Below are 56,659 nucleotides of genomic sequence, written 5' to 3' on the forward strand. Positions count from 1 at the left end.
ATTGACACTTTTGGTCAACTGATACGGCCAATTGAATGTCTTTTGGGAGTATTTTGCGAGGCTCTGCCTCGCGCTCCGGGATATTTAGAGCCAGATGAATAAAGGATCCCTGCTTCATCTGGCCGGAAATATCCCGGGGGAGGCGCCCGGAACGGGCGGCGGGGGCAGAGCCCCCGGGGTAACCCTGGTTGTCAGCTTTTCATGCCGTCCCAGAAGGATTTGACGGATGAGAAAAAGCTTTTTGATTCCGGGTGGTTGTCTTCGCCCAGATCATCAAACTCGCGCAGCAGTTCTTTTTGGCGGCTGGTCAGGTTGACCGGGGTTTCGACGGCCAGTTCGATGAACATGTCGCCAACACCGCCGCCGCGCAGCGCGGGCATACCTTTGCCGCGCAGGCGCATTTGCCGGCCCGACTGGCTGCCTGCCGGGATCTGCACCCGCCCACGGCCGCCATCGATTGTCGGAACCTCGATCGATCCGCCCAGCGCGGCCTTGGCCATGCTGACCGGTACACGGCAATAGAGGTTCACGCTGTCGCGTTCGAACAGTTTGTGATCAGACACTTCCACAAAGATGTAGAGGTCGCCCGGAGGGCCACCGCGCATTCCGGCCTCGCCTTCACCTGCCAGACGAATACGGGTACCGGTTTCGACACCAGCGGGGATGTTGACCGACAAGGCGCGATCTTTTTCGACGCGGCCTGCACCTTTACAGGATTTGCAGGGGTTCTTGATGATCTGACCCAGACCCGAGCAGGTGGGGCAGGTTCGTTCGACCGTAAAGAAACCCTGTTGCGCCCGTACCTTGCCCATGCCGGAACAGGTGGGGCAGGTTGTCGGCTCGACCCCGCCTTCTGCACCGGTTCCTTCGCAGGAGGAACAGGCCACGGCTGTCGGTACATTGATGGTTTTCTGCTGACCCGAATACGCCTCTTCCAGCGATACGCGCAGGTTATAGCGCAGGTCCGAGCCGCGCGCGGCGCGTCGACCGCCACCGCCACGTTGCCCACCCATGAAATCGCCGAACAGGTCGTCGAACACATCCGAGAACGCGCTGGAGAAATCGCCCTGCCCAAAGCCGCCGCCAGGTCGGCCACCACCGCCCATGCCGTTTTCGAACGCCGCATGGCCAAAGCGGTCATAGGCCGCCTTTTTGTCGGCATCGCGCAGCACGTCATAAGCCTCGTTGGCTTCCTTGAACTGCGCCTCGGCATCCGGGTTGTCCTTGTTGCGGTCCGGATGCAGCTCTTTGGCTTTCGTGCGAAAGCCTTTCTTGATCTCATCCGCCGAAGCGCCCTTGGACACGCCGAGCACTTCGTAATAGTCGCGTTTTGACATCAGTATTTCCTTCTGCCTCAACGTAAATAGGCCGGCCCGGCATCCGGACCGGCCTACATTGGCCCGGTTACCCGTTAGTTACGCTTGTCGTCGTCCAGATCTTCGAACTCGGCATCGACGATATCGTCATCACCATGTGCGGCATCTGCCGCGGCAGGCTCGTCCTCGGCCTCTTCGGACTGCGCCTTGTAGATGGCCTCACCCAGCTTCATCGCTGCTTCGGTGACGTTCTGGATGCCAGACTTGATCTTGTCGGCATTGTCGGTTTCCAGCTCGTCCTTGAGTGCGGCGATCGCCAGTTCGATAGCTTCGATCGTGGTCGGGTCGACCTTGTCGGCATGCTCTTCCATCGACTTTTCGGTCGAGTGGATGAGGCTTTCCGCCTGGTTCTTGGCGTCGACCAGCTCGCGGCGTTCCTTGTCGGCTTCCGCGTTCTCTTCGGCGTCCTTGACCATCTTTTCGATGTCTTCGTCGGACAGACCGCCCGATGCCTGGATGGTGATCTTCTGTTCCTTGCCGGTGCCTTTGTCTTTGGCCGAAACCGAGACAATGCCGTTGGCGTCGATGTCGAAGGTCACCTCGATCTGGGGCATGCCACGCGGTGCGGGCGGGATGTCTTCGAGGTTGAACTGACCGAGGATTTTGTTGTCCGCAGCCATTTCACGCTCGCCCTGGAACACGCGGATGGTCACGGCGTTCTGGTTGTCCTCGGCGGTCGAGAAGACCTGAGACTTTTTCGTCGGGATCGTGGTGTTGCGGTCGATCAGGCGGGTGAACACGCCACCCAGCGTCTCGATGCCCAGCGACAGCGGGGTTACGTCCAGCAGAACCACGTCCTTGACGTCGCCCTGAAGAACACCGGCCTGAATGGCGGCACCCATGGCAACCACTTCGTCCGGGTTCACGCCTTTGTGCGGCTCTTTGCCGAAGAACTTCGTGACCTCTTCGATCACTTTCGGCATCCGGGTCATACCACCGACCAGAACAACTTCGTCCACGTCAGCGGCCGACAGACCGGCATCTTTCAGAGCAGCCTGGCACGGCTTCATCGACTTCTTGATCAGGTCACCGACCAGGGATTCCAGCTTGGCACGGGTCAGTTTCATGACCATGTGCAGCGGCTGACCGTTCGAACCCATCGAGATGAACGGCTGGTTGATCTCGGTCTGCGAGGTCGAGCTGAGTTCGATCTTGGCTTTTTCCGCGGCTTCTTTCAGACGCTGCAGGGCCATCTTGTCAGCAGACAGATCGACACCGTGTTCCTTTTTGAACTCATCCGCCAGGTAGTTGACGATGCGCATGTCAAAGTCTTCACCACCCAGGAAGGTGTCGCCGTTGGTCGATTTGACCTCGAACAGGCCGTCGTCAATTTCCAGAATGGTCACGTCGAAGGTACCGCCACCAAGGTCATAGACTGCGATGGTTTGGGTTTCCTGCTTGTCCAGACCATAGGCCAGAGCGGCAGCTGTCGGTTCGTTAATGATCCGCAGCACTTCCAGACCGGCGATTTTACCGGCGTCTTTGGTGGCCTGACGCTGTGCGTCGTTGAAGTATGCGGGAACGGTGATGACCGCCTGCGTGACTTCCTCACCCAGATAGCTTTCCGCTGTTTCCTTCATCTTACCCAGAGTGAAGGCCGAGATCTGGCTTGGGGAGTATTTTTCACCGCGGGCCTGAACCCACGCGTCGCCATTGCCACCATCAACGATGGTATAAGGCACCATTTTCTTGTCTTTTTCGACTTCGGCATCATCCACACGACGGCCGATCAGGCGCTTGACGCCAAAGATCGTGTTGTCGGGGTTGGTGACCGCCTGACGCTTTGCAGGCTGACCGACCAGTCGCTCATCTTCAGTGAAGGCGACGATCGAGGGCGTGGTCCGCGCCCCTTCGGCGTTTTCGATAACCTTCGGCTGCGAACCGTCCATGATGGCCACGCACGAGTTTGTGGTCCCGAGGTCAATCCCGATTACTTTTCCCATTTTTGCAATCCCTTTCTCTTCAAGGCGATGTCTCGACGACAGGACCCGTTACGGCATCCCGCCCCCGATCTGATGTGCGCGACAGCACTACCATCGCGCGTCCCGGCGTATATAAGGGCGAGACCTGAGGCCTGCAAGCACCGTAGAACGCAGGTTTTAGGGATTCTGATGCCTTTTTTGGCAAGGAATTGGAAAGGATTGGGGTTTCCGGAATGGCGCGATTGGTTTTGCGGGGGTTCGATATCAGGAAAGGTTATCTTGATCCTGCGGCCCAGTCGCGGGTGATCGCGGATTTGCGCCCGATTCTGAAAGCTGCGCCCCTGTTCCGGCCTGTTACCCCCTCGGGCAAGGAGATGTCGGTTCGGATGACCTCGGCCGGTGATCTGGGTTGGGTGACCGACAAGGCAGGATACCGATATCAGGATCAGCACCCCAAAGGTGGAATATGGCCGGAAATCCCCGCCACCATTCTGGATATCTGGCGTGATCTGGTCAGCACCGAGCGGGCCCCCGATTGCTGTTTGGTCAACTATTACGGGGAAGGCGCAAAAATGGGCCTGCACCAGGACAAGGACGAGGCAGATTTTTCATGGCCCGTCCTGTCGGTTTCGCTGGGCGACGATGCCTTGTTTCGGATTGGCAGCACGACGCGCGGCGGCAAGACCGAGTCGATCTGGCTGAGCTCGGGGGATGTTGTTGTCATGGGCGGTCCGGCGCGGCTTGCCTATCATGGTGTGGATCGGATCAGGTTCGGATCCTCGCGCCTGCTGCCCAAAGGCGGGCGCATAAATCTTACGCTGCGGGTGGCGCGTTAGCGGCGCGCATTCCAGCTTTTCGACACGTGCTGACGGGTAAAGAACTCACCCATAAGACCGATCATCAACAGGGCGATTCCAACCCAGGCCGCGTATTCCCAGCTGGTGTTTCTTGGATAATAGTTGCGGAACACGAACCCGCGGGTCTGGTCGATGATGTGAAACAGCGGGTTCCAGGCAAACATCATCAACAGCCCGCCACCCAATGCGTTCGCAATGAACATCTTGCCGGAAAACACCATGTTCAGACGGCGATATATATTGGTTAGCATCGAAACGGTCGTCGGGGCCCACGGTTTCAACGCCATGAACACAAGCCCCACCGCGCAGCCGGTAAACCAAGCCAGCACCAGCATTGCGAAGGCGCCGCCGGGGTTCTGCACCTCAAGCGGAGCAACCGCGACACTGTAGACGAACAGGATGATGAACATGGCCAGCAGAAACTTATAGAATGTGCTGAAGGCCGCCGCGAGAATCGTGACCATTACGTTCATCGGCGAATGCAGCATCATCGGGTTATTGGATGACCCAACCCCGGAAATCGCGCCAATCGATTGTATGTGCAACATGAACGGGAACACGCCCGACAGGACATACAGCAGAAATTCGCCCCTGATCCTGGCGACCCCGCCCCGGCCCATCAGCGACATGAGCAGATAGAACGTGACCATCATCACCAGCAATTGCACAACGTTGAGCAGGATCGCGATCACCGCATTCGGATGCTGCGCGCGCACGTTCCGCACCACCGCGTGGAACACCAGTTCCGCAGTCGTCAGTGCACCGCCCAGCAGCGTTTGATTGCGCTTGTAATAGAACACTTAAAGGGTCTTTCCTGCCTCGTCGTCCCTAACCTGGCATGAATATCTTGCCGTTCGGTAACCGTCGCATCATAAGTCGGTCACGAGTTTGGATCAACAAACCACAGGAACGGAGCATTTTTGTGACCTACGACGCGCTTATTCCCGTCATCCGGCGTCTGGCCCTTGAGGCAGGCGACAGGATCATGGAAATCTACGAGGCAGACGATTTCGACGTCAAAGTCAAATCAGACTCCAGCCCTGTGACCGAGGCGGATGAGGCAGCCGATGCGCTGATTTCAGCCGGGTTGCGTCAGGCGTTCCCCGATATCCTGCTAATCACCGAAGAACAGGCCGCCTCGCATTCCGAAAAGGGGGATACCTTTTTGATTGTCGATCCGCTGGATGGCACCAAGGAATTCATCAACCGCCGTGGCGATTTCACCGTCAACATCGCACTGGTCGAGAACGGAACGCCGACACGGGGCGTGGTCTATGCCCCAGCGCGGGGTCGCATGTTCTATACGCAGCCCGATGGTCAGGCGGTCGAGGAAACGGGCGCGTTTGACAAGGGTGCACCCGGCACCCTGACCCCAATATCAGTCTCTAACCCTGACAATTCCGCGCTTTTGGTCGTGGCGTCAAAGTCGCACCGGGATCAGGCCACCGAGGATTACATCAACAAGTATCAGGTCAGGGACAGCAAAAGCGCGGGATCGTCTCTCAAGTTCTGTTTGGTTGCGACGGGCGAGGCGGATCTTTATCCGCGGGTCGGGCGCACGATGGAGTGGGACACGGCGGCAGGGCACGCGGTACTGGCCGGGGCCGGAGGCCGGATTGTTCGGTTTGACGATCACGCGCCGCTTGTCTATGGCAAAGAGGGCTATGCGAACCCGTTTTTTGTCGCGTACGCTCCGGGTGTTAAGCTGAAGGAGGCCTGATGTCAGTTCTGATCGCCATCCCCGCGCGCTATGCCTCGACCCGGTATCCGGGCAAGCCTTTGGTGCCGCTGACCGGCGCGACCGGCGTTTCGATGACACTGATCGAACGGTCCTGGCGGGCAGCCACTTCTGTTGCGGGCGTGGACCGGGTTGTGGTCGCAACCGATGACGACCGCATCCGCGAACTGTCCGAAGGCTTTGGCGCCGAGGTGGTGATGACCTCGGAAAATTGCCAGAACGGCACCGAACGCTGCGCCGAGACGCACAAGGTTCTGGGCAGCGGATATGACATCGTGGTCAACCTTCAGGGCGATGCACCCCTGACACCGCATTGGTTTGTCGAAGACCTGATCACAGGGCTGCGCGCGGCACCCGACGCTGGCGTAGCCACACCCGTCCTGCGTTGCGACGGGGACGCTTTGAACAGCCTGCTGAACGACCGAAAACATGGCCGTGTTGGCGGAACAACCGCCGTGTTCGGGCGCGACAACAGCGCGATGTATTTCTCGAAAGAGGTCGTGCCCTTCACGTCAGAAACCTTTGGCGGGGATGAACCCACGCCGGTGTTTCACCATGTCGGCGTCTATGCCTATAGGCCTGATGCGTTGGCGGCCTATCCGGGCTGGCCAACAGGCCCTCTGGAAAAGCTGGAAGGTCTTGAACAGCTCAGATTCATGGAAAATGGCCGCAAGGTTCTGTGCGTCGAGGTTGACGCCAAGGGCCGTCAATTCTGGGAGCTGAACAACCCGCAGGACGTGCCCAAGATCGAAGAGATGATGGCCGCGATGGGGCTGGAATAGCCGGTTTTTGCCCATGACGCCCCGCGGTTTCCATATCTCGATGACAGGCAATCTGGTTCCAAAGGACGTTTCATGAAACCAATCCTCGTGACCGGTGGTGCCGGATATATCGGGTCGCATGCCTGCAAGGCGCTTGCGCAGGCGGGTTATGTTCCGGTGACCTACGACAATCTGGTCACCGGGTGGCAGGAGGCGGTGAAATACGGGCCGTTTGAACAGGGCGACCTGTTGGACCGGGCACGCCTGGACGAGGTATTTGCCAAGCATAAGCCGGTTGCGGTGATGCATTTTGCGGCGCTCAGCCAGGTGGGCGACGCGATGCGGCAGCCCGGGTTGTACTGGTCGAACAATGTCACCGGATCGTTGACGCTGATCGAGGCTGCGGTTGCGGCGGGCTGTCTGGATTTCGTGTTCTCGTCCACATGCGCCACCTATGGCGAGCATGACAATGTGGTGCTGGACGAGGCCACCGCCCAACACCCGCTGAATGCCTATGGTGCATCAAAGCGCGCGATCGAGGACATCCTGAGGGATTTCGAAGCGGCCCATGGGCTGCGCCATGTCATTTTCCGGTATTTCAACGTTGCTGGTGCCGATCCCGAAGGCGAAGTGGGCGAGTTTCACCGGCCTGAAACCCATCTGATCCCCCTGATGCTGGATGCGATTGATGGCAAGCGCGAGGGTTTGACCGTTTTTGGCACCGATTACGAAACGCCCGACGGCACATGTATTCGCGATTATGTCCATGTCTGTGATCTGGTCGACGCACATGTTCTGGGGCTGGGCTGGTTGGAACAGGGTAAAGAAAGCCGTGTTTTCAATCTGGGCACCGGCTCGGGGTTTTCCGTGCTTGAGGTGATCGAGCATTCCAAATCCGTCACCAACCGCCCTGTGCCATATTCGGTCGGCGCCCGACGGGCGGGCGATTGCACCAAGCTGGTGTCCGGTTCCGTCCGCGCCCAAACCGAACTGGGATGGAAGCCGAAAAGGTCAACGTTAGAGACGATGATTGCGGATGCCTGGCGCTGGCATCAGAACGGCCACTACGAGAAATGAGGCCCCTGTGACGTCCAATACGGTTCAGACACTTCCTGATATCGGTTGGCGACAGGAATACCGGTTGCGCTGGAAACGGCGACGCCTTCTTTGGCGCTCGATGCGCAGCCGCCATCAACTGACCTGCCTGAAAGATCAGACAAGCAGAATACGGGGCGGCGACGTGCTGGCCTTTACCACCTTGCGCAATGAAATCGCCCGCCTGCCCTGGTTCTTCCACCACTATCGCCAGCTGGGCGTGAGCCATTTTCTGATCGTCGACAACGGCAGCGATGACGGCTCGGCTGAATTTCTGCAGGATCAACCGGATGTGTCCCTTTGGCAGACCCGGTCCAGCTATAGCGGATCACGCTTTGGGCTGGACTGGCTCAGCTGGCTACAGATGCGTTACGGCCATGGCCACTGGTGCCTGATGGTCGACGCGGATGAGTTGCTGGTTTATGCCCGGCACGACCGCCATTCCCTGCATGAGCTCACAGAATGGCTGGACCGGCAGGGGCGGGCCGGGTTTGGCGCATTGATGCTGGATCTGTATCCAAAAGGGCCGTTGGGCAGACAAACCTATGACCCGGAAACGGACCCGACCAAGGTGCTGAACTGGTTTGACGCAGGACCGTATCGCGCGCAGCGGCAAAGCCCGATGGGAAACCTGTGGGTTCAGGGCGGCGCACGCGAGCGGGTGTTTTTTGCCCAGACACAGCAGCGATCCCCGACGCTGAACAAGATCCCGCTGATGCGCTGGTCGCGGCGATATGCCTATGTAAACTCGTGCCATTCCGCCCTGCCCCGCCGCCTGAACGCATTGTATGACGGGCCAGCCGGCGACACCCCGTCCGGCGTTCTGCTGCACACGAAATTTCTGCCGGACATTATTGAAAAATCCAAAACTGAAAAGCTGCGCCGCCAGCATTTTCATGACCCGAACCAGTTCGGCGCGTATTACGATCAGATACTCAATCAACCAGACATGTGGACCCCGCAATCGGTGCGCTATGCCGGCTGGTCGCAGTTGCTGGAGCTGGGGCTGATGCGTGACGGCGGCTGGTGTTGAAAACAAATCCAAAGGGATCAACGGCACCTTTACCACTTCCGGGGTTTAAAAAAGTTGCCTCAGAAGAGGTAGAAGTGGCATAAACCGACAATGCCCTGTCGCAACCAACGGTCGCGGCGGGTTCGGGGAAAGCTCGCGTTATAATAAAGGTTGGGCAGTCGCGTGAGCCTGTTTGATTCATACAAGATGAGATTGCGGCGCAAGCGCCGTATTCTGCGCTGCCTCAGACGTCGGCGCGAACTTAAGCCCGCCAGCAACAACACGTCTGCCATCCGCCGCGACGATATCCTGTTGATGAGCGTTGTGCGAAACGAGAAAATTCGGCTGCCCTATTTTATGGAATATTACCGCAAACTGGGCATCGACCATTTTCTGTTCATCGACAATGACAGCGATGACGGCAGTTTCGAATTCCTGAAACAGCAGTCCGATGTATCGGTCTGGCGGACGACTACCAGCTACAAACGTGCCAGCTATGGTCTGGACTGGTCAAATTACATTCTGCGCAAATACGCGCATGGACATTGGGTTCTGAGCGTCGACCCGGATGAGTTTTTCATCTACCCCTTCTGCGACACCCGCCCGATCCGCGCCCTGACAGACTGGCTGGACGGAAGTGCCGTACGCAGCTTCGGCACCATGCTGATCGACATGTACCCCGAAGGACCCGTGGATGCCGAAACCTATCGCGAGGGGCAGGATCCCTTTGAGATTGCGCGGTGGTTCGATCCGGGGAATTACACGATCACCAAGAACCCGGATTACAAGAACCTGTGGATTCAGGGGGGTGCGCGGGCGCGTGTGTTCTTTCGCGACAAGCCATCCAAAGCCCCGGCACTGAACAAGATCCCGCTGGTCAAATGGGATCGCCGGTATGTCTATGTCAGCTCGACCCACTCGCTTTTGCCGCGCGGGCTGAATCAGGTGTACGACGAATGGGGTGGGGAAAAGGCCAGCGGCTCGTTGCTTCATGCCAAGCTGATTGACACCCTTGGCGACAAGGCGCGTGAAGAATTGCAACGCCGCCAGCATTATAGCGGTTCGGGCGAATACGAGGCCTATGCCGCACAGCTTGAAGACAAGCCCGTATTCTGGTGCGAGTGGTCCGAGGCCTATATCAACTGGCGGCAGCTTGAGATTCTGGGCCTGATGTCAAAGGGAAACTGGGCATGAGCGGTCTGGGCGTCGTCATGCTGGTTCATACCTCGCTGGACCGGGCCGAACAGGTCGCGCGCCATTGGACCGCTGCGGGATGCCCTGTTGTGATCCATGTGGATCGCAAAGTACCGGGTGAAGAATACGCGCGATGTGTTGCGTCCTGTTCAGACAATCCCCGGATCGCATTTTCCGACCGGCATCAATGCGACTGGGGCGGGTGGGGCATCGTTGCCGCCTCACAAAGCGCGTCCGAACTGATGCTGGAGCAATTTCCCGAAACGCGCCACGTCTTCCTGTCGTCCGGGGCCTGCCTGCCGCTGCGCCCGGTTCAGGAGCTGATTGATTACCTGGACGACCGGCCTCGTGTCGATTTCATCGAAAGCGCGACAACGTCTGATGTCAGTTGGACAATCGGCGGATTGGATCATGAACGGTTCACGCTGCGGTTCCCTTTTTCCTGGCGAAAACAGCGCGGATTGTTCGACGCATATGTAAAGCTTCAGCGCGCGGTCGGGTTTCGCCGGAAAATTCCCGACGGTTTGGTCCCGCATATGGGCAGCCAGTGGTGGTGCCTGACCCGTCAAACACTGTCTGCCATTTTGCAGGACCCCAAGCGCAAACAATATGACAGTTACTTCCGCCATGTGTGGATCCCGGATGAAAGCTATTTCCAGACATTGGCGCGGCTGTATTCCACACATATCGAGAGCCGATCCCTGACCTTGTCCAAGTTCGACTATCAGGGCCGCCCGCACATATTCTACGACGATCACCTGCAATTGCTGCGGCGGTCAGACTGTTTTGTTGCCCGCAAAATCTGGCCTCGTGCGGAACGGCTGTATCAGGCGTTTCTGACCGATCAGGCCAGTGCGATGAAACCGGCCGAACCCAATCCCGGCAAGATTGACCGCGTGTTTTCCAAGGCGGTCGAGCGGCGGACAAGGGGGCGTGACGGGCTGTACATGCAAAGCCGGTTTCCCCGGCACGGCAGTGAAAACGGCCTTACCTCGTCACCCTATTCCGTATTTCAGGGCTTTTCCGAACTGTTTGAAGATTTCGAAGAATGGCTGGCCGCGGCCACTGGCACACGCGTGCACGGGCACCTGTTCGGACCAGAGCGTGCAGAATTTGCAAAGGGTGAAACCATCACAAACGGTGCGCTCAGCGATTGTGCTTTGCTGCGGGATTACAATCCGACGGCCTTTCTGTCGAACCTGATCTGGAACACACGCGGCGAACGCCAGTGTTTCCAGTTCAGCCCCCGCGACACACAGGACATCAACTGGTTTCTGGCGCGGGACAAGAATGCGCAAATCTCGGTCATCACCGGGGCCTGGGCAATTCCGCTGTTCCGGTCGAACCTGAACTTCTCGGACATCCGGAGCGAGGCCGCGCGTCTGCAACAGATCGAAACCAAACAGCTTGAGGTTTTGACCTCGGTCTGGACCAAGGCGCGGATGCGCAGCTGGTCGCTGGCCGATTTCCTTGAAGCACCGATGGAGCCCCTGCAGACAATCCTGGACGAGATTGGCGCGCATCAGTCCAGCCACCTGACAGAAGCGCCCACAATGGTCGATCTGTCCGGCTTCGGGAAGTTCCTGCAAAACCTCAAGAACCAGGGTATGCACCCTTACCTGATGGGCGATTTTCCTTCGGACGATGTGTTCGGCCGTCAGACGAAACCCTATCGCAAACCCTATCTGGTGCAGTAATCACCCATGCCAGCCAATTTTGACTACTTCGTTGTTCTGGCTGCCATGCGCACAGGGTCGAACCTGCTTGAGGCCAATCTGAACGCGCTGGAAGGGGTTTCCTGCCATGGCGAAGCCTTCAACCCGCATTTTGCCGGCAACCTGAAGTCCGATACCCTTCTGGGTCTGTCGCTGGAAGACCGCGACGCAGATCCGATGCGGCTGTTGAAGGCAATCAGGTCGGCACCGGGCGACTTGAACGGTTTTCGGTATTTCCAGGACCATGACCCACGCATTCTGAAGCCAGTGCTGAACGATCCACGCTGTGCCAAGATCATTCTCACACGCAATCCGCTGGACAGTTTTCTGTCCCTGAAAATCGCACGCGCCACGCAGCAATGGCTGCTGAAGAACGTGAAGCGCCGCGTCGATGCCCAGGTTGCATTCGACGGGCTTGAGTTTTCTGAGTATCTCGATCAGGTCCACGGCCACCAACACATGTTGCAGCGGCATTTACAGAAAACCGGTCAGACTGCCTTTTTCATCACCTATGACGACCTGGCCGAGTTGGACGTTCTGAACGGTCTGGCCGCATGGCTGGGGGTTGAGGCGCGGCTGAGCAAGCTGGACGATACTCTGAAACCGCAAAACCCGGCACCTGCCGTATCGAAGGTCACCAACCCCGATGAGATGCAAGACGCTCTGTCCAGGCTGGACAGGTTCGGATTGCACCAGCCCACCCGTTTCGAGCCAAACCGAGGGGCGGCGGTACCGCAATATATTGCCGCAGCCACATCAAATTTGATGTATTTGCCCATTCGCGGCGGAATAGAGCCTGTTATCTCGCAATGGATGGCCGAGCTGGATGGCTGTTCTGCGGACGATCTGGTCACAAACCGGAACCGCAAGGAAATCCGCGCCTGGATGCAAGACCACCCCGGACACCGGAAGTTCACCGTGTTGCGCCACCCGCTGGCACGGGCGCATTCGGCGTTTTGCCAGTACATTCTGGATACCGGGCCTGGCAGTTACAAGATGGTTCGCAATTACCTGCGCAACCGCCTTGACCTGCCGATCCCCGGGCAGGTGCGCGACACCAATTACTCGGTCGAACAGCATCGGGATGCGTTTCTGGCGTTCCTCGGGTTCCTGCGCATGAACCTCAACGGTCAGACGCCGATCCGCGTTGACGGGACGTGGTGCAGCCAGTCCCGCACGCTGGATGGTATTGCCAGCTTTTTGATGCCGGACCTGATTCTGCGGGAAGAAGAGCTGACCACGGCTCTGCCGGATCTGGCCCGCTCAACAGGCCACCCCAATCCGCCGGTTCCCGGCCCGTGCGCGCAAGATGTTCCGTTTACGCTGGATCAGATCTATGACGAACAGCTTGAAGCGCTGGCATCCGAGGTCTACCAGCACGACTATGAAACATTCGGGATTGCAGCGTGGGCGCCTGTGCCCCCTAAGGGCGCAGGGTGATCAGCGTCCCTCGGTTGACCATCGCATAGATTTCTTCGATCTCGTCATTCTTGACCGCGATGCATCCCGCGGTCCAATCCGGAGTTTTCTTGGCGCGTTTGAACTCGGATCGTAGATTTGGCTGCCCGTGAATGAAGATGTCCCCACCGGGATCAACTCCCGCAGCCTTAGCCTTGGCGATGTCCTGAGAGTTGGGATACGATATCCCGATAGACAGGTGATACCGGCTGTTGGGGTTGTGCCGATCGATCAGGTAACTTCCTTCGGGCGTGCGGCCGTCTCCGCGTTTGGTTTTTGTGCCCTGCGGCGCAAATCCCAGATCCACATCATATTCCTTGAGGACTTTTTCGTGGTGCAACAAATAAAGTTTGCGCGCGCCCTTGTTGACCACCAGCGAGGTGACCTCGGGCCCATCATAAGTCAGAAAATTTGGTCGGGCTGATGCACAAGCCGATAGGCCCAGCGTTGCTACCGCCCCCAATCCGAATGCTCGACGATCCATGTTTCACTGCCTGCTTTGTTTTTTTGGGGCTTATTATGCCAAAAAACGCGAAAACTGAAATCACTTTTTGATGTTCAAGTTTTCGGTCAGATGCCGCTCGATGCTCTCCAAGCGTTCCAGAACCTCATCACGATACGCATCAGTTTTGACCTCATCCTCTGCATGGTGCGCGTCCTGCATGGAATTTACGATCAGACCCACCAATAGGTTCACCACCGCAAAGGTTGTGACCATAATGAAGGGGACGAAGAACAGCCAGGCATAGGGATAAACCTCCATCACCGGGCGGACGATCCCCATCGACCAGCTTTCAAGCGTCATGATCTGAAACAGTGTATAGGCCGACAGGCCAAGATCGCCGAACCAATCCGGGAAGGTTGCCGAGAACAGCTTGGTCGAGATCACGGCACCGATATAAAACAGAATTGCCATCAGCAGGAAAACACTGGCCATTCCCGGTAGGGCCGAGATGAACCCTTCAACCACCCGGCGCAGTCTTGGCGCAACGGAAATCACGCGCAATACCCGCAGGATTCGCAGGGCTCGCAGAACGGAAAGACCTCCGGCGCTGGGAACAAGCGCAATGCCGACGATCAGGAAATCGAAATTGTTCCAGCCGTTTGTGAAAAACCTGCGTCCGGTCGCGGTCAGCTTCATGGCGATTTCCGCCACAAAGATCGCAAGGCACAGCTTGTCCAGCATCACGATCAGCGGCCCGGCGGCTTCCATCAGGGTCGGCGACGTCTCCATCCCCAAAAGCACTGCGTTAAAGATGATGACAGCCGTTATGAATTGCCCGAATGCAGGCGCTTCGATGATGTTCAGCAGACGCTGTCTGAAACCCATGGGTCGCTTTCTCCTGTCTGATCAAGATGCGGCGTTCAGGGTAAACCGCGCAGCAAGTTCCGTATGTGACGACCATCGAAACTGGTCAACGACCTGCACCCATTCAAGGGTATAGCCAGCGTTAACCAATATTTTTGCATCGCGCGCGAAGGTGACGGGGTTGCACGAGACATAGGCAATCACCGGGCGTCTGGCCTGTTCCAGCTCGGCCACCTGTGCCTCGGCACCAGCGCGGGGCGGGTCCAGAACGACTGCGTCAAACGATTTCAGTTCATCCGGCATCAATGGACGACGGAACAGGTCGCGGGCCTCGGTCGTCACGCGTTTCAGACCTTGCGCCCTGCGCCAGCCCTGATCCAGCGCCTGCACCATGTCCGCGGCACCTTCGACCGCGTGAACCTCGGCTTTTTCTGCCAGAGGCAATGAGAATGTGCCGCTGCCCGCAAACAGGTCAACAATTCGTTTCGCACCCCGTGTTGCCTCGGAAACGGCCTGTAATAGAGCCTGTTCTCCGTCCTTGGTCGCCTGAAGGAAGGCACCGGGTGGTGGCGTGACGGCGGCGGCCCCAAAGCGCTGAACCGGAGCGTGGCGCATGGCGATCACTTCACCATCCCAGCTGAGCCGCGCCAGACCATGTTTTTCGGTTTCCTGCGCGAGTGCCAGTTCCAGCGGCCCATCCAGGGGCTTGCCGCCCTTGACGGCCACATCCAGCCCGCCTTCGGACAGGGTGAGCGTGACGGCCAAGACGCCCTTGCGGCTGCCGCCCAGAACCGCCAGCGCCTCGGCCACGGGAATTGCGGCGATCAGGGCCGGGTCAAGCAATAGGCAATCCGGGATTTCGGTGATCGTATCCGATGCACGTCCATGGAACCCGGCCAATGTACCTTTCTTGGTCCGCCTGACGGCAATCGTGGCGCGTCGGCGTGAGTGTTCGGGAGATGTGTGTGTCGGACGCATCGGCGCCTCAAGCCCCTGCGCGAACAGGGCGTTGCGGACAATGCTCAGCTTCCAGTCGGCGACAAACGCGTCGGAGGCGTGTTGCAGCTGACAGCCGCCGCAGGCTTTGTAATGGCGGCACGGGGCTTTCACCCGGACATCAGACGGTACTTCGACGCGGATATCGGTCAGCACCTGATCAACAAGGGTGCCGCTGACAACCTCACCCGGAAGGGTGCGCGGAGCGTAAATGGGCCCATCAGCGATGCCGTCGCCCTGATGGCCGAGCCGGGTGATTGTGTATTTCTGCGTCATGAGGGGCCTGATAGCCGGGCTTTGGGTTCAACAAAACCCTTATTCGGCAGCTTCCGCCTGAATGAAACCACCAGATTGCCGATGCCAGAACCGGGCATAAAGCCCGCCCTGATCCAAAAGATCCTCGTGCGTTCCGGTTTCCACGATTTGCCCCTGATCCAGAACGATGATCCGGTCCATCTCGCTGAGCGTCGACAATCTGTGGGCGATGGCCAGAACGGTTTTGCCCTGCATCACCCGATGAAGCGCCGATTGAATCGACGCCTCGACCTCGGAATCAAGGGCTGAGGTTGCTTCGTCCAGAACCAGAATTGGCGCATCCTTGAGAATGGCGCGTGCAAGGGCGATCCGTTGCCTTTGGCCACCGCTGAGCTTTACGCCACGCTCGCCCAGATGAGCGTCATAGCCGGTGCGGCCATGGCCATCCTTGAGGCTCAGGATGAAGTCATGCGCTTCGGCCTTGATTGCTGCTTCGATCAACTCGGCCTCGGACGCGTCCGGGCGACCATAGAGGATGTTTTCGCGGGCGGACCGGTTGAACATCGCCGTTTCCTGCGTGACCATGCCGATCTGGCGGCGCAAACTGTCCTGCGTGACCTGCGACACGTCCTGCCCATCGATGCAAATAGCGCCATTTTCCCTGTCATAGAGCCGAAGAAGCAGCGAAACGAGCGTTGATTTACCCGCCCCTGAGGCGCCGACAATCCCCAGCTTCTCGCCCGGTTTCACAGTCAGCGTCAGGTCCGTAACACCGCCCACATCCCGGCCGTATGCAAAACTGACATCTTCAAACGAGATGGATCCTTCGGTCACATCAAGATCCTTCGCGCTGCGCGCATCTTCGACCCTGTCCCGTCTGGCCAGCGTCTTCATCCCATTTTCAATCTCACCCACATTGGCATAGAGGCCCATCAACGTGAAGCTGACCCATCCGGTCATCTGCGAAATCCGGACCGACACCGCGCCAGCGGCAACGATGTCACCTGCGGTTGCCATTCCGAACTGCCATAACCACAGCGTCGCCCCCAGCAGGAGAACAGGCAGAATGCCGGCAAGCGCCATCAGGACGAACCGGAAACTGGCCGACAGCTTGCCGAACGCCAGTGATTTTTTCCGCAGCTCGACCATTGAATGCCGCGCGGCCTGATCTTCGAAATCCGAGTGTGCAAAAAGCTTGACGGTTTTGATGTTGGTGATCGTGTCAACCACCTGCCCCGAAACCATCGCCCGCGCCCCGGCGCGTGCGGCCGAGCGCATGCGAATACGCGGCAGGTACCAGCGCACAAGCAGGAAATAGACCACCAACCAGGCCGCAAAAGGCAGCATCACCAAAGGATGAATAGACCCTAACAAAAGCAAAGAGCCCACCAGCGACGCCAATGCAAACACTATCGCACTGATCGTTTCGGACACGACCGAGGCCATGGCGTTCGACGTCTGCATCTGTTTCTGGGCGATGCGCCCGGCGAAATCATCGTCGAAATAGGTGACAGACTGGCCCAGCGTCCAGCGGTTCAGCTTGGCCAGCACCAAAGGCGTGATGTTTGGCATCACGATATAGTTGTTCGAAATTGAAGACAGCCCAAACAGGATCGGGCGCAGCAGCATGAAAAACACCACCGCCCCAAAGATCATCCACATATTCCCGGCGGTCATGAAATGCTCGGGCCCGCTGGATGTTGCCACATCGATCACACGCCCCAGAATCCACGCTGTTCCAGCCTCCATCGCGCCAGCCAGCGCCGAAAAGAAAGCGGCGACAAACAGCATAGGCCAGGCGCCCGAAAGGCTCCAGCGAATAAACGCCCCCAATGTCTGTGGCGGGGGCGTTTCAGTGGTCCTGAACGGATAGATGAGATCGGCGATCTTCATTCAGCGGCCTCCGGGTTCATGAAGCCGCCAGATTGCCGCGCCCAGAACTGCGCGTAAAGGCCGCCTTGTGCCAACAGATCAGAATGCGCGCCCTCTTCGACGATGCGGCCACCATCCATCACCAGAATGCGGTCCATTTGCGCAATGGTGCTGAGCCGGTGCGCGATGGCAATCACGGTCTTGCCCAGCATCATTCCGTAGAGCGTTTCCTGAATTGACGCTTCGACCTCGGAATCCAGCGCCGATGTCGCCTCGTCCAGCAAAAGGATTGGTGCGTCCTTCAGGATTACGCGGGCCAGCGTTACCCGCTGCCGCTGACCACCGGACAACTTTACGCCCCGCTCACCCACATGCGCGTCATACCCGGTGCGCCCCTGCGGGTCTTGCAGGTCAAGGATGAACGCATGCGCTTCGGCCTGTTTGGCTGCGGCAATCATCTGCGCCTCGGTCGCATCCGGGCGACCGTAAAGGATGTTGTCACGCACAGACCGGTGCAGCAGCGCACTGTCTTGCTGGACCATGCCGATATGGCTGCGCAGGCTGTCCTGCGTGACGCCCGCAATGTTCTGATCATCGATCAGAATGGCACCGCGTTCGACGTCGTAAAACCGCAAAAGCAGTTTTACCAGAGTCGATTTCCCGGCACCCGACCGCCCAATGAGACCGACCTTTTCACCGGGCTGAATGGTCAGGTTGATGTGGTCAAGCCCACCAGCCTCGCGCCCGTAATGGTGCGAGAGATCCCGGATCTGAATTTCTCCTCTGGTCAACCGCAGGGGTTTGGCTTCGCGCGCGTCAAGCAGGTCGATGGGCTGGGCAATGGTCTCCATCCCCTCGGCCACGATACCAAGCTGGCGGAAGAAGCTGGTCAGCGCCCACATGATCCATCCGGTCATGGCGTTCAGGCGCAGGGTCAGTGCGGTTGCTGCCGCGACGACACCAACCGAAGCGGAACCCTGCATCCACAAGGCAATTGCCCAGCCCACGACACCCACGATCAGCACCCCGTTTAGGGTGACCAGAACCGCATCCATGATGGTGAAGATCCGCATCTCGATCTGGAATGTCCGGCGGGTTTCCTCGATCGCTTCGCGGGCATAGTCCAGCTCTTGCGGGCCGTGCGCGAACATCTTGACGGAATGAATGTTTGTATAGCTGTCCACGACGCGGCCCGTAACGGTTGACCGCGCATCGGATGCCGCCTTGGACGCCGGCCCGACACGGTGAACCGTCCAGCGCACCAGCATCGCGTAGAACGCAAACCAGATCAGCAGCGGGATTAGCAGACGCGCATCCGCCGCATAAAGCAGGATTGCCGCCCCGATCAGGTAGGCCAATGAAAAGGAAATCGCATCAAAGACCTGAAAGATCACCTCACCCGCCGCGGGCGGTGTCTGCATGATCCGGTTCGCAATCCGTCCGGCAAAATCATTCTCGAACCAGCCAACCGACTGACGCAGTACGTGCTTATGGGCGCGCCAGCGGATCAGAGTGCCAAAGTTCGGCAGAATCGTGTTGTTCAGGATCAGTACGTCGACCAGATGCAACAAAGGGCGCAGAAACAGGACAAAGGCCGCGATCAACAGCAGCTCGGTCCCGTGGTTCTGCCACACCTCGGTTGGTGTGCCGCCCAACAGGTCAACGACACGACCCATATAATAGATCAACCCAATCTCGACACCGGCGACGATAATGGAAATCAGCGCAGCCCAGACAAACACCCGATAGAACGGGCGCGAATAGTCCAGCAGAAACGGCCACAGCCGGGTCGGCGGCGCGTCAGCCTCATGATAGGCGACAAAAGGGTCAACAAGGTTTTCGAAATAGCGAAACATGGAGTGTGCTCCGATTGAGCAAAGAAAAAGACGTGCGAAGACAGATGGCGCCTGAACACCACCCTTTACGGGGCAAGTGTCCCGGCTTTAGCCGAACCAGATCCCGTAATACATTCGCATTCCTCCATCCATGTGACGGGCGCACCTAACCACAATGGACCAAAGTTGTCATCCCCTTTTGAGACTAAGCATTAACTTGCAAGCAAGTCCTCGCGCGACAGCGCAAAACCCGACGCGATCCACCGGCTTTCAAGCTCGGCCAGCTTTTGGCCCAGCGCCGGGCCGGTAAACCCGGGGATCAGGTCTTTGGCTTGTATCGGGAAACGCGCGGCTGCGCCTGCGTGCAGGTCCTGTCTGAAGCTTTCGGACCAGGGCTGTTCGAAAAACGCGCACCGCAAAAGGGTTTTGTTCAACCCGCCTTCGTCACCATACCGATAGCCCAGTTCAGCCACGCTGGTGGTTGACTGCGCTTCGGTCCGCATTCCGGTCAGGCGTTGCAGTTGCGAACGGCTCAAGCGCAGGGTTGCGGCGTCATCGGGCGTCGCGATGGCCGCCAGACGGCGCAGGGGGTTCGACTCGGCACCTGCCGCATGTTCCAAAGCGACCAGAGGTGCCAGTGACCGGTCATCCGCGCCTGGCAGCAATTGCGCCAATACGCCTGTGCTGCGCATCGTCGCAATGGCCGGGGCCGGATCAGGCGCGCCCAGCAGTTTCAGCAGTTCCGCCCCGACGCGTTCCCGCGACAACGAGGTCAGCCCGTCAAGATTGGCACCAATGGCAGCCAGCGCGTCCGGGTCGAAACCGGCATCCGGGTCGCCATACCATGCGTGAAACCGGAAATAGCGCAGTGACCGCAGATAGTCTTCGCGAATGCGGTCCTCTGCTTCACCGATGAACCGCACCCGCCGGGCCCGAAGGTCGGGAAGCCCGCCAAGCGGGTCTAACACAGTGCCATCGGGCCTTGCATAAAGTGCATTCATGGTAAAATCGCGCCGCGCAGCATCTTCTTCGACGTGATCGGAAAAGGCGATGACAGCGCGGCGACCATCGGTTTCGACGTCACGCCGGAAAGTGGTGATCTCGTGCGGGATACCGGCGCTGACCACTGTAATCGTGCCATGGTCGATACCGGTGGGGATGGCCTTGAGGCCGGCAGCCTGCGCCATCTCGACAACCTGTTCAGGCCGGGCATCAGTGGCAATGTCGATATCCGACACCGGCGCGCCCAGCAGCGCATTGCGCACGCACCCACCCACAAAAAGCGCCTGCGCCCCGGATGAGGTCAGGGCGGCGCATACCTTTTGGGTCGCCGGTTCGCTGACCCAAAGCTCCTCAATCTGCATCATTCATTCACCCGCGCTGCAAGCCCGCGCAATATGCGGGCCGTCGCACCCCATATGTAATAAGGGCCGTACGGAACTGTGTAATATCTGCGTTTTTGTCCGCGCCAACGGCGCGATTCCACCAGATAATTCTTGGGATTCAAGAGATGCGCAAGGGGGGTCGAAAAAACTTCGTCGACTTCGCCGGGTTCCGGAACAGGTTGAAATCCCTTTCGAAGAACGGCCACCACGGGTGTGACCGTGAATGAAGTGACAGTTTCATGCGTCGGCAGGTAACCCAGAATTTCGGGAAGGTCCGCGGGAAGGCCGATCTCTTCCTGTGCTTCGCGCAGGGCCGTTGCCGTGACATCCGCATCCCCTTCGTCCTGTTTGCCACCGGGAAACGCGATCTGACCCGGATGATGCTTGAGGGCCGAGGACCGTTTCGTCAGGATCACCCGAGGGGTGTCATCCGCAAGCGAGATTGCAACCAGAACCCCCGCCGGGCGCAGGCGACGCCCGGGCGGCAGGGAAGTGTCCGGGTTCAGGTCAAAGTCGCTGGACCCGTGACCGGGACGGCGCAGCGCCGTCCGGATCTGTTCAATCGGGTCAAGCACCCTTGCGGTCTTCGGCTTCAAAGCCAACTGTTGACGGATCGAGCACGTAATGTGCGCCGCAGAACTGGCAATCGGCAGTGACCTGACCTTCGGGCGTCGTCATCTTTTCGAGGTCCTTTGCCGAATAGATCGACAGGCTCTGCCGCACCCGGTCTTCGGAGCAGGTGCAGCCAAACTGCACGGACTGCGCATCATAGACCCGTGGCTGTTCTTCGTGGAATAGCCGGACCAACAATTCAGTCGGCGCAATTGAAGGACCGATCAACTCAAGATCCTCGACTGTGTCCAGCAGGATATTGACCCGGCCCCAGTTTTCGCCCTCTTCGCCGTCGACCAGATCGCTGGCGGTCAGAATCTCGCCATTGCCTTCCCCCGAGGCGGCGAATGGCGAGGCTTTGGGCATATGCTGCAACATGATACCACCGGCACGCCAGTGTTCATTCACGCCGGGCTCGGTCGATTTGCCAAAGCTCAGTGAGAACCGGGTTGGCAGCTGTTCGGACTGCGCAAAATAGGCCTCGGCGCAGGCGCTGAGAGAGGCCCCGGTCAGCGGCGTGATACCCTGATAGGGCTGCGTGCCTTTGCCCTGATCTATCATGATGGCAAAGTACCCCTCGCCCACTTGGTCGAAGGGTGCTGAATTGGTTAGACGTTCACGGTCAAAGCTGGCATAGGCCCGGATCTGCGCAGGGTGGCCTTCGGTCTTGGGTGCGTAATAGTCGGTCGCAATCATGCGCACCGGCCCCTTGGACTGCACCTGCAACGACAGCTTCCAGCGCAGCGCAACCGTCTGCCCGATCAATGCGGTCAGCAGGGCCATCTCGGCCACCAGCGCCTCGACCTGTTCGGGGTAGTCATGCTGCTTCAGGATGCCATCCAGCACACCATCCAGACGAGCCACACGGCCACGCATATCCGATACATCGAGTTGAAAGGGCAGGACGGTATCGTCCCACGCGATTTTCGTTCCAAGAGACATGGGGTTTCCTTACGCGCCACAGGTTGGCATACCGGCACCATATAGGTCGAACAGATTAGGTTGTAAGGGGCCATACATGATCAGGCGGTTCGGTGAAACCCCAGAGCCGGGGCGGAAATACACGCGACGGGTCGGTGTTTACGCACTTTTGCCCCGCAGAAGTCACCTTTTGCTGACCTGCCAGACAGAACCCGGACCCGACCTGCAATTGCCCGGCGGAGGTATTGATCCGGGCGAATCACCCGTTACCGCCCTGCATCGCGAAGTCTTTGAAGAAACCGGGTGGCTTATTGCGGCGCCCCGGCGGATTGGTGCCTTTCGGCGCTTCACCTATATGCCGGAATATGACCTGTGGGCCGAGAAGGTCTGCCTGATCTATCGCGCCCGCCCCGTGCGACGCATAGGCCCGCCGACTGAGGCGTTTCACGAAGCGCTGTGGATGGAAACTGCTGACGCCGTCGGTTTACTGGGAAATGACGGTGACCGGCACTTTGCCGAATTGCATCTCGGGTCGCTTTAAAGTCCGTTATATTCAAAAAAGACGGCCGAGACATCATCGCCGATGCCGTCTTTAGGTGACATCACTTGCGTCAAACGCCAGAACATGTCGTCCAGAAACTCTGACCCGCCCCTTTCCGACATGCTCTGTTGGGCCATCTGACGCAAACCGTCTTCTTCCAGCAAGCCACCACCAGCCAGTTGGCATTCGGTAAACCCGTCCGAGTACAACAGCAGCTTGTCGCCGGGCTGCATCTGCGTCTCGATTTGTTGAAAGCGCGCATCTTCGATCAATCCTATGGGCAAGCCTCCGTCACCAAGAAACTCGGCGCGGCCACCCTGCCGCAGCAACAGGGGGTGCGGATGCCCGGCCTGTACCATTTTCAGATGCCCGTTGCGCAGGTCGACGATGGCGTAAACCATGGTAAAATACTCTTCGATACCCTCATCGGCCATCAGGCGGGAATTGAGCGTTTCAGCCACGTATTTCGGTGGAAGAAGTGCGTAAAACTTGTCGAACCTCCGCTCCATCGCGACGTTCTGATCGAAATGCTTGCTGGACAGGTACCCCCCCAATCGCGCCGTCATCATGGCCGAGGTGATACCATGGCCGGATACGTCGATGCTGTAGAACCCAAGCCGGTTCACCCCGGGCGAGAACATCCCCACCAGATCACCGCCGATATGACCACAGGGTTTCAGCAACAGACTGACCCGCGATTTGCCGAATGTCCGGGTCAGTTCGGGAACCAGCGATTCCTGAATTTTCCGCGCCTGCATCAGGTCCTTGTCGATCGCGTCATGCGCAAGCCTGAGTTCCTTGAGCGCGGATTCGATCAGGCGGTTTTTCTGGGAGAGCTCGCGCTGCATGTCCAGAATGCGCGCACCAGCTGAAATCCGGGCGCGCAGTTCGTCCGCCTCAAGCGGCTTGATCAGAAAATCGTCGGCCCCGGCATCCAGACCGCGCGCGACTTCCTGCTTTTCGCTTTTGGATGTCAGAAGGATGAAATAGCTGTATTGATCCGTTTCCAAGGCCCGAAAGGCACAGCAGAATTCAAGGCCGCTCATCCCCGGCATGACCCAGTCGCTCAGCACAAGATCGGGCGGATTATCGACACAAAGCGCCAAAGCGGCATGGCCTGTATCGGCCTCGATCACCTCGAACCCCCATTTCCTGAGCGAGGCCACCAGAATGCGCCGTTGCAGGCGGCTGTCATCCACCACCAGCACCGTGCGGATCGCGCCGAAATCCAGATCAGTTCTGGTTTCCTCAAGACTCGCCCCCGGCACCATTTACCCTCTGCTCTGATGAGTTTCGTCACTTATGGCGAACCTATCGCCGACTGATTTAACATCCGGTGAAGAGTGACGATTGCCGAAGCGTGGCCCCGTTAACCTGCTTTTTACCGGACGCGTCTATTCAGAACCATGACCATTCATTAGCTGGTGTATAGGATGATCCACTGGGCCAGAGTCAGGCAGTTGCGGGATGAAGTCGGCCCCGAGGAATTCGATGAGGTGGTGGAGATATTTCTGGAAGAAGTGCAGGACGTGATCACCCGCCTGCGCCGCGACACCAACCGGGCCGAGCTGGAACAGAACCTGCATTTCCTGAAAGGCAGCGCGTTGAGCCTGGGGTTCGATCAATTCTCGAAACTCTGCCAGGATGGGGAACGGCAGGCCGCAGCAGGGCAAGGGGCCGAGGTTGATCTGCCGGCGCTTTTGGCCGCTTTCGACAGCTCGAAAACCAAGTTTGAGGCTGAGCTGAATGAGAACCTGAGCTAGATCACGAACTGTGCCAGCGTCTCGTCCTCGGTGATGTCGGTATAGGTGAACCCGGCATCGTCCAGATGGGCAAACAGGCGCATAAAGTTTTCGGGCTTGCGGGTTTCGATCCCGATCAGAACCGAGCCGAAATTGCGCGCCGATTTCTTCATGTATTCGAACCGCGCGATATCATCCTCGGGGCCGAGAATATTCAGGAATTCCTTCAGGGCGCCGGGTCGCTGCGGCAGGCGCAGGATGAAGTACTTTTTCACACCGGAATACCGCTGCGCACGTTCCTTGACCTCGGGCAGGCGTTCGAAATCGAAATTGCCACCGGATGTCAGGCAGACCACGGTCTTTCCACGAACAAAGCTTTGGATATCGCCGACTGCCTCGATCGCCAGCGCCCCCGCAGGTTCCAGCACGATGCCTTCGACATTCAGCATCTCGATCATGGTGGTGCAGATACGGTCCTCGGACAGGACCAGAACGTCCGACAGGTGACGTGATTTCAACAACTCGAACGGCTTTTCACCGATCCGCCCGACTGCCGCGCCATCGACAAAGGTATCCACATGGTCCAGCGAAACAGGATGCCCCGCGGCCAGAGCTGCGCGCAGACAGGCCCCTCCGGCCGGCTCGACGAACAGGCAATGGGTGCGGTCCCCGAACCATGTGGCCACGCCGGCGGACATGCCGCCGCCACCCACGGGAAGCACAACGTGATCGGGCGCACCGCCCATCTGCCTTTCGATTTCAACCGCCAGCGAGGCTTGCCCTTCGATCACATCGGCATCGTCAAAAGGCGACAGGAAATACCCGCCCTGCTGCGTGCACCATGCCTGAGCAGCGGCGAGCGTGTCATCGAAATAGTCACCGATCAAATGAATCTCGACGTTATCCCCGCCAAAGATCCGCGTTTTCTGGATCTTCTGCTGAGGCGTCGTGACCGGCATGAAGATCACGCCCCGGACCCCCATATGCTGGCACATATAGGCTACGCCCTGCGCGTGATTGCCCGCGCTGGCACAGACGAACAGGTCCTGTCCCTGTTGCTTGCGCATGGCGTTAAAGGCACCGCGGATTTTGTAGGACCGCACCGGGCTCAGGTCTTCGCGCTTGAGCCAGATATCCGCCCCGTAACGGTCGGACAGGTGGGCATTGCGCTGCAACGGCGTTGCCGGGAAGACAGAGCGCATCGCCTTTTCGGCGGCGCGGGCGCGGGTCATGAAGTCGGTCATTCCCGCCTCCCTGCCCCATCAGCGTGATAAGGGCAAGGAATACATATGTGTACGGGCGTCAGCGTAGTTCGCGCTTCTCGACGACAAAACCGTAAAGGGCCGTCATGATGCTGACGCCCAGCATGAGCAGAAACCATTGCGCAACTAGGAAATAGACAAAGCTGCCTATGATTGGGGCCAGAGGTGTATGTAGCAACAAATTCGGTATTGCTGTAAGAACTCCAACACAAAGTGCGGCAACAAAAATCGGCTTAGAGAACTCTTTGGTTTTGCGCCACGAATCTGGAACTTTCATAAATTCCCCAACTGCCGCAGCCGGTAACACGAGCGAAAGCCTAAACGAAATGTACGAAATGACGACACCAAGCAAAAAACCAAGAAAGGTGCCGTCATCAGTTGACACCCCGCCATCATAAAAAACGGCTGCAGGTACCAGAAAAATAAAAACAGCGACAAGACTCAGTAGAATGCTCAATGGGATAATCCGAAGAAATGCGCCGCCATAGGCCCACATACGGTCTCCGTCCCATACTGGCCACGCGAGATGTGGTTCAACGTTCTGAAGTACGTAACGATGCCAGCCTACGGCCACCCAAACCAGTACGATCAAATAGAGGACTGCGAGTACAAAGCCAGCTTGAGACACGCCCAACATCGGAGAGAGTTTATCGGTCTCCGGCAAACTTTCCGTCTGAAAAATAGTCAAAAAATAGAATGCGGTGCCTAAAACAAGAAACGGAAAAAAGCTTAATCTCAACGCGACTGATATGTTGTCCAAAAGCATTAATACCGCATGCCTAAAAATCTTGTAGCCCAGCATCCTAAAACTGCCCTCTCAACCAATCCTTGTTCTCTTTCCCTCCGTTTCACCTCATTTCCCGGCCTTCGTCAACGCGCACCAACTTGCCCCCGCGTCCAAAACCCGCTAGGGGCCAATCGTTCTACGCATAAAGGGAAGTCAGATGTCCGCGCCCAAGAAAGTTGTTCTGGCCTATTCCGGTGGCCTTGATACCTCGATCATTCTGAAATGGCTGCAGACCGAGTATGGCTGTGAGGTCGTGACCTTCACCGCCGATCTGGGTCAGGGCGAGGAACTGGAGCCCGCACGCCAAAAGGCCGAATTGCTGGGGATCAAGCCCGAGAACATCTATATCGAGGATATCCGCGAGGAGTTTGTCCGCGATTTCGTCTTCCCGATGTTCCGTGCCAATGCGCAATATGAAGGGCTGTACCTGCTGGGTACCTCGATCGCACGGCCGCTGATCTCGAAACGTCTGGTTGAGATTGCCGAGGCCACTGGTGCTGATGCTGTTGCCCACGGCGCAACCGGCAAGGGCAACGATCAGGTGCGGTTCGAACTGGCGGCTTACGCGCTCAACCCAGACATCAAGGTCATTGCACCGTGGCGCGAATGGGATCTGACCAGCCGCACCAAGCTGCTGGAATTCGCCGAGCAGAACCAAATTCCGATTGCCAAGGACAAACGCGGTGAGGCACCGTTCTCGGTTGATGCAAACCTGCTGCACACCTCATCCGAGGGCAAGGTTCTGGAAGACCCCGCCGATATGGCGCCCGACTATGTCTACCAGCGCACCGTCCACCCCGAAGACGCCCCGAATGAGCCCGAATTCATCGAAATCGGTTTTGAAAAAGGCGACGCCGTCAGCATCAACGGTGAGGCGATGAGCCCAGCTACAATCCTGACCAAGCTGAACGAATATGGCGGCAAGCACGGTATTGGCCGTCTGGACCTGGTCGAAGGCCGGTTCGTGGGCATGAAGTCGCGCGGTATCTATGAGACACCCGGTGGCACCATCCTGCTGGAAGCGCATCGTGGCATTGAATCCATCACCATGGACCGCGGCGCGATGCACCTGAAAGACCAGCTGATGCCGCAATATGCGGAACTCATCTATAACGGTTTCTGGTACAGCCCCGAGCGTGAGATGCTGCAAGCCGCCATCGACAGATCGCAAGAGCATGTCACCGGCACCGTTCGTGTGAAACTGTACAAAGGTCTGGCCTCAACCGTGGGCCGCTGGTCGGATCATTCGCTGTACTCTGAGGCACATGTGACCTTCGAAGAGGATGCAGGTGCGTACGATCAGAAAGATGCGGCAGGCTTTATCCAGCTGAATGCGCTGCGTCTGAAACTGCTGGCTGCGCGCAACAAGCGCCTGTCCAAGTGATCGACGACGACGATACCGACGACGAGCTCGATATGTTCATCGAGGCGCAGGACACGGTTTGGGCCGATGTCCTGCGCGAACTTGAACAGGGGCAGAAAACCAGCCACTGGATGTGGTTCGTGTTTCCGCAACTGGCCGAGCTGGGCCAGTCCCATATGGCGCAGCTTTACGGCATTGAAGATCTGGACGAGGCGACACACTATCTGAACCACCCGGAACTGCGCGACCGGCTTAGGCAGACGGCCTCGTTGATGTTGCTGCACACAGGGCGCGATGCCCGCGACATTCTGGGCGGAATTGACGCGAAAAAGCTGCGGTCTTCGATGACATTGTTTTCATCTGTGGCAGATGCTCCGCCCGAGTTTCGTGCTGTTCTGGACGCCTTCTATGGCGGTAAGTCTTGTGACCGGACGGTTCAGATCCTCGGGGCATCGTGATCAGAAGTTCCAGTTGGGTCAGCCTTGCCTGTTCGGCACCTGACGCATTACGCATTCGGAAACCGTGAAAGGACCCCGAATGCTTCAGGACATCGCCGATGGAATTCAAAAAGGGCTGAACGGCAAAAGCTTTGACGGTTCACTGAAGTTCGATTGTGGCGCGGACGGTGTGATTGTTCTGGCGGACAATCAGGCATCGACGCAGGACCGGGACACGGATTGCACAATCCGCATCTCGCAGGAGAACCTGACCAAGCTGTTGACCGGAAAGCTGAACCCGATGACCGGCGTTGCTTTGGGCAAGCTCAAGATCTCGGGCAATATGGGTGTTGCGATGAAGCTGGGGCAATTGCTGGGCTGAGTTTACTGCAAAGCTGGCCTTTGTCCCAGGCCAGCCAGGCCGGTGGTCCCACCCGCGGTGTGCTGCGGTTCCGCTTCGAGATACCAGTCGCGCAGGATCCGTCGCGAATGAACGGTGGTTTCGCCCGCCTTTCAAGTGGGCCGTTTACGCGTGATCGCAGACGATAAACTCGTCTCACCAGCGCGTGACATTGCATGACAGGCAATTGCAAGGGGGTCGAACCCGCGTCAATCTCACCTTAAAAAGGAGACCTGACATGATGCGGACTGCTTATTTTGAAACCGTCAGACCAACCCTTCTGTTTACACTGATTGCATTGGCTGCACTGTTGCGCGCACTGCCCGCCCCGGCTGCGGGAACCGAAACGCTGACGGTGGCTGGCGGGTGTTTCTGGTGCGTGGAATCCGATTTTGAATCCGTGCCCGGCGTAATCGGGGCGGTGTCAGGGTACACCGGTGGCACATCCGCGGATCCGACATATGATCAGGTTTCAAAAGGGGAAACCGGACACTACGAGGCGGTTCAGATCACGTTCGATCCGGCGCGCGTCTCTCGCGCGTCACTTCTGAACATGTTTTTCCGCTCGGTTGATCCGACAGACGCAGGTGGCCAGTTCTGCGACCGGGGCGACAGCTATCGAACTGCGATTTTCGTCTCTAACAAAGGCGAAAAGGTGTTGGCAGAACAAGCCAAAGTAGACGCGCAGCAAGCGCTGGGGCAGACCATTGTCACCCCGGTTCTAAGCGCAGGACCCTTTTACCCCGCCGAGGCGTATCATCAGGATTATTACAAAGGCAACAAACTGGTCCTTACCCGTTTTGGACCAAAGCGCCAGCACAACGCCTATAAGGCGTATCGCAAAGCCTGTGGTCGTGACGCGCGCGTCAAGCAGCTTTGGGGCGGGGAAGCGCCATTTGCAGGGTCCTAGTCAAAGGATGCGTCACGCACTTCTTTCAGATCGGGAATGACATCCGCCGTTCCGTGCCGCATGACCATCAGGGCTGCGGCGCGGTTTGCCTGCAAAATGGCCTGCTCCATTGGCATTCCGCGATCCATGCCCGCCAGCACATAGCCGGTGAAGGTGTCACCTGCCCCTGTGGTATCCACCGCCCGCACCTTATGCGCGGGAAACTCGACCGGATCGTTGCCCTGCTGCAAATACCTTGCGCCTTTAGAGCCGAGGGTAACAATGACATGCCGAACGGGCAGATCGGCGATGCTCAGACCGGTTTCCTGGCGCAGCTGTTCAGCCTCCACCTCATTCAGGATCAGGAAATCCAGATAAGGCAGAACGCCCTGAACGGCCTGAGCCTGAAACGGGGCCGCGGCATAACAGACGGTCAGGCCAAGCTTGCGCCCCAGCTGCGCCGCTTCGACCTGGGCATTGGTTTCATTCTGCAAGATCAGCAGATCACCGGTGTTTGCCGAGGCCAGCGCCTGCCCCAGATGGGCGGGTTCCAATGCGTGATTGGCCCCGGGATACAGGATAATCAGGTTCTCACCCTCGGCATCCACCGCAATGATGGCGTGGCCTGTGGGAACATCCACCTCAGAGATATGGCGTGTATCCACACCATATTCTGTCAGTCGATCCTTGGCCCAGCGCCCATCGGGCCCCACGGCACCTATATGGCTGACGCGTGATCCCGCACGCGCCGCGGCCACCGACATGTTGGCCCCCTTGCCGCCCAGGAACCGATCCAGCCTACGGGCAGCCAGAGTTTCCCCCGGCGCAGGCAGATGCGGCAGGTCATAGACCATATCCGCGTTGATCGAGCCGAGATTCCAGATCGTCATGATTTATCCGATGTCGCAAGAGGCCAGAATGGCCATGTTCAGTATATCGTTCGCGGTCGAGACGGTCGAACAGATCTGGATCGGCTTGTCGATGCCTGACAGGATCGGGCCAATCACGGTCGCACCACCCATTTCCTGCATCAGCTTGGTCGAGATTGATGCCGAATGCCGGGCCGGAACGATCAGGATATTCGCCGGACCGGTCAGGCGCGAGAACGGATAGGCCGCTTGCTGTTCGATGTTCAGGGCGACGTCCACCGTCATTTCACCCTCGTATTCAAAGTCGACGCCGCGCCGATCCAGAACAGCCGGGGCACGGTGCATCTTTTCAGCACGTTCTGACACCGGATAGCCAAAGGTCGAGAAGCTGACAAAAGCCACGCGCGGCTCCAGCCCCATATGCCGGGCAACTGCGGCCGAACGCTCGGCAATATTCGCCAGATCGTTTTCGTCGGGCCATTCATGTACCAACGTGTCGCCAATCAGAACAATCCGGCCTTTATGCAGCAAAGCTGTCACACCGGCGGCACCGTTGGCGGCATCGGCATCAAACACATGGTTGATCCGGTCAAGCACATGCGCGGACTTGCGGGTTGCGCCAGTGACAAGACCATCACCATGCCCATGGGCCAGCATCAGCGAGGAAAACACGTGCCTGTCCCGTGCGGCCAGACGGTGAATATCTTTACGGTCAAACCCCTTACGCTGCAGGCGCTGATACAGGAAGTTCGAATAGGTTTCGAGATGCGTGGTATTGGCCGCATTCACGACCTCGATTTCACGCACAGCGTCGCCCAGGCCCGTTGCTTCCAGTTTGGTCTTCACATCGTCCGGCCGACCCACCACAAGTGCCTTGCCGAAACCAGACCGCTGATACATGACCGCTGCGCGCAATACCCGGGGATCGTCGCCCTCGGCGAAAATCATGCGGCTTTGCGCCTGACGCGCTCGGGCGTTCAGACCGCGCAGGATGCTGGCGGTCGGGTCCATCCGGGATTTCAGACTCAGCTCATACGCGTCCATGTCGATGATCGGACGGCGCGCGGCACCGGTGTCCATCCCCGCCCTGGCAACAGCCGGTGGGATACGGTGGATCAAACGCGGGTCGAACGGGGTGGGGATGATATAATCACGCCCAAAGGTCAGCGACTTGCCATAGGCCATTGCGACCTCATCCGGCACATCCTCGCGCGCCAGATTGGCAAGTGCGTGGGCACAGGCGATCTTCATCTCATCATTAATGGCGCGGGCGTGAATGTCCAACGCACCGCGGAACAGGTAGGGGAAGCCCAGAACGTTATTCACCTGGTTTGGGTAATCGCTGCGTCCGGTGGCAACGATCGCATCTACGCGAACCTCGTGCGCTTCTTCCGGAGTGATCTCGGGATCGGGGTTGGCCATTGCAAAGATGACAGGATTGTCGGCCATGCTGGCAACCATATCCTGCGTGACCGCGCCTTTCACCGAAACGCCCAGGAACACATCGGCGCTCTTCATCGCGTCTTCCAATGTGCGCAGGTCGGTTGTGATCGCGTGGGCCGATTTCCACTGGTTCATGCCCTCGGTCCGGCCCTGATAGATCACGCCCTTTGTATCGCAGATGATGCAGTTTTCATGCCGCGCGCCCATTGCCTTGAGCAGTTCGATACAGGCAATCCCCGCGGCACCTGCGCCATTCAGAACGATTTTCACGTCCTCGATCTTCTTGCCCGAGATATGCAGCGCGTTCAGCAGGCCCGCCGCACAGATCACGGCCGTGCCGTGCTGGTCATCGTGAAAGACGGGGATGTCCATCTCTTCCTTCAGTCGCTGTTCGATGATGAAACACTCGGGCGCCTTGATGTCTTCCAGATTGATGCCGCCAAAGGTTGGCCCCATCAGACGCACTGCACGGCAGAATTCATCCGGGTCTTCGGTGTCCAGCTCGATATCGATCGAGTTCACATCGGCGAACCGTTTGAACAGGACCGATTTGCCTTCCATCACCGGTTTCGAGCCCAGCGCGCCGAGGTTACCAAGGCCCAACACCGCCGTCCCGTTCGAGATTACGGCCACCAGGTTGCCCTTGTTGGTATAATCATAGGCCGTTTCCGGGTTTTCAGCGATGGCCTCGCAGGGAACGGCCACGCCCGGGCTGTAGGCCAGCGACAGGTCACGCTGCGTTGTCATGGGGACGGTGGCCTGCACCTCCCACTTGCCGGGGGTGGGGTCCAGGTGAAAGGCCAATGCCTCTTCTTTGGTGATCTTCGCTTTGGGCATCTTAAATGTCGTTTCCATGACTTCAGGGCTGACGCCTCATAGCGCAGGAGAACGCCCGCCTCAACGAGAATGAGTTTTCGGCTTTTACAGAAGATGCGGGATTTGTAAGGTCGCGCCCGGAATACGCCAAAAGGGGACCGATTTTGTCCACAGTCACGCCAATGATGGCGCAATACCTCGAAATCAAACAGGCCCACGCGGATGCCCTGCTGTTTTATCGCATGGGTGATTTCTATGAGATGTTCTTCGAGGATGCCGTCAACGCTGCCGAAGCGCTGGATATCGCGCTGACCAAGCGTGGCAAGCACAATGACGAAGACATCCCGATGTGCGGCGTGCCGGTGCATTCGGCCGAAGGATACCTTCTGACACTGATCCGCAAGGGCTTTCGCGTTGCGGTCTGCGAACAGATGGAAAGCCCGGCCGAAGCGAAGAAAAGAGGCTCTAAATCGGTCGTGAAGCGTGATGTCGTGCGACTGGTCACACCCGGAACACTGACCGAAGATGCGTTGCTTGAGGCGCGCCGGCACAACTTTCTGGCTGCCTATGCCGAGGTCCGGGACGAGGCCGCGCTTGCCTGGGCCGATATTTCGACGGGCGCGTTTCACGTGATGCCCCTGACCTCGGTCCGGCTCAGCCCCGAGCTTGCCCGGCTTGCGCCCTCTGAACTGATCGTGGCCGATGGGGCGCAGGAAAAGCTGAACGAAACGCTGGTTGATCTGGGGATTTCACTGACCCCGGTCGGGCGCGCCAGTTTCGACAGCACGGCGGCGGAAAAGCGCATCTGCGGGCTGTTTCACGTGGGCGCCTTGGACGCGTTCGGAAATTTCGGCCGCGCCGAAGTGTCCGCGATGGGCGCGCTGATCGACTATCTGGAGATTACGCAAAAGGGCAAACTGCCCCTGTTGCAAACGCCGCTGAAAGAATCTGAGGATCGAGTCGTTCAGATCGACGCTGCAACGCGCCGCAATCTGGAACTGACCCGCTCGCTGTCCGGCGGGCGCGCAGGATCGCTTCTTTCTGTCGTTGACCGGACAGTTACCCCCGGTGGCGCGCGATTGCTGGAACAGCGGCTTTCAAGCCCTTCTCGAAATCTGGATGTGATCCATGCCCGGCTTGACGCAGTCAGTTTCGCCGCTGGTGACAGCCTGATCGCGTCTGATCTGCGCGAAGCCTTGCGCAAAACCCCGGATCTGGACCGCGCCCTGTCGCGTTTGTCATTAGAACGCGGCGGGCCTCGTGACCTGACAGCCATTCGCAATGGCCTGACCCAGGCGGCCACGATTGCCGAAATCTGCACCGGTCAGGATTTACCGGTGTTGCTGGCAACCGCGCTTCAGAACCTTGTTGGTTTCGATGACTTGCTGACCTTGCTGGACGAAGCGTTGGTGGCCGAGCCCCCGCTTCTGACCCGCGACGGAGGCTTTATAGCGCCAGGTTTTGACGCTGAACTGGACGAGGCCCGCACCCTGCGCGACGAAGGCCGGTCCGTCATCGCCGGGTTTCAACGAAATTACGTCGAACACACCGGCATCACCTCGCTGAAAATCAAGCACAACAACGTGCTGGGCTATTTCATCGAAACCACGGCCACCCATGCCGAAAAGATGCTGAACCCACCCTTTAGCGAAACCTATATCCATCGCCAGACGACAGCCAATCAGGTTCGGTTTACAACCGTCGAACTGTCCGAGATCGAAACGCGTATCCTGAACGCCGGAAATCTGGCGCTGGAGATTGAAAAGCGGCTCTACCAAAGGCTTTCCGGCGCTATCTTGGACCTCGCTTCCCGATTGAATCAAGCCGCCCGCGGGCTTGCCGAACTGGACCTGACGACCGCTCTGGCTGATCTTGCGCGGGGTGAAAACTGGTGCCGTCCAAGGGTTGATTCCTCTCGCGCATTCAATGTGCAGGGCGGTCGACACCCGGTTGTGGAACACGCCCTCCGGCGGCAAAGCGGCGATGCATTCATTTCCAATGATTGCGATCTGACCGTCGAAAACGGCGCGGCGATATGGTTACTGACCGGTCCGAACATGGCCGGTAAATCAACCTTTCTGCGCCAGAACGCCTTGATTGCACTGCTTGCCCAAATGGGCAGCTACGTTCCGGCCGAAGAGGCGCATATTGGCGTCGTCAGTCAGCTGTTCAGCCGCGTCGGAGCCTCGGACGATCTGGCGCGGGGGCGGTCGACCTTCATGGTCGAAATGGTCGAAACCGCCGCCATCCTGAATCAGGCCGATGACCGCGCTCTGGTCATTCTGGACGAAATCGGTCGTGGCACCGCCACCTATGATGGCCTGTCCATCGCCTGGGCCACATTGGAACACCTGCACGCGGCCAACAAATGTCGCGCATTGTTTGCCACGCATTATCATGAGCTTACGGCTTTGGCCGGAAAACTCGAAGGTGTAGATAACGCCACCGTAGCGGTCAAAGAGTGGGATGGCGAAGTCATCTTCCTGCACGAGGTTCACAAGGGCGCGGCTGATCGGTCTTATGGGGTGCAGGTTGCGCAGCTGGCCGGTTTACCCGCTTCTGTCGTCGAACGTGCCCGGGTGGTTCTGGACCAGCTTGAAAAAACCGAACGCGAAGGCGGCAAGCAAAAGGCGCTGATTGACGACCTGCCGCTGTTCTCGGCAGCCGCGCCGCCACCCCCGCCCGCACCGAAAACCTCGCCGGTGACCGAGATGCTGGAGGGTGTCCTGCCCGATGAACTGACCCCGCGCGAGGCGCTGGATCTGATTTACAAATTGAAAGAGGCGGCCAGATCCTGACCGCCCTTCATCTTTTTAAAAATACTCTCGCCGAAGGCTTGGCTTTTAGAAGCCAATCAGCTTGCTGGCGTTGAAGAGACCCCGACCTGAGCCGGACGCAACAGGCGGTCGTACAGCATGAAACCCTCGGCAGACACCTGGATGATGTCCCCTGCCCGCGTGCCCGGGACCGGGGCCTCGAACATTGCTTCGTGCACATTCGGATCAAACCGGTCGCCAACCTGGGGTGTAATCACTTCGATCCCGTGTTTCTGGAACACATCCTTCAGGGCACGCATGGTCAGTTCGACGCCTTCCAGCAGTCCAGCGGCAACCTCTTTCTGCTCGTCGGTCGCGGCCTCAAGCGCGCGCTTCATGTTGTCGTAAACAGGCAGCATATCGCGGGCCAGCTTGGAACCGCCATACTGCTCGGCATCGCGGCGCGCCTTGTCACCGCGTTTGCGCGCGTTCTCGGCGTCGGCAAGCGCGCGCATGAATTTGTCTTTATACTCATCCCGCTCAGCGCGCAGCTCGTCCAGCTCCAACGCCTCGTCACTGATCTCAGCAAACTCCTCGGCCAGCTCTTCCGCTTCTGCCGCCATGATATCGTCCAGAAAATCTTCGTTCTTGGGCTCTGCCATCTCTTACCCTCTAGCTCCGGTCGGATATCAGCTTGCCGACCAGTTGCGCCGTATAATCCACGATCGGCACGATCCGTCCATAATTCAGACGCGTGGGTCCGATGACCCCGACCGCACCGATTATCTTTCGATCAGCGTTCATATATGGAGACACCACCAAAGAGGAACCCGAAAGTGAGAAAAGTTTGTTCTCAGACCCAATAAAAATGCGCACACCCTCGCCGTCTTCCGTCAATTCGAGGAAATCCGCGATGTCGCGCTTGCGCTCCAAATCATCGAACAGGCTGCGAATACGCTCCAACTCTCCGGCCTGACCGGGTTCGTTCAACAGATTCGCCCGCCCCCGCACGATCAAACGGGCCGAGTCGGCTCCGTCTCCGTCCCAGGCCGCCAGCCCGCTTTCGACCAGCTCGCGCGCCAGCGCATCTATTTCCTGCTTGCGCGCCTGAATCTGTTTCTGCATCTGACGGCGCACTTCACTGAGTGTGCGCCCCTCAATCAGCGCATTCAGAAAATTCGCAGCCTCGCGCATCGAACTGGGCGTCTGGCCGGGCGGCGGTGTGAACAGGCGGTTTTCAACATGGCCGTCAGAAAAGACCAGCACCACCAAAGCCTTGTCATGCCCTAACGAGACAAACTCGATATGTTTGATTTCGGCTTCATGCTTTGGCGTCAGAACCAGCGACGCACCTTGTGTCACGTGTGACAGAGCTGACCCGACCCGATCCAGCATTCCGCCAACATCACCCGTGTTAGAGCCTAATGTCTCTTCCAGTTTTTGCTTGTCGTCAACGCCCAGATCGCCAACTTCAAGCAAACCGTCCACGAACATACGCAGTCCTTGCTGCGTCGGTACCCGACCCGCGCTGATATGCGGGCTGTCCAAAAGACCCAGAAATTCCAGGTCCTGCATCACGTTGCGCACGGTTGCGGCGCTGACCTTTTCCGACAGGGTGCGCGTCAGGGTGCGGCTTCCAACCGGCTCTCCGCTTTCCAGATAACTTTCAACGATCAACCGGAACACCTCGCGCGACCGGTCGTTCATCTCGTCCAGAATTTTGCTCGCTTCACTCATGCGTTTTCCCCTGCTGGTTCATCATTAAATAGCAGGCAAATGAAAGGTCAATCGGGGTTGCATCGTAACGCTGCGGGGCGGTATCCCCAACCCAGCAAACAAAGGATTTCCCATGCGACCCTCTGGAAGAGACTTAAGTGAAATGCGCGCCGTTTCAATTGAAACGGGGTTCACCAAACATGCCGAAGGTTCCTGCCTGATCAAAATGGGCGATACACATGTTCTGTGTACCGCTACGATCGAAGATCGCGTACCCCCTTTCATCAAGGGTTCGGGGCTAGGCTGGGTCACAGCCGAATACGGTATGCTGCCCCGCGCCACCAATACCCGGATGCGGCGTGAAGCGGCCTCGGGCAAGCAAGGCGGGCGTACGGTGGAAATCCAGCGCCTGATCGGTCGCGCCCTGCGCGCCGGCGTCGACCGGGTTGCACTGGGCGAACGTCAGATCACCGTTGATTGCGATGTGATCCAGGCCGATGGCGGCACCCGCTGTGCCTCGATCACCGGCGGCTGGGTTGCGCTGCGACTGGCCGTCAACAAACTGATGAAAGCAGGTGACGTGATTTCAGATCCGCTGGTTGATCCGGTCGCCGCCGTGTCCTGCGGGATCTATGCGGGCCAGCCTGTGCTGGACCTTGACTATCCGGAAGACAGCGAGGCCGGTGTCGACGGCAACTTTATCATGACCGGGTCAGGCAAACTGATCGAGGTCCAGATGAGCGCCGAAGGTTCTGTTTTCAGCCGCGCCCAGATGGATCAGCTGGTGGATCTGGCGGAAAAAGGCGTTGCCGAGCTGGCCGCAGCCCAGAAAGCCGCCACCGCATGACCCGTAAGTTTGACAGCGACAGGCTGCTGGTCGCGACCCACAACAAAGGCAAGCTTGAGGAGATGGCGCATCTCCTCGAACCTTTCGGCGTGACGGTTGTGGGTGCGGCGGACATGGACCTGCCCGAACCGGAAGAGACCGAGGACACCTTTGTCGGCAACGCCCGGATCAAGGCCCACGCCGCCGCAAAGGCCACCGGGCTGCCTGCCCTGTCAGACGATTCCGGAATCACCATCGACGCGCTGGACGGCGCGCCGGGTGTTTATACCGCGGATTGGGCCGAAACCGCCAATGGGCGCGACTTCCTGATGGCGATGACCCGCGCCCATACAGAGCTAGAGGCAAAGAACGCCCCCCATCCCCGCACAGCGCAATTCCGAAGCACACTGGTGCTGGCCTGGCCTGATGGGCATGATGAAGTGTTTGAAGGCATTGCCCCCGGTCATTTGGTCTGGCCCATCCGCGGCGAAGGTGGATTCGGCTATGACCCGATGTTTGTTCCCGAAGGATACGACATTACCTTTGCCGAGATGGATCGCTGGGAAAAGAACAAGATCAGCCATCGCGGTCGCGCGGTTGAGAAGTTCGTGAAAGGCTGCTTTGGCGGATGATTGGCGCAACGGGGGCTTTGGCCTGTACGTGCATTGGCCCTTTTGCGAGGCCAAATGCCCCTATTGCGACTTCAACAGCCATGTTTCCAAAACTATCGATCAAAAACAATGGCTTGACGCCTATCTGAGCGAATTGCGGCGCTCGGCCGTCGAAACCCCGGATCGGGTGCTGAACACGATCTTTTTCGGTGGTGGAACCCCGTCGCTGATGGACCCGGAAACCGTTGCCGCCGTGATTGAAACCGCCCGCGCCCTGTGGCGCCCCGCCAATGACATGGAAATCTCTCTCGAGGCCAATCCCGGTTCGGTCGAGGCCGGACGGTTCGCGGCCTATCGTGACGCAGGCGTCAACCGGATCTCGATGGGCGTGCAGGCGCTCAACGACGAAGACCTGCGCCGCTTGGGGCGGATTCACACTGTGGCCGAGGCACGCGCCGCCTTTGACATCGCCCGTGATTGTTTTGAACGGGTCAGCTTTGACCTGATCTATGCCAGACAGCACCAAACGCTGGATGCCTGGCGGGCCGAGTTGAACGAAGCGCTGTCCATGGCCGTAGATCACCTGTCCCTGTATCAGCTGACAATCGAAGAAGGCACGGCTTTTGGCGATCGTTATGCTGTCGGAAAGCTGCGCGGCTTGCCTGAAGATGACAGTGCGGCCGACATGTACCTTGCAACACAAGAGATTTGCGAGAAACACGGCCTGCCCGCCTATGAGGTGTCCAACCACGCCCGCCCCGGTGCAGAGTCGCAGCACAATCTGGTCTATTGGCGTTACGGGGACTATGTCGGCATTGGTCCCGGTGCTCATGGGCGAATAACGGTGGGTGGTGAAAGACACGCGACCGAAACCCATCTGAACCCGCAGCGTTGGCTTGACGCCGCCACGAAGGGTGACGGAGAAAAGAAACGCTATGTCCTTTCGCCTGAAGATCAGGCGAACGAATACCTTATGATGGGCATGAGGATCTCAGAAGGACTAGATGTAGATAGGTGGGAGGCCCTGTCAGGCTGTCCACTTTCTGACGAAACCGTGGACCATCTGGTCGGCATTAATATGATTGAACGTGATAACAACAGACTCAGAGCAACACCAGCGGGGCGCGCCGTGCTGAATGCTGTAATCCGGGAATTGATGGGCTAGATATGCAGTATCTTTGGGCGGGGCTGGGATTGCTTTGCGTTGCGATGGCCGCGATTGGGGTTGTTCTGCCTCTTCTTCCAACGGTTCCGTTTTTGTTGCTGGCAGCGTTTTTCTTTGCGCGATCCTCTTCACGGTTGCACAACTGGCTTCTGTCGCACCGGATTTTCGGGCCAATGATACTGGATTGGCAGAGTTCGGGCGCAATACGTCCGGCCGCAAAAAAGGCAGCAACCTTATCGGTCGCCGCCGTTTTAGGGGTGTCTTTGCTCCTATCCGTTCCGCCCTTCGTGCTGATCCTTCAGGTCATTGTTCTGGGCGGCGTCCTGATATTTATCTGGACGCGCCCTAGCGGCTGAGCTTTGCACAAAGATCGTCAAGCTGATCCAGGTTTTCATATGTCAGAACAACCTGACCGGATTCCGTTCCCGCCTTGTGGTTGATTGATACTTTCATTGCCAGAATCGCAGACAGGTCTTTTTCCAGCGCGCGTGTATCAGCATCTTTTCCGGCATCCAGATTCCTGGATCTAGGAGCAGGTCGTGCAGTGTCGCCGTGCTGCTGTTTCTTGACCAGCGCCTCGGTAGCGCGCACAGACAGACCATCCTTGACGATCAGTTTTGCCAATTCCGAGGGATTTTCCGCCGTAATCAGCGCCCGCGCATGACCAGCCGATAATTTCCCTTCAATAACAAGAGTTTGCACGTCAATTGGCAGAGACAAAAGCCGCAACAGGTTCGCAATATGGCTGCGGCTTTTTCCCAAAGCCTCGGCAAGCTTTTCCTGCGTGTGGCCGAAGCGATCCATCAACTGCTTGTATCCGGCAGCCTCTTCCACTGCGTTCAGATCAGCGCGCTGGATGTTTTCGATGATCGCAACTTCCAGTACCTCGGTATCATCGAATTCGCGCACAATCACAGGGATCTCGTGCAGCTGCGCCATCTGAGCAGCCCGCCACCGGCGTTCACCAGCGACGATTTCGTATTCTCCGACCCCTGTTGGACGTACGATCAAGGGTTGGATGATACCTTTTTCCCGAACCGACGCGGCAAGCTCATCCAATTGTTCGGGCTGAAATGTGCGTCGCGGCTGATTTGGGTTTGCCTTCAGCTTTTCAATCGGAACCTTCAGATCAGGTCTGCGCACGTCAGATGGTACTCGGTTGCCCGCCTCTGGATTAACGTCCGCCATGAGTGCGGATAATCCGCGGCCCAACCCTCTGGATTTCGCTTTCCTGGTGCTCATGTCGGCCTCCTCTCCACCGCTCATGCTGCGGTCTTGTTGTTCTTATGCATGATCTCACGGGCCAGATGCCGATACGCCATCGCACCAAGTGATCCCGAGTCATACTGCAATACCGGCAGCGCATAGGATGGCGCCTCGCTGACCCGCACATTCCTGGGTATCTTTGTTTTAAAAACCATCTCGCCCAAATTGTCACGCGCATCCTTTTCGACCTGGCGGGACAAGTTGTTGCGGTTGTCATACATAGTTAACACAACACCTTCGATTCTCAGGTCTGGATTCGCGGTTTGCCGGACCTCCCGAATTGTCAGCATCAATTGCGAAAGACCCTCCAGCGCAAAGAACTCACTTTGCAGCGGTACTAGGACAGAATGGGCGGCAACCATCGCGTTTACCGTCAAGAGGTTCAGTGACGGCGGGCAATCTATCAGGATGAAATCCAGCTCAAACGCGTCCACCGCCGTCTGACGCAGCGCATCATGCAAAAGATAACTGCGTTTTTCGTTGGAAATCAGCTCGATATCCGCCGAGCTCAGGTCGACCGTTGCAGGGACAACCAAAAGGTTCTCGATCTCCGTCTCTTGAACCACTGCCTCCAAAGGCGCGTCGTCCAGAATGAGGTCATAAGTGGTCCAATCCCGATCTTCGACCCCTAATCCGGTGGATGCGTTCCCTTGTGGATCGAGGTCAACCACCAATACCCTGCAACCAGCTTCGGCCAGTCCTGCCGCCAGGTTGATCGCTGTGGTTGTTTTCCCTACTCCGCCCTTCTGATTGGCAACCGCAATTATCCGGGGTCCGGACGGTCGAGACAGATCAACCACGTGATACTCCTTTGATCTTAAGGATAACGGCCTGAGGTTCAGTTAAACTTGTAATGGCCTCAGCATCGAAATTCCATTCCCCACGCGCCTCTTCCAGCTCTTTTTTCCAGTTTGCACCTTTGGGCAACAGCGCGGTCCCGTTTTCACCTAAATGCCTGTCACAAAACGATAACAATGTACGCAAATCCGCCAGCGCGCGCGCCGAAACGATGTTTGCGCCCAGGGGGTCAACCTCCTCGATCCGCTTGGAAATCACTTTACACGACACGCCACATTCACGGGCGACGTTACGAAGAAAAGCCGATTTTCTCTGGTCGCTCTCCACAAGAGAGAAACTGGCGGCCGGAACCTCCTCGGCAGCAATAATGGCGCACACCATTCCGGGGAACCCGCCGCCACTGCCAAGGTCCACCCAGGTTTCAAACGTTTCAGCGCATCGAAAAACTTGGACAGAATCCAGAATATGTCGGTCCCAGATGAATTCCAGACTATTGCGCGAAACAAGATTTATCCTGGGGTTCCAGCGGTTCACCAGATCGACATAGATTTTCAGACGTTCGAATGTTTCACGTGAAACATCCAAGCCATCAAACTTGAAAAAATCAACCGTCATGCCTGGCGTGCTCGTTGATCCCGGCGCAATTTCGCCAGGACAAGGGTCAGCGCAGCAGGAGTAACGCCTTCGACACGGCTTGCTTGCGCTATGTTTGATGGCTTGGCCTGCGACAGTTTTTGCTTCATCTCAGAAGACAGCCCGTCCAAGCCAAAATAGTCAAACTCACGTGGGATAACATAGGATTCATCCCGCTTCATGGCCTCGACATCGCGCTTTTGCCGATCGATATAGTTTGCGTAAAGCGCGTCGCGTTCGATTTGAAGCCGGATCGCCACGTCTACATCTTGTAGATCAGGTATCAGAGGGATCAAGTCTTCGAAGGATGTATCCGGAAATGCCAGAATCGCCATTCCATCTCGGCGGTTTCCATCCTGGTTGACGTTGATCCCGGCTGAAAGAACTTCCTTGGGTGTGTATGTGCGTGCGGTCAGCTTGGATTTCGCCGCATCAAGCTGGCTCATTTTCATCTCAAAATGCGTCTGACGCTTCTCTCCGACGCAGCCAAGTTCCAACCCAATCGTCGTCAACCGTTGATCGGCATTGTCTGCGCGCAAAGACAGTCGGAATTCAGCCCTTGAGGTAAACATTCGATAAGGCTCTGCCACACCACGAGTCGTCAGGTCGTCTATCATCACGCCAATATAGCTGTCTGATCTTGTGAAAAAGACCGGTTCGCGGCCCTGTACGTCCAGCGCCGCGTTGAGACCGGCAACCATCCCTTGTGCCGCTGCCTCCTCATATCCTGTGGTCCCGTTGATCTGCCCTGCCAGATATAGTCCCGGAACGTCGGGTAGTGACAAGGACGCAGTTAAGACACGTGGGTCCACATAATCATATTCAATCGCATAACCCGGTTGCAGAATATCCGCTTTTTCAAGCCCTTTGATCGACCGAACATATTCCAATTGCACGTCCTGAGGCAGTGACGTTGAAATACCGTTGGGATAAATCGTGTGGTCATTAACGCCTTCGGGTTCAAGAAAAACCTGATGCGAGTCCTTATCTGCAAAGCGGACAATCTTGTCTTCGATCGAAGGGCAGTATCTTGGACCTATGCCATCGATATGGCCACCATACATCGCCGATTTTGAGAGGTTTGCTTCGATAATTTCATGCGTCTTTGCATTGGTGTGTGTAATACCACAGGAAATCTGAGGCGCGACAACCGATGTTGACAGGAAAGAAAACAAGGTCGGGTCCTCATCCCCGTCTTGTTTTTCCAAACCCGACCAGTTGATCGTGCGCCCATCCAGACGCGGCGGTGTGCCGGTTTTCAAGCGTCCCAGCGGAAGGTTATAGCTATCCAACCTCTCGGCCAGTTTTATGGACGGGCGATCTCCCATCCGTCCGCCAGCCTGTGACACGTCGCCGATATGGATGACGCCGCGCAGAAAGGTTCCGGAAGTCAGAACAACGGCTTTGGCGTGAATTTCCGACCCATCTCCGAGCACGACACCGGCGACACGGTGTCCGTTCATCAGAAAGTCTACAACCTCCCCAACGATAACGGACAGGTTTTCCTGATTGCTGATTTCGTTTTGCATCGCCGCCCGGTACAAGGCGCGATCAGCCTGCGTTCTGGGACCCTGAACAGCCGGACCTTTTCGCCGGTTTAACAGTCGAAACTGAATACCAGCCTGGTCAGCGACACGGCCCATTACACCATCTAGCGCGTCAATCTCTCGTACCAGATGTCCCTTCCCCAACCCGCCGATGGCCGGGTTGCAGGACATGACCCCGATATCGGTCGCGGATAATGTCACCAAAGCGGTTTTCGCACCCATCCTGGCAGCGGCGTGCGCAGCCTCCGTACCGGCATGACCAGCCCCAACCACGATGACATCAAAGTTTGAATGTTTCACGTGAAACAATCCTTATTTTCCCAAACAAAAGCTGGAGAAGATTTCATCCAACAGTGTTTCGACATCTATTCTGCCAACCAGAGATTCAAGTGCCCGTATGGCGGTTCTTAACTCCTCCGCAGCGATATCATACAGGTCCGGGCCTGATTCCAGAACCGTGATCGCAGCAGCAAGTGAATCCGATGCCTTATTCATCGCAGCGCGGTGGCGTTCACGCGTCGCAATACCATGTGTAGTGGTTCTATCACTCAAGACCCACGAAATCTGGTCTACAAGCGCGTCAATTCCCTGTCCTGTCTTTCCTGAAACACCTTCAGCAGCGCCCTCTCGCAAGTCCGCTTTGGGTAGAACGTGGATATCGCCATCCTGCATGGCCACACCCAGATCTTCCGGTGCTTCAGCCAGGAAAACGCGCAGGTCCGCCGCATCTGCCCGTTTTCGAGCCAGCTCGATCCCAAGATTTTCGACGTGATCTTCAGTATTCCGCAACCCGGCGGTATCCAGCAATGTCACTGGCAAGCCTGCCAAATCCATTCGAACCTCAATCACGTCCCGGGTTGTGCCTGCGTATTCCGAAGTAATCGCAGCCTCACGCCCCGCAAGCGCATTCAGCAGGGTTGATTTTCCTGCATTGGGAAGACCGACAATAGCCACTTCAAATCCGGTACGAATACGCTCGGCGATTTTCACCCCATCAGCTTCTCGACGAAGATCTGCCAGAACTCCGCTTGTCAAACTACGGACTTCCGGCGTGACGTCAGTGGGGACGTCTTCATCAGCGAAATCTATGACCGCTTCCAGCAACGATGCCGCGCGGATCAAATCGCGCCGCCAGCGCTCGGCCAGCGTGCCAAGCTCACCGGCCAGAATGGTTTGGGCCTGCTTACGCTGTGCCTCAGTTTCCGCGTCAATCAGATCTGCCAGGCCTTCGACCTGTGTCAGATCCATCTTGCCATTTTCAAGGGCCCGGCGTGTAAACTCACCCGGGTCCGCCAGTCGCAGCCCATCGGTGTTCGACAAACAGCGCAGAACCGCATTGACCGAGGCCGTGCTGCCGTGGATCTGAAGTTCTGCCACGTCTTCACCGGTGAAACTTGCCGGTGCCTGAAAGGTCAGAACCAGACCATCATCCAGTCGCGATCCATCCTGGTCCCGCAGGGTGCGCAAAACCATTCCCCGCTTGGGCAGTTCCGCGCCGCACAGATATGCGGCTGCGGAATGCGCTTCGGGGCCAGAGAGGCGAATGACCGCCACCCCTGCTTTGCCTTGCGCGCTGGCCAAGGCGAATATCGTATCCATTCGAAGGCCTCGCTGGGGTCTAAGACCTGTGTCAGGTGTTCATCGAATCGAAGAACTCACCGTTTGTCTTCGTCTGTTTCAACTTCGACAACAAGAACTCGATTGCGTCGGTGGTGCCCATCGGGTTGAGGATACGGCGCAGAACGAAGGTCTTGGCCAGATCGCCCTTGTCGACCAGCAGGTCCTCTTTCCGAGTACCGGATTTGAGGATGTCGATCGCCGGGAACACGCGTTTGTCTGCAATCTTGCGGTCCAGAACGATTTCCGAGTTTCCAGTACCTTTGAATTCTTCAAAGATCACCTCGTCCATCCGGCTGCCGGTATCGATCAGCGCGGTGGCGATAATGGTCAGCGATCCGCCCTCTTCAATATTCCGGGCCGCACCGAAGAAACGCTTGGGCCGCTGCAACGCATTCGCATCCACACCACCGGTCAGAACTTTACCCGAGGACGGAACAACGGTGTTAAACGCCCTACCAAGTCTTGTGATCGAGTCGAGAAGAATAACAACATCTCGTTTATGTTCGACCAAACGTTTGGCCTTTTCAATGACCATCTCCGACACGGCCACGTGACGCGTTGCGGGCTCATCAAAGGTTGACGACACAACCTCACCCTTAACCGAGCGCTGCATGTCGGTCACTTCTTCCGGGCGTTCGTCGATCAGCAGGACGATCAGGTAACACTCCGGGTGGTTCTGTTCGATCGAATGCGCGATGTTCTGCAGGATCACGGTTTTACCGGTCCGCGGCGGTGCCACGATCAGCGAACGCTGACCTTTACCGATCGGCGCAACCAGATCGATCACGCGCGCCGACTTATCCTTGATGGTGGGATCTTCAATTTCCATCTTCAGACGCTCATCCGGGTACAGAGGCGTCAGGTTGTCGAACAGGATCTTGTGCTTGGCCTTTTCGGGATCTTCAAAGTTGATCATGGTGACTTTGGTTAGCGCGAAATAACGCTCATTCTCGTCCGGCGCCTTGATCTCGCCTTCGACCGTGTCCCCGGTCCGCAGCGAGTGCAGACGGATCATATCGGGCGAGACATAGATATCATCAGGGCCCGGCAGATAGTTCGCCTCGGGCGAGCGCAGAAAGCCGAACCCGTCCTGTAGCACTTCCAGTACGCCATCACCGCCGACGGTCCAGCCATCATCGGCACGTTCGCGCAGAATCTGGAACATCATTTCGCCCTTGCGCATGGTCGAGGCGTTTTCGATCTCCAGCTCTTCGGCCATGGCCAGAAGGTCTTTGGGACTTTTGGCTTTCAGGTCGGCCAGATTCAGGGATTCATTGGACATGATACATACCTTCACCGCTGAGAACGCGGCTTGAAGTGGAATTTTAGTACGGAAAATACGCCGCCCGGACGGGCGTGTTGTGATCTACATAAGCGCAGCGCCGTTCGGAGTCAAACAGGCGTTCAGAACTTCAGAATGACCGCCAGAACGATGGCAACCATCAGAATGGTCGGAACCTCGTTCATGATGCGATACTGCCGCCCAGTGAGCTTATTCTGGCCTGCCAGAAAATCCTTCCTTCGGGCCATAAGCCAATGGTGGAACCAGGTCATCGCGATCACGCCCGCACCTTTGACCCAGGGCCATGCAAAATCCCATCCGACGATCCCCGGTGTGAACACCATGATCAGCCCGCATACCCAGGTTACAACCATCGCGGGGCGCATGATCACCCGCAGCAGCTTGTCTTCCATTTCAAAGAAGATGTCTTGCGCGCCCTCTACGGCCTGCGCTTTTTCGACGTGATAAACAAACAGTCTGGGTAAATAGAACAAGCCCGCCATCCATGAGATCACGGCCATGATATGTAATGACTTCACCCACGGGTAAATCGTGAAAAGAAGGTCTGTCATACCGGCTCCGAACGTTGTTCGGAACTCTCCCTAATAAAAAAATAAGAAAAGAAAAAGGATGATGGTTTTGTAGGGTGCCAAAAATCCGTGGATTACTTTCTTACCCTAGCGTTTTCCCCAAGGGGGACAGAATATCTGAGATCGCCAGTGATTCTGTTGATATAAGAAAATTTTTATCTAAATCAATAAGTTAATATTGTATTATCGTATCTGATCTGTGGATAACCCGATGGGTATCGCTGGATAGATCTGTTATCCCAAGAGTTGGAGTTATCCTTGTCCCAACAGGATGAGATTTGAGCGACTCGGGGATCTTTGCCACAAAATTCCCGGGGTTGCGTGTCAACCGGAAAACCATACAAAACACCCCAGAACTCTCATCGATTTGCACACGGGGTTTTCCACATGTCTGTCCCCATTCTTCTGGCTTCGGGATCCGTTATTCGCGCGCAGTTGCTCAGGAACGCAGGTGTGCCGTTTGCGGTTCAAACGGCGCGCGTGGATGAAGAGGCGGTCAAAAGGGCGTTGCTGGCGGAAAATGCTTCGCCACGCGATATTGCCGACACGCTGGCTGAGATCAAAGCGCGTAAGGTCAGCGACAAGAACCCCGGCGCCATGGTGATCGGGTGTGATCAGGTGCTGGATTTCGAAGGGCAGCTGCTGTCAAAGCCCGAAACCCCGGAACAGGCGCTGGCCCAACTGAAAGCCATGCGCGGCAAGCGGCACATGCTTTTGTCCGCAGCTGTGATCTATCAGGACGGTGAGCCGATCTGGAGGCATGTAGGGCAAGTGCGTCTGCGGATGCGGGCCAGTTCCGATGCCTATCTGAAAGACTATGTTGCGCGGAACTGGGACAGCATTCGCCATGCCGTCGGAGCCTACAAGCTGGAAGAAGAAGGTGTCCGCCTGTTCGCCACCATTGACGGCGACTATTTTAACGTTTTGGGTATGCCCCTGTTAGAGCTTCTCAATTTTCTGGCTGTCAAAGGGATGATCGAGCAATGACGGACAATCGGGTTCCTTTGGCCGGAGTGATTGGGCATCCCATCGGGCATTCGCGCTCTCCTAAGCTGCACGGGCATTGGTTAAAGACCTATGGGCTTGCCGGGCATTATATCCCGATGGACGTCGCCTCTGCTGATCTGGAGACTGTGCTGCGAACCCTGCCCAAAGCGGGCTTTGTCGGGGCCAACGTGACCGTTCCGCACAAAGAAGCGGCGTTGAAGATCGCAGATCATGTTTCTGACCGTGCAACCGTGATTGGTGCTGCAAATACACTGGTGTTCCGAACTGATGGTTCGATACATGCAGATAACACCGACGGGTACGGGTTTATGGAAAACCTGCGCAGTGGCGCACCTGACTGGAATGCGAAAGATGGCCCGGCGGTTGTGTTTGGTGCCGGGGGTGCTGCCCGTGCCGTTTTGCAGGCCTTGTCTGATGCCGGGGTGCCGGAAATCCTGCTGACCAACCGAACCCGCGCCCGCGCGGATCATCTGAAGGAAGAGTTCGGCCAACGCATTCGCGTGGTCGATTGGGTTCAGGCGGGGAATGTCATCGAAAATGCCGAACTGGTGGTCAATACGACCTCACTGGGGATGCAGGGCCAGCCAGAGCTGCGCGTGCCGCTGGATGGGTTGCAGCCTGGTGCCGTGGTAACGGACCTGGTCTATGCCCCGTTGAAAACCCGCCTGCTGCAAACTGCCGAGGAGGCCGGATGCACCACAGTCGATGGTCTTGGGATGTTGCTGCATCAGGCCGTTCCCGGGTTTGAACGATGGTTTGGGGTCCGCCCCGAAGTAGACGCGGATACGCGCGCGGCGGCCCTGGCATGAGTTTTGCGCTTGGCCTGACAGGCTCAATCGGTATGGGGAAAAGCACCACGGCGCAGATGTTCGTTGAAGAAGGGTGCGCATTGTGGGATGCGGATGCGGCGGTGCATCGGCTGTATGCCATTGGTGGAGCAGCGGTTGAACCAATGCGGGCAGCCTTTCCCGATGCGATACGTGATGGGGTGGTTAGCCGTGACGCGTTGAAACGGATCATCGCGGATGACCCGGCCACGTTGAAAACGATTGAGGCGATTGTGCATCCACTGGTCGCTGCTGACCGCGCAGAATTTCGCGAAAGCGCTACAAGCGACATCCTGGTGTTCGATATTCCGCTTTTGTTTGAAACGGGCGGTGATGCAGCAATGGATGCGGTGGCCTGTGTTTCTATCCCGGCCGAAGACCAAAAACGGCGCGTGATGGAACGGGGCACGATGACCGAGGCGCAGTTCGAGCAAATCCGCGCCAAGCAGATGCCGAACGATGAAAAATGCGCGCGGTCGGATTTTGTGATCGTGACCGATACTCTGGACCACGCCCGCGCGCAGGTGCAGGATGTGGTCAGGCAGATACGGGCGGGGATGGCACATGCGTGAGATTGTACTGGATACCGAAACCACCGGGTTTGACCCCGAAAGCGGGGATCGGATCGTGGAAATCGGCGCCGTTGAGCTGTGGAACCACGTTGCCACCGGTGAAACCTATCACGTCTATATCAACCCCGAACGCTCGATGCCGGAAGAGGCGTTTGGCGTGCATGGTATTGGTCCCGATCTGCTGGACACCCCGCGCCCGCCGGAAAAGGGCGAAGTGACGCTGAAAGACAAGCCGGTCTTTGCAAAGGTTGGCCATGGGTTTCGCGAATTTGTTGGCGATGCGCGGTTAGTGATCCACAACGCCTCATTCGACATGAAGTTCCTGAATGCCGAGCTGAAATGGATGGGTGCCCCGCTTATCCCGATGGAGCAGGCGTTGGATACACTGGCAATTGCCCGTAAACGGTTCCCCGGTTCGCCAGCGTCACTGGATGCGCTGTGCCGTCGCTTCAATATCGACAACTCGAACCGTGTGCTGCACGGCGCGTTGCTCGACTCGGAAATTCTGGCCGAGGTTTACCTGGAATTGATCGGTGGACGGCAGCCTGATTTTGGTCTGTCGACATCCGCATCTTCTGTGGATGGTGGCAGCGATGATTGGCGAGCCACACCGCGCAGCACACCATTGCCATCCCGGATCACCGAGGATGAGCGCGCTGCACATGAAGCTTTCGTGAAAAAACTGGGCGAGAACGCCTTGTGGACCCGCGCCTGATCCGGACAGGCGCGGGTAAAAACTTACGCGTCGGCTTTTTGGGCCTGTTCGGCCTGACGGCGCATCAATTCATTGCGATAGAGCGCAACGAAATCGATATTGTCCAGGTTGACCGGCGGGAAGCCGCCATCGCGGGTGATGTCGCTGACGATGCGGCGCAGGAACGGGAACAACATGCGCGGGCATTCGATCATCAGGAACGGGTGCAGCTGATCTTCTGGCACACCTTCCACGTGGAACATGCCGCAATAGTCCAGTTCGCACAGGAACAGAATGTCATCCATGCCTTTGGCTTTGGATGTCAGGTTCAGCTTGATCGAAACTTCGAACTGATGGTCCGCCGCGCGCTTCTTGGCGTCCAGGTTCACCTGAACGGCGATTTCGGGTTGTACGTCTCCGGAAACGCCTTTTTGCGCCATCACGTTTTCAAAGGACATATCGCGGATGAACTGCCCCAGAACACGCATCTGAACCTGCGGGGCGGCTTGGGCCGCAGTGTTTTCTGCAGCGTTTTCTTCGGCCATGGATCTACTCCAAAAATGAAATTCGCCACTGCTTAGCAAGTTGGGCGCGGCACCTCAATGCTGGTGGGGGCCTTCCACCCATTTCGAAGGCTTCGAGGGGTCTTTTTTTGGCCGAACTTCGGTGAATTCCCCATCGATGATATCGCCCTGATCGAACGGGTTCCCCCGGGTTTGATATCCGGGGCCCGGCCCCATCTGGAACTGGGTCACGGTAACCTTGGATTTCAGATAGCGGAACACGGCGATGCGGACACCGGGAACTAACAACGCAAAACCAACGGCATCAGTGAAAAAGCCCGGTGTCAGCAACAAAGCACCCGACAACAGGATCATTGCCCCATGGGCCAGCGGTTCGGTCGGATCGTCCAGTTCGGCAAAGGACCGTTGCAGCTGTCCAAGCGCCATGCGACCTTGTGTCCGCACCAAAACCGTGCCCAGAACCGCGGTCAGCACTACGATGGCAAGTGTCGGCCACAACCCAATCAAACCACCAATCTGAATAAACAGCGCGATTTCGATTATGGGCACCAACAAAAATGCCAAGAACAGATACATTTGCGTTATCCTTTCCCTTAGGCCGGGCTGTGGACTTGCCACTCACTGTCACCTACATAGTGGCATGAGGCCGTGTATACAAAGTCGCGGCGTTGAAAAGAGAATGAAATGAGCGACAACCCTATGATCCAGCTCCTGGTCCTGGCCGGAATTGCCATTTTCCTGATCCTGCGCCTCAAAAGCGTATTGGGCACGCGTGAAGGCTTTGAAAAACCGCCTGTGCAGCAACAGCCCGAAGCCCATAAATCGCGCCGCGGTTTCGAGGTGATCGATGGCGGCCCGGATCATGACATTACTGACCATGTCGCCGAAGACAGCGAACAGGCGCAAACACTGGCTGCGATGAAACGGGTCGAGCCCGGTTTTTCGGTCAGTGAGTTCGTTCAGGGTGCGCGCGGTGCGTATGAGATGATCGTGATGGGGTTTGAAAGGGGCAATCTGGATGAAATCCAGCCTTTCCTGTCGGAAGAGGTGTTCGAGACTTTCGTTTCGGTCGTGGCAGCGCGCGAAGATCAGGGCCTGACCATTGAGGCCGAATTCATCGGTGTGCGGGAAACCACCCTGACGGATGTGAAATTCGACAAGGATACGAACCAGGCCGAAATCACGATGAAGTTCGTGGGGGAGCTGACCTCGGTCGTTAGGGATCGCGGAGGCGATATCGTCGAAGGCAACCCGAATACTGTGAAGCGCCAGAAGGACAGCTGGACCTTTGCCCGCGTCATGGGCAAGGACGATCCAAACTGGCTGCTTGTCGCCACGGACGCATGATTGCAACGCTTCGGTCGCTTTTACTGGTGGGTGCAATGACCATCGCCAGCGCTGCCGAAGCCGAGGCAACGCGATCCATACTGTCGTTTGACGATCTGCAGGGCTGGGCCGAGGACGACCACGGCGCGGCCCTTTCCGTATTTCTGAACACGTGCGGTGATCTGGATGACCCGGATTGGCGCGCCTTGTGTGGTGTGGCCAGAACATATGAACCGGATGCCGCCCGCGCCTTTTTCGAGTTATTCTTCCGCCCTGTTCTGGTCGAGGATGACAAAGAGGGCCTGTTTACCGGCTATTTTGAACCCGAGCTTGACGGCGCGCGCACCCGGACAGACCGTTTCAAATACCCGATCTACAAGATGCCGCCCGAAGCCCGTGCCGAAGGACCATGGCTGAGCCGTCGTGACATCCTGACCGGTGATGTGATGCAGGGCCGCGGGCTAGAGATCGCCTGGGTCGACGACCCTGTCGAGCTGTTCTTTCTGCAAATTCAGGGCTCGGGCCGTATTCGATTGTCGGATGGCGGTGCGCTGCGGGTTGGATATGGTGGCGCGAATGGTCACCCCTATCGGTCGATCGGTGTTGAACTGGTGCGACGTGGGGTTCTGGGTGCGCATGAGGTCAGCGCCCAGATGATCCGCGCCTGGGTGCGCAAGAACCCCGAGGCCGGTGCCGAGTTGCTGCTTCACAACCCGTCATACGTTTTCTTTCGCGAAGTCTCACGCGTTGCTCCTGAATTTGGACCTTTGGGGGCAATGAACCGGTCGATCACGACGATGCGCTCGATTGCGGCGGACCCCGCCTATACACCATTGGGCGCACCTGTTTGGGTGGAAAAGGACGGTGAAAAACCGTTGCGACGGCTTATGATTGCGCAGGACACAGGCGCGGCGATCAAAGGTGCGCAACGGGCCGACATCTTTTTCGGAACCGGTGAAGAGGCCGGGCAGGCTGCGGGCAAACTGAAAGATCCGGGTCGGATGGTTCTGTTGCTGCCCATTCAACGCGCCTATGCCTTGTTGCCGGATGAATTCTGATGACCCGGCGCAAACTGACAACCGATGAGATCGAGCTATGGCGCAAGGTCACCAAACAGGCCGAGCGACTGCATCCGGACAGTCCGCAGAGCGTCCATCCGACCACCCTGCCGAAACCCAGACCCAGAAAAACACCAAAACCCCGGTTTGAGGTGTTTGAGCTTGGTCAGAACCTTCAGCCGAAACCAAATCCAAACGATCTGAAGCCATCGGTGACGGATGCGCTGCGCGCCGCGCCTGTTCAGATGGATATCAAAGCTTTTGGCCGGATGAAGCGCGGTAAGCTAAAGCCCGAAGGCAAGCTGGACCTTCACGGTATGCGGGTCGATACGGCCCATCCTGCGTTGATCCGTTTTATCCTGAACGCACAGGCACAAGGTAAGCGACTGGTTCTGGTGGTAACCGGCAAAGGCAAGGACCGCGACGAACCCGGCCCGATCCCTACCCCGCGCGGCGTTCTGCGCAATCAGGTGCCGCACTGGCTGTCCATACCGCCGTTGGCGCAGGCGGTGATGCAGATCACGCCCGCGCATATCAGCCATGGCGGCGACGGCGCCTATTACGTCTATCTCAGGCGAATGCGCTAAAGATCCCGACGGGCGCGGGAAATGCCGGTTCGGACCAGAACGCATACCAGCACGAAGAATACGCCAATCCAGATGAACTGCGTATTCAGCGAAATGCCAAGGTCAATCAGGACGCCAGTCAGGCCGGGGCCTATGGCTGATCCAAGAACCATGACAGCCGCGGCCATCGCCTTGATCGCACCGATATGTCGGCTTCCGTAGAATTCGGCCCAGAATGCGCTGGGCAATGTGCTGTTTGCCCCAACGGTCAAAGCCAGGAAGACCAGCCCTAGGGTTGCGCCGCTGATCGAGTTTGTCATGCCCAGAATGACGAACCCAAGTGCGATCGGAAGCTGGTAGTAAGGCATGATCCGGGCGGTTCCCCATTTATCCAGCGCCCAGCCTGCGACAAACATGGAAAACAGAGATACTCCGGTAAAGATCGGGAACAGAGCCACCAGTTGGATATGCTGCCACCCCTTCACATCAGCCAGATAAACCTGATGGAAGAAAAATGCGGTGATGAATGCGGATGGCCCAAGCACTGATGGCACCATGAACCAGAAAAGAGGATGGAACAGAGCGTCCCGGCGGGTCCAGTGTTTTCCCTGCATTCCCGATGCTGAAAACGCGTTGGCAAGGCTTTGCGGGGTTCTCTCCTCGCGCAGCAGCCGCATCAGGATCGGAATACCCAGCGCCGTGATGCCCGCCGCGGCAACCCACAGCCAACGCCAGTCCAGATAGACCATGGCACCAACAAAGATCAGCGGCAGCAACGCCTCGCCAAGCGCATAGCCGGTGGACGCGATGGAAAGCGCTTTGCCCCGCGTAACCGTGAACCAGCGCGCCATTGCGACCACGGCAAGATGCGTGCTCATCCCCTGCCCAAATAACCGCAGCAGAAAGATCACCAATGGCAACAGCAGCAGCCAGGTGTTCAGCGCCATTGCAATGGCGGCCAATGCAAGCCCCGCCAGCACCATTGGGCCCAAAACCCGTACGCGGAAGATATCCGTCAACCCTCCGGCCCAGATCATCACGATTGCAGACAGGGTCGTGCCCAACGTGTACAGCCCGCCCCATGCGCCGTGGCTGAGGCCAAATTCAGAGCGGATTTCACCAGCAAAGACCGAGATGAAAAAGGTTTGCCCAAAACTGGATAGAAATGTCAGCAGAACGCCGGTCGCAAGCCAGGTCGCGTTGTCCACAAGAAACCGGTGCAGGGAAACCCGCGTCACGGATTGCTCACCTGGGCCTGGCCGGTTTCAGTCAGCACGATTTCTGTTGCGCCAACTGGATTGCGCTGGCTTGGCGGTACGAGGATGTCGATCCCGCGCCGGTCATCGCGCCCAAAGGTTTCGCTGACCCGGCGCACGGAGCGGAGGATAGTCAACAGAGCCGGAGAAGTGGCGGCCACAAAATGGGAAGATTCCGCATCGCTGTTGAAGGCAGTCGTATCCACGATTTCAATCGGATATTCGGACAGTTTCTCGGCCGATCCGATATTGCCCAGCCTTTCACCATCGGCGGTTCCCCTCAGCCGACCTGAAATGTTCAGGATCTTATCTTTCTTGGACACCATCACGACAAAAGGATCAGGAGGATTGTCGATACTGTTCATCTGCGACCGAAAAACATCCACGTCCAGATCGGGAGAGATCAGAATAACACCTTCCAGATTTCGCTTTGCCCAGCCCGGCTGCTTCAGTTCGGTTTGCCGTATCATCTCCATAGCCAGCGCGCCGCCCATTGAATGCGCCACAAGGGCCACCCGCCTGACCCCCATCGACTTGAGAAGACGAATGGTTTCTTCCAGCCCATCACGGGCAAACAACATGCTGTCCAGATCATAGGCATAACCATAGCCTGTCGCGCGGCTGGGCCATGAATAGACAAGGATTTGACCGGGAATACCGATATCATGTGACAGCTGAGCAGCCCTGAACAATGTCTCTGTCTGAGTGGAGTTATAGCCATGCACAAAAATCGTGACTTCGTCGGCCCCACTCAGCCTGTCCTTCAACTGTTGCGGCCCGCTTAGCTGATTTATCTCTGCCAGCACGAACTGCTTTCTCGGGTCAGGGTTTGCGTATGAGAATTTAAGGCTTCCCGGTGAACGTCCCGGTGGTATCGAAACGGTGGTTTCCAGAAACTGCAGGCGTTCTGCGCGGCGGAATCCATACGCGCCATCGGGTTCGCGTGCACGTGTCGTGGCCGCAAAAACCGTTTCGGGAGTTCCGATTTCCAAGGCGGATGGAAGCGTTTCGGATACGGTACGATCAACACATGCCGCCAGCAAGACCGGGCACAGAATGAAGATTAAGAAACGCAACACGGACAGCCCCCGGAACCAATTGCCGACACGCTACTCTATTCTAATCTCGCGTCCAGCGTGGCCATACGCAAAAGCGG

General features: G+C 57.6%; 55 protein-coding genes. 26 read left to right on the top strand and 29 right to left on the bottom strand.

Features of this window, described 5'->3' with window-relative positions; translation table 11 throughout:
• Positions 1–191 precede the first annotated feature (191 nt).
• Complete coding sequence (gene dnaJ / locus ACR0BZ_RS08810) at positions 192–1,337, bottom strand: molecular chaperone DnaJ (protein ID WP_480538354.1); 1,146 nt, start codon at positions 1,335–1,337, stop codon at positions 192–194.
• Positions 1,338–1,411: 74 nt separating this feature from the next.
• A complete protein-coding gene (gene dnaK, locus ACR0BZ_RS08815) occupies positions 1,412–3,319 on the bottom strand; it encodes a molecular chaperone DnaK (protein WP_480482473.1) in 1,908 nt (635 codons plus the stop codon).
• Between the two features lie 212 nt (positions 3,320–3,531).
• Here dnaK and ACR0BZ_RS08820 point away from each other — a divergent pair, with 212 nt between their 5' ends.
• On the top strand, positions 3,532–4,134 hold the full coding sequence (locus tag ACR0BZ_RS08820; protein ID WP_480920027.1) for an alpha-ketoglutarate-dependent dioxygenase AlkB family protein: 603 nt from the start codon (positions 3,532–3,534) through the stop codon (positions 4,132–4,134).
• Here the strand turns inward: ACR0BZ_RS08820 and ACR0BZ_RS08825 are convergent.
• Complete coding sequence (locus ACR0BZ_RS08825) at positions 4,131–4,955, bottom strand: ABC transporter permease (protein WP_267364436.1); 825 nt, start codon at positions 4,953–4,955, stop codon at positions 4,131–4,133. The two genes, ACR0BZ_RS08820 and ACR0BZ_RS08825, sit on opposite strands and share 4 nt — an antisense overlap.
• Before the next feature lie 122 nt (positions 4,956–5,077).
• Between ACR0BZ_RS08825 and cysQ the strand changes: the two genes are divergently transcribed.
• From cysQ to ACR0BZ_RS08860, 7 genes are all read left to right on the top strand, one after another.
• Positions 5,078–5,875 carry a 3'(2'),5'-bisphosphate nucleotidase CysQ gene (cysQ, locus tag ACR0BZ_RS08830; RefSeq protein ID WP_480920028.1) on the top strand — a complete coding sequence of 266 codons (798 nt, stop codon included), beginning with the start codon at positions 5,078–5,080 and terminating at the stop codon, positions 5,873–5,875.
• Positions 5,875–6,675: a 3-deoxy-manno-octulosonate cytidylyltransferase family protein gene (locus ACR0BZ_RS08835; protein ID WP_480920029.1), complete on the top strand. Its 801-nt coding sequence runs from the start codon at positions 5,875–5,877 to the stop codon at positions 6,673–6,675. The genes cysQ and ACR0BZ_RS08835 overlap by 1 nt, the downstream gene beginning before the upstream one ends.
• A 72-nt stretch (positions 6,676–6,747) precedes the next feature.
• The gene (gene galE / locus ACR0BZ_RS08840; protein WP_480920030.1) at positions 6,748–7,731 is read left to right on the top strand and encodes a UDP-glucose 4-epimerase GalE; all 984 of its coding nucleotides are present in this window, start codon (positions 6,748–6,750) and stop codon (positions 7,729–7,731) included.
• Between the two features lie 7 nt (positions 7,732–7,738).
• A complete protein-coding gene (locus ACR0BZ_RS08845; protein WP_480920031.1) occupies positions 7,739–8,782 on the top strand; it encodes a glycosyltransferase family 2 protein in 1,044 nt (347 codons plus the stop codon).
• 186 nt (positions 8,783–8,968) lie between these two features.
• Positions 8,969–9,955, top strand: coding sequence for a glycosyltransferase family 2 protein (locus tag ACR0BZ_RS08850; protein WP_480920032.1), 987 nt, complete (start codon positions 8,969–8,971; stop codon positions 9,953–9,955).
• Entirely contained in the window at positions 9,952–11,652 is a 1,701-nt protein-coding gene (locus ACR0BZ_RS08855; RefSeq protein ID WP_480920033.1) for a DUF5927 domain-containing protein, read from the top strand. The genes ACR0BZ_RS08850 and ACR0BZ_RS08855 overlap by 4 nt, the downstream gene beginning before the upstream one ends.
• A 6-nt stretch (positions 11,653–11,658) precedes the next feature.
• Positions 11,659–13,110, top strand: coding sequence for a nodulation protein NodH (locus ACR0BZ_RS08860; RefSeq protein WP_480920034.1), 1,452 nt, complete (start codon positions 11,659–11,661; stop codon positions 13,108–13,110).
• Here ACR0BZ_RS08860 and ACR0BZ_RS08865 read toward each other — a convergent pair.
• From ACR0BZ_RS08865 to hslO, 8 genes are all read right to left on the bottom strand, one after another.
• Positions 13,094–13,612, bottom strand: a complete 519-nt coding sequence (locus ACR0BZ_RS08865; RefSeq protein WP_480486947.1) for a L,D-transpeptidase family protein — start codon at positions 13,610–13,612, stop codon at positions 13,094–13,096. The genes ACR0BZ_RS08860 and ACR0BZ_RS08865 overlap by 17 nt on opposite strands.
• Before the next feature lie 60 nt (positions 13,613–13,672).
• Complete coding sequence (locus ACR0BZ_RS08870) at positions 13,673–14,458, bottom strand: ion transporter (protein WP_480486945.1); 786 nt, start codon at positions 14,456–14,458, stop codon at positions 13,673–13,675.
• A gap of 21 nt (positions 14,459–14,479) precedes the next feature.
• Positions 14,480–15,709 carry a class I SAM-dependent RNA methyltransferase gene (locus ACR0BZ_RS08875; protein WP_480920035.1) on the bottom strand — a complete coding sequence of 410 codons (1,230 nt, stop codon included), beginning with the start codon at positions 15,707–15,709 and terminating at the stop codon, positions 14,480–14,482.
• A gap of 39 nt (positions 15,710–15,748) precedes the next feature.
• Complete coding sequence (locus ACR0BZ_RS08880) at positions 15,749–17,581, bottom strand: ABC transporter ATP-binding protein (protein WP_480831999.1); 1,833 nt, start codon at positions 17,579–17,581, stop codon at positions 15,749–15,751.
• A complete protein-coding gene (locus tag ACR0BZ_RS08885) occupies positions 17,578–19,416 on the bottom strand; it encodes an ABC transporter ATP-binding protein (protein ID WP_480920036.1) in 1,839 nt (612 codons plus the stop codon). The genes ACR0BZ_RS08880 and ACR0BZ_RS08885 overlap by 4 nt, the downstream gene beginning before the upstream one ends.
• Before the next feature lie 191 nt (positions 19,417–19,607).
• Positions 19,608–20,762 (bottom strand): CCA tRNA nucleotidyltransferase, encoded by a 1,155-nt coding sequence (locus ACR0BZ_RS08890; RefSeq protein WP_480773045.1) that lies wholly within the window; start codon positions 20,760–20,762, stop codon positions 19,608–19,610.
• Positions 20,759–21,355, bottom strand: a complete 597-nt coding sequence (locus ACR0BZ_RS08895) for a CoA pyrophosphatase (protein WP_480474374.1) — start codon at positions 21,353–21,355, stop codon at positions 20,759–20,761. The genes ACR0BZ_RS08890 and ACR0BZ_RS08895 overlap by 4 nt, the downstream gene beginning before the upstream one ends.
• Positions 21,348–22,334: an Hsp33 family molecular chaperone HslO gene (gene hslO / locus ACR0BZ_RS08900; protein WP_480506871.1), complete on the bottom strand. Its 987-nt coding sequence runs from the start codon at positions 22,332–22,334 to the stop codon at positions 21,348–21,350. The genes ACR0BZ_RS08895 and hslO overlap by 8 nt, the downstream gene beginning before the upstream one ends.
• Before the next feature lie 76 nt (positions 22,335–22,410).
• Between hslO and ACR0BZ_RS08905 the strand changes: the two genes are divergently transcribed.
• Positions 22,411–22,854, top strand: coding sequence for an NUDIX hydrolase (locus ACR0BZ_RS08905; protein WP_267363745.1), 444 nt, complete (start codon positions 22,411–22,413; stop codon positions 22,852–22,854).
• Here the strand turns inward: ACR0BZ_RS08905 and ACR0BZ_RS08910 are convergent.
• Positions 22,851–24,125 carry a PP2C family protein-serine/threonine phosphatase gene (locus ACR0BZ_RS08910; protein WP_480920037.1) on the bottom strand — a complete coding sequence of 425 codons (1,275 nt, stop codon included), beginning with the start codon at positions 24,123–24,125 and terminating at the stop codon, positions 22,851–22,853. The two genes, ACR0BZ_RS08905 and ACR0BZ_RS08910, sit on opposite strands and share 4 nt — an antisense overlap.
• Before the next feature lie 162 nt (positions 24,126–24,287).
• On the opposite strand from ACR0BZ_RS08910, the gene ACR0BZ_RS08915 reads away from it, so the two are divergent.
• Positions 24,288–24,617, top strand: a complete 330-nt coding sequence (locus tag ACR0BZ_RS08915) for an Hpt domain-containing protein (RefSeq protein WP_480920038.1) — start codon at positions 24,288–24,290, stop codon at positions 24,615–24,617.
• On the opposite strand, the gene ilvA is transcribed toward ACR0BZ_RS08915, so the two are convergent.
• Positions 24,614–25,840, bottom strand: coding sequence for a threonine ammonia-lyase IlvA (gene ilvA, locus ACR0BZ_RS08920; protein ID WP_480920039.1), 1,227 nt, complete (start codon positions 25,838–25,840; stop codon positions 24,614–24,616). The two genes, ACR0BZ_RS08915 and ilvA, sit on opposite strands and share 4 nt — an antisense overlap.
• Before the next feature lie 58 nt (positions 25,841–25,898).
• Positions 25,899–26,660 carry a hypothetical protein gene (locus ACR0BZ_RS08925; protein WP_480920040.1) on the bottom strand — a complete coding sequence of 254 codons (762 nt, stop codon included), beginning with the start codon at positions 26,658–26,660 and terminating at the stop codon, positions 25,899–25,901.
• 142 nt (positions 26,661–26,802) lie between these two features.
• Here ACR0BZ_RS08925 and ACR0BZ_RS08930 point away from each other — a divergent pair, with 142 nt between their 5' ends.
• The 4 genes from ACR0BZ_RS08930 to msrA all read left to right on the top strand — a co-directional run bounded on the left by ACR0BZ_RS08930 (position 26,803) and on the right by msrA (position 29,755).
• A complete protein-coding gene (locus tag ACR0BZ_RS08930; RefSeq protein WP_480482512.1) occupies positions 26,803–28,029 on the top strand; it encodes an argininosuccinate synthase in 1,227 nt (408 codons plus the stop codon).
• 32 nt (positions 28,030–28,061) lie between these two features.
• Positions 28,062–28,466, top strand: coding sequence for a DUF1810 domain-containing protein (locus tag ACR0BZ_RS08935; RefSeq protein ID WP_480920121.1), 405 nt, complete (start codon positions 28,062–28,064; stop codon positions 28,464–28,466).
• A 79-nt stretch (positions 28,467–28,545) separates the two neighbouring features.
• Positions 28,546–28,827 carry an SCP2 sterol-binding domain-containing protein gene (locus tag ACR0BZ_RS08940; RefSeq protein ID WP_267363740.1) on the top strand — a complete coding sequence of 94 codons (282 nt, stop codon included), beginning with the start codon at positions 28,546–28,548 and terminating at the stop codon, positions 28,825–28,827.
• Between the two features lie 256 nt (positions 28,828–29,083).
• Positions 29,084–29,755 (top strand): peptide-methionine (S)-S-oxide reductase MsrA, encoded by a 672-nt coding sequence (gene msrA, locus ACR0BZ_RS08945; RefSeq protein ID WP_480920041.1) that lies wholly within the window; start codon positions 29,084–29,086, stop codon positions 29,753–29,755.
• Here the strand turns inward: msrA and ACR0BZ_RS08950 are convergent.
• Positions 29,752–30,624 (bottom strand): ribokinase, encoded by an 873-nt coding sequence (locus tag ACR0BZ_RS08950; RefSeq protein ID WP_209598988.1) that lies wholly within the window; start codon positions 30,622–30,624, stop codon positions 29,752–29,754. The genes msrA and ACR0BZ_RS08950 overlap by 4 nt on opposite strands.
• A 3-nt stretch (positions 30,625–30,627) precedes the next feature.
• On the bottom strand, positions 30,628–32,883 hold the full coding sequence (locus ACR0BZ_RS08955) for an NADP-dependent malic enzyme (RefSeq protein ID WP_480920042.1): 2,256 nt from the start codon (positions 32,881–32,883) through the stop codon (positions 30,628–30,630).
• A gap of 161 nt (positions 32,884–33,044) precedes the next feature.
• Here ACR0BZ_RS08955 and mutS point away from each other — a divergent pair, with 161 nt between their 5' ends.
• A complete protein-coding gene (gene mutS, locus ACR0BZ_RS08960; RefSeq protein WP_480920122.1) occupies positions 33,045–35,660 on the top strand; it encodes a DNA mismatch repair protein MutS in 2,616 nt (871 codons plus the stop codon).
• 56 nt (positions 35,661–35,716) lie between these two features.
• Here mutS and ACR0BZ_RS08965 read toward each other — a convergent pair whose 3' ends face one another.
• Positions 35,717–36,280, bottom strand: coding sequence for a nucleotide exchange factor GrpE (locus ACR0BZ_RS08965; RefSeq protein WP_267363733.1), 564 nt, complete (start codon positions 36,278–36,280; stop codon positions 35,717–35,719).
• 10 nt (positions 36,281–36,290) lie between these two features.
• Complete coding sequence (hrcA, locus tag ACR0BZ_RS08970; RefSeq protein WP_480898691.1) at positions 36,291–37,355, bottom strand: heat-inducible transcriptional repressor HrcA; 1,065 nt, start codon at positions 37,353–37,355, stop codon at positions 36,291–36,293.
• A gap of 112 nt (positions 37,356–37,467) precedes the next feature.
• Between hrcA and rph the strand changes: the two genes are divergently transcribed.
• From rph to ACR0BZ_RS08990, 4 genes are read left to right on the top strand one after another with little or no spacing between them, the layout of a single operon-like run.
• Positions 37,468–38,181 (top strand): ribonuclease PH, encoded by a 714-nt coding sequence (gene rph, locus ACR0BZ_RS08975; protein ID WP_267363729.1) that lies wholly within the window; start codon positions 37,468–37,470, stop codon positions 38,179–38,181.
• Positions 38,178–38,792, top strand: coding sequence for an RdgB/HAM1 family non-canonical purine NTP pyrophosphatase (gene rdgB, locus ACR0BZ_RS08980; protein ID WP_480482522.1), 615 nt, complete (start codon positions 38,178–38,180; stop codon positions 38,790–38,792). The genes rph and rdgB overlap by 4 nt, the downstream gene beginning before the upstream one ends.
• On the top strand, positions 38,782–39,936 hold the full coding sequence (gene hemW / locus ACR0BZ_RS08985) for a radical SAM family heme chaperone HemW (RefSeq protein WP_480920043.1): 1,155 nt from the start codon (positions 38,782–38,784) through the stop codon (positions 39,934–39,936). The genes rdgB and hemW overlap by 11 nt, the downstream gene beginning before the upstream one ends.
• Before the next feature lie 2 nt (positions 39,937–39,938).
• On the top strand, positions 39,939–40,292 hold the full coding sequence (locus ACR0BZ_RS08990; RefSeq protein ID WP_480920044.1) for a YbaN family protein: 354 nt from the start codon (positions 39,939–39,941) through the stop codon (positions 40,290–40,292).
• Here ACR0BZ_RS08990 and ACR0BZ_RS08995 read toward each other — a convergent pair.
• The 7 genes from ACR0BZ_RS08995 to ACR0BZ_RS09025 all read right to left on the bottom strand — a co-directional run bounded on the left by ACR0BZ_RS08995 (position 40,282) and on the right by ACR0BZ_RS09025 (position 47,654).
• Complete coding sequence (locus tag ACR0BZ_RS08995; protein WP_480920045.1) at positions 40,282–41,178, bottom strand: ParB/RepB/Spo0J family partition protein; 897 nt, start codon at positions 41,176–41,178, stop codon at positions 40,282–40,284. The genes ACR0BZ_RS08990 and ACR0BZ_RS08995 overlap by 11 nt on opposite strands.
• Before the next feature lie 20 nt (positions 41,179–41,198).
• On the bottom strand, positions 41,199–42,002 hold the full coding sequence (locus ACR0BZ_RS09000) for a ParA family protein (RefSeq protein ID WP_209506882.1): 804 nt from the start codon (positions 42,000–42,002) through the stop codon (positions 41,199–41,201).
• Complete coding sequence (gene rsmG, locus ACR0BZ_RS09005) at positions 41,995–42,615, bottom strand: 16S rRNA (guanine(527)-N(7))-methyltransferase RsmG (RefSeq protein WP_480920046.1); 621 nt, start codon at positions 42,613–42,615, stop codon at positions 41,995–41,997. Before rsmG ends, ACR0BZ_RS09000 begins: the two co-directional genes overlap by 8 nt.
• Positions 42,612–44,480 (bottom strand): tRNA uridine-5-carboxymethylaminomethyl(34) synthesis enzyme MnmG, encoded by a 1,869-nt coding sequence (mnmG, locus tag ACR0BZ_RS09010; RefSeq protein ID WP_480920047.1) that lies wholly within the window; start codon positions 44,478–44,480, stop codon positions 42,612–42,614. Before mnmG ends, rsmG begins: the two co-directional genes overlap by 4 nt.
• A 12-nt stretch (positions 44,481–44,492) precedes the next feature.
• Positions 44,493–45,779, bottom strand: coding sequence for a tRNA uridine-5-carboxymethylaminomethyl(34) synthesis GTPase MnmE (gene mnmE, locus ACR0BZ_RS09015; RefSeq protein WP_480920048.1), 1,287 nt, complete (start codon positions 45,777–45,779; stop codon positions 44,493–44,495).
• 31 nt (positions 45,780–45,810) lie between these two features.
• Positions 45,811–47,082 carry a transcription termination factor Rho gene (gene rho / locus ACR0BZ_RS09020; protein WP_267364726.1) on the bottom strand — a complete coding sequence of 424 codons (1,272 nt, stop codon included), beginning with the start codon at positions 47,080–47,082 and terminating at the stop codon, positions 45,811–45,813.
• Positions 47,083–47,204: 122 nt separating this feature from the next.
• The gene (locus ACR0BZ_RS09025) at positions 47,205–47,654 is read right to left on the bottom strand and encodes a CopD family protein (protein ID WP_480920049.1); all 450 of its coding nucleotides are present in this window, start codon (positions 47,652–47,654) and stop codon (positions 47,205–47,207) included.
• Between the two features lie 405 nt (positions 47,655–48,059).
• On the opposite strand from ACR0BZ_RS09025, the gene ACR0BZ_RS09030 reads away from it, so the two are divergent.
• The 4 genes from ACR0BZ_RS09030 to dnaQ are packed head-to-tail and all read left to right on the top strand — an operon-like array spanning position 48,060 to position 50,794.
• Positions 48,060–48,659: a Maf family protein gene (locus ACR0BZ_RS09030; protein WP_480920050.1), complete on the top strand. Its 600-nt coding sequence runs from the start codon at positions 48,060–48,062 to the stop codon at positions 48,657–48,659.
• Complete coding sequence (locus ACR0BZ_RS09035; protein WP_267364724.1) at positions 48,656–49,489, top strand: shikimate dehydrogenase; 834 nt, start codon at positions 48,656–48,658, stop codon at positions 49,487–49,489. The genes ACR0BZ_RS09030 and ACR0BZ_RS09035 overlap by 4 nt, the downstream gene beginning before the upstream one ends.
• Positions 49,486–50,079: a dephospho-CoA kinase gene (gene coaE / locus ACR0BZ_RS09040; RefSeq protein ID WP_209598998.1), complete on the top strand. Its 594-nt coding sequence runs from the start codon at positions 49,486–49,488 to the stop codon at positions 50,077–50,079. Before ACR0BZ_RS09035 ends, coaE begins: the two co-directional genes overlap by 4 nt.
• Positions 50,072–50,794, top strand: coding sequence for a DNA polymerase III subunit epsilon (gene dnaQ, locus ACR0BZ_RS09045; protein ID WP_480920051.1), 723 nt, complete (start codon positions 50,072–50,074; stop codon positions 50,792–50,794). The genes coaE and dnaQ overlap by 8 nt, the downstream gene beginning before the upstream one ends.
• A gap of 23 nt (positions 50,795–50,817) precedes the next feature.
• Here the strand turns inward: dnaQ and secB are convergent, their stop codons facing one another.
• Positions 50,818–51,318 (bottom strand): protein-export chaperone SecB, encoded by a 501-nt coding sequence (gene secB / locus ACR0BZ_RS09050; protein ID WP_209506872.1) that lies wholly within the window; start codon positions 51,316–51,318, stop codon positions 50,818–50,820.
• Between the two features lie 54 nt (positions 51,319–51,372).
• Entirely contained in the window at positions 51,373–51,873 is a 501-nt protein-coding gene (locus tag ACR0BZ_RS09055; RefSeq protein ID WP_209506871.1) for an FxsA family protein, read from the bottom strand.
• 108 nt (positions 51,874–51,981) lie between these two features.
• On the opposite strand from ACR0BZ_RS09055, the gene ACR0BZ_RS09060 reads away from it, so the two are divergent.
• Genes ACR0BZ_RS09060 through ACR0BZ_RS09070 form a run of 3 tightly spaced genes read left to right on the top strand, consistent with a single transcriptional unit; the run spans position 51,982 to position 54,268 of the window.
• A complete protein-coding gene (locus ACR0BZ_RS09060; protein ID WP_480482550.1) occupies positions 51,982–52,644 on the top strand; it encodes a Tim44/TimA family putative adaptor protein in 663 nt (220 codons plus the stop codon).
• Positions 52,641–53,681: a murein transglycosylase A gene (gene mltA / locus ACR0BZ_RS09065; RefSeq protein ID WP_480909913.1), complete on the top strand. Its 1,041-nt coding sequence runs from the start codon at positions 52,641–52,643 to the stop codon at positions 53,679–53,681. The genes ACR0BZ_RS09060 and mltA overlap by 4 nt, the downstream gene beginning before the upstream one ends.
• Complete coding sequence (locus ACR0BZ_RS09070; RefSeq protein WP_480871282.1) at positions 53,681–54,268, top strand: Smr/MutS family protein; 588 nt, start codon at positions 53,681–53,683, stop codon at positions 54,266–54,268. Before mltA ends, ACR0BZ_RS09070 begins: the two co-directional genes overlap by 1 nt.
• On the opposite strand, the gene ACR0BZ_RS09075 is transcribed toward ACR0BZ_RS09070, so the two are convergent.
• Complete coding sequence (locus ACR0BZ_RS09075) at positions 54,265–55,485, bottom strand: MFS transporter (RefSeq protein ID WP_480871281.1); 1,221 nt, start codon at positions 55,483–55,485, stop codon at positions 54,265–54,267. The two genes, ACR0BZ_RS09070 and ACR0BZ_RS09075, sit on opposite strands and share 4 nt — an antisense overlap.
• Positions 55,482–56,582, bottom strand: coding sequence for an alpha/beta hydrolase (locus ACR0BZ_RS09080; RefSeq protein ID WP_480920052.1), 1,101 nt, complete (start codon positions 56,580–56,582; stop codon positions 55,482–55,484). The genes ACR0BZ_RS09075 and ACR0BZ_RS09080 overlap by 4 nt, the downstream gene beginning before the upstream one ends.
• Positions 56,583–56,659 lie beyond the last annotated feature (77 nt).

The sequence above is a fragment of the Ruegeria sp. P8 genome (assembly GCF_056534665.1).

Excerpts from the sequence above, each read along its gene's own strand:
- ACR0BZ_RS09030 (WP_480920050.1), top strand. The coding sequence starts at position 48,060 with ATGTCTGTCCCCATTCTTCTGGCTTCGGGATCCGTTATTCGCGCGCAG.
- ACR0BZ_RS09060 (WP_480482550.1), top strand. The coding sequence starts at position 51,982 with ATGAGCGACAACCCTATGATCCAGCTCCTGGTCCTGGCCGGAATTGCC.
- ACR0BZ_RS09055 (WP_209506871.1), bottom strand. The coding sequence starts at position 51,873 with ATGTATCTGTTCTTGGCATTTTTGTTGGTGCCCATAATCGAAATCGCG.
- ACR0BZ_RS08835 (WP_480920029.1), top strand. The coding sequence starts at position 5,875 with ATGTCAGTTCTGATCGCCATCCCCGCGCGCTATGCCTCGACCCGGTAT.
- ACR0BZ_RS08905 (WP_267363745.1), top strand. The coding sequence starts at position 22,411 with ATGATCAGGCGGTTCGGTGAAACCCCAGAGCCGGGGCGGAAATACACG.
- ACR0BZ_RS08875 (WP_480920035.1), bottom strand. The coding sequence starts at position 15,709 with ATGACGCAGAAATACACAATCACCCGGCTCGGCCATCAGGGCGACGGC.
- mutS (WP_480920122.1), top strand. The coding sequence starts at position 33,045 with ATGATGGCGCAATACCTCGAAATCAAACAGGCCCACGCGGATGCCCTG.
- ACR0BZ_RS08965 (WP_267363733.1), bottom strand. The coding sequence starts at position 36,280 with ATGGCAGAGCCCAAGAACGAAGATTTTCTGGACGATATCATGGCGGCA.
- ACR0BZ_RS08890 (WP_480773045.1), bottom strand. The coding sequence starts at position 20,762 with ATGATGCAGATTGAGGAGCTTTGGGTCAGCGAACCGGCGACCCAAAAG.
- ACR0BZ_RS08820 (WP_480920027.1), top strand. The coding sequence starts at position 3,532 with ATGGCGCGATTGGTTTTGCGGGGGTTCGATATCAGGAAAGGTTATCTT.
- ACR0BZ_RS08950 (WP_209598988.1), bottom strand. The coding sequence starts at position 30,624 with ATGACGATCTGGAATCTCGGCTCGATCAACGCGGATATGGTCTATGAC.
- ACR0BZ_RS08850 (WP_480920032.1), top strand. The coding sequence starts at position 8,969 with ATGAGATTGCGGCGCAAGCGCCGTATTCTGCGCTGCCTCAGACGTCGG.
- galE (WP_480920030.1), top strand. The coding sequence starts at position 6,748 with ATGAAACCAATCCTCGTGACCGGTGGTGCCGGATATATCGGGTCGCAT.
- ACR0BZ_RS08930 (WP_480482512.1), top strand. The coding sequence starts at position 26,803 with ATGTCCGCGCCCAAGAAAGTTGTTCTGGCCTATTCCGGTGGCCTTGAT.
- ACR0BZ_RS08955 (WP_480920042.1), bottom strand. The coding sequence starts at position 32,883 with ATGCCCAAAGCGAAGATCACCAAAGAAGAGGCATTGGCCTTTCACCTG.
- coaE (WP_209598998.1), top strand. The coding sequence starts at position 49,486 with ATGAGTTTTGCGCTTGGCCTGACAGGCTCAATCGGTATGGGGAAAAGC.
- ACR0BZ_RS08990 (WP_480920044.1), top strand. The coding sequence starts at position 39,939 with ATGCAGTATCTTTGGGCGGGGCTGGGATTGCTTTGCGTTGCGATGGCC.
- ACR0BZ_RS08855 (WP_480920033.1), top strand. The coding sequence starts at position 9,952 with ATGAGCGGTCTGGGCGTCGTCATGCTGGTTCATACCTCGCTGGACCGG.
- ACR0BZ_RS08940 (WP_267363740.1), top strand. The coding sequence starts at position 28,546 with ATGCTTCAGGACATCGCCGATGGAATTCAAAAAGGGCTGAACGGCAAA.
- mnmE (WP_480920048.1), bottom strand. The coding sequence starts at position 45,779 with ATGGATACGATATTCGCCTTGGCCAGCGCGCAAGGCAAAGCAGGGGTG.
- dnaJ (WP_480538354.1), bottom strand. The coding sequence starts at position 1,337 with ATGTCAAAACGCGACTATTACGAAGTGCTCGGCGTGTCCAAGGGCGCT.
- dnaK (WP_480482473.1), bottom strand. The coding sequence starts at position 3,319 with ATGGGAAAAGTAATCGGGATTGACCTCGGGACCACAAACTCGTGCGTG.
- ACR0BZ_RS08880 (WP_480831999.1), bottom strand. The coding sequence starts at position 17,581 with ATGAAGATCGCCGATCTCATCTATCCGTTCAGGACCACTGAAACGCCC.
- hrcA (WP_480898691.1), bottom strand. The coding sequence starts at position 37,355 with ATGAGTGAAGCGAGCAAAATTCTGGACGAGATGAACGACCGGTCGCGC.
- rsmG (WP_480920046.1), bottom strand. The coding sequence starts at position 42,615 with ATGACGGTTGATTTTTTCAAGTTTGATGGCTTGGATGTTTCACGTGAA.
- ACR0BZ_RS08910 (WP_480920037.1), bottom strand. The coding sequence starts at position 24,125 with ATGGTGCCGGGGGCGAGTCTTGAGGAAACCAGAACTGATCTGGATTTC.
- ACR0BZ_RS08870 (WP_480486945.1), bottom strand. The coding sequence starts at position 14,458 with ATGGGTTTCAGACAGCGTCTGCTGAACATCATCGAAGCGCCTGCATTC.
- msrA (WP_480920041.1), top strand. The coding sequence starts at position 29,084 with ATGATGCGGACTGCTTATTTTGAAACCGTCAGACCAACCCTTCTGTTT.
- ACR0BZ_RS08995 (WP_480920045.1), bottom strand. The coding sequence starts at position 41,178 with ATGAGCACCAGGAAAGCGAAATCCAGAGGGTTGGGCCGCGGATTATCC.
- rdgB (WP_480482522.1), top strand. The coding sequence starts at position 38,178 with ATGACCCGTAAGTTTGACAGCGACAGGCTGCTGGTCGCGACCCACAAC.
- ACR0BZ_RS08915 (WP_480920038.1), top strand. The coding sequence starts at position 24,288 with ATGATCCACTGGGCCAGAGTCAGGCAGTTGCGGGATGAAGTCGGCCCC.
- rho (WP_267364726.1), bottom strand. The coding sequence starts at position 47,082 with ATGTCCAATGAATCCCTGAATCTGGCCGACCTGAAAGCCAAAAGTCCC.
- rph (WP_267363729.1), top strand. The coding sequence starts at position 37,468 with ATGCGACCCTCTGGAAGAGACTTAAGTGAAATGCGCGCCGTTTCAATT.
- ACR0BZ_RS09070 (WP_480871282.1), top strand. The coding sequence starts at position 53,681 with ATGACCCGGCGCAAACTGACAACCGATGAGATCGAGCTATGGCGCAAG.
- ACR0BZ_RS08935 (WP_480920121.1), top strand. The coding sequence starts at position 28,062 with ATGTTCATCGAGGCGCAGGACACGGTTTGGGCCGATGTCCTGCGCGAA.
- ACR0BZ_RS08885 (WP_480920036.1), bottom strand. The coding sequence starts at position 19,416 with ATGTTTCGCTATTTCGAAAACCTTGTTGACCCTTTTGTCGCCTATCAT.
- ACR0BZ_RS08860 (WP_480920034.1), top strand. The coding sequence starts at position 11,659 with ATGCCAGCCAATTTTGACTACTTCGTTGTTCTGGCTGCCATGCGCACA.
- dnaQ (WP_480920051.1), top strand. The coding sequence starts at position 50,072 with ATGCGTGAGATTGTACTGGATACCGAAACCACCGGGTTTGACCCCGAA.
- ilvA (WP_480920039.1), bottom strand. The coding sequence starts at position 25,840 with ATGACCGACTTCATGACCCGCGCCCGCGCCGCCGAAAAGGCGATGCGC.
- mltA (WP_480909913.1), top strand. The coding sequence starts at position 52,641 with ATGATTGCAACGCTTCGGTCGCTTTTACTGGTGGGTGCAATGACCATC.
- ACR0BZ_RS08925 (WP_480920040.1), bottom strand. The coding sequence starts at position 26,660 with ATGCTGGGCTACAAGATTTTTAGGCATGCGGTATTAATGCTTTTGGAC.
- ACR0BZ_RS08865 (WP_480486947.1), bottom strand. The coding sequence starts at position 13,612 with ATGGATCGTCGAGCATTCGGATTGGGGGCGGTAGCAACGCTGGGCCTA.
- secB (WP_209506872.1), bottom strand. The coding sequence starts at position 51,318 with ATGGCCGAAGAAAACGCTGCAGAAAACACTGCGGCCCAAGCCGCCCCG.
- ACR0BZ_RS09035 (WP_267364724.1), top strand. The coding sequence starts at position 48,656 with ATGACGGACAATCGGGTTCCTTTGGCCGGAGTGATTGGGCATCCCATC.
- hslO (WP_480506871.1), bottom strand. The coding sequence starts at position 22,334 with ATGTCTCTTGGAACGAAAATCGCGTGGGACGATACCGTCCTGCCCTTT.
- ACR0BZ_RS09025 (WP_480920049.1), bottom strand. The coding sequence starts at position 47,654 with ATGACAGACCTTCTTTTCACGATTTACCCGTGGGTGAAGTCATTACAT.